Annotated in this window: 42 protein-coding genes; 27 read left to right on the forward strand and 15 right to left on the reverse strand. The window is 44.8% G+C overall.

What is annotated here, in order from left to right; translation table 11 throughout:
- Positions 1-381: 381 nt before the first annotated feature.
- Together AACT18_RS08910 and AACT18_RS08915 are read right to left on the reverse strand one after the other, a co-directional pair.
- Positions 382-1,608: a DEAD/DEAH box helicase gene (locus tag AACT18_RS08910; RefSeq protein ID WP_013868277.1), complete on the reverse strand. Its 1,227-nt coding sequence runs from the start codon at positions 1,606-1,608 to the stop codon at positions 382-384.
- Positions 1,609-1,653: 45 nt separating this feature from the next.
- Entirely contained in the window at positions 1,654-2,406 is a 753-nt protein-coding gene (locus tag AACT18_RS08915; RefSeq protein WP_094125826.1) for a UTRA domain-containing protein, read from the reverse strand.
- A 212-nt stretch (positions 2,407-2,618) separates the two neighbouring features.
- Between AACT18_RS08915 and AACT18_RS08920 the strand changes: the two genes are divergently transcribed.
- From AACT18_RS08920 to AACT18_RS08975, 12 genes are all read left to right on the forward strand, one after another.
- The gene (locus AACT18_RS08920; protein WP_017044980.1) at positions 2,619-3,680 is read left to right on the forward strand and encodes an ABC transporter substrate-binding protein; all 1,062 of its coding nucleotides are present in this window, start codon (positions 2,619-2,621) and stop codon (positions 3,678-3,680) included.
- 9 nt (positions 3,681-3,689) lie between these two features.
- Positions 3,690-4,493 (forward strand): alkaline phosphatase family protein, encoded by an 804-nt coding sequence (locus tag AACT18_RS08925; RefSeq protein WP_010318641.1) that lies wholly within the window; start codon positions 3,690-3,692, stop codon positions 4,491-4,493.
- Positions 4,493-5,392: an ABC transporter permease gene (locus AACT18_RS08930; protein WP_094125827.1), complete on the forward strand. Its 900-nt coding sequence runs from the start codon at positions 4,493-4,495 to the stop codon at positions 5,390-5,392. Before AACT18_RS08925 ends, AACT18_RS08930 begins: the two co-directional genes overlap by 1 nt.
- A complete protein-coding gene (locus AACT18_RS08935) occupies positions 5,379-6,182 on the forward strand; it encodes an ABC transporter permease (RefSeq protein WP_010318639.1) in 804 nt (267 codons plus the stop codon). Before AACT18_RS08930 ends, AACT18_RS08935 begins: the two co-directional genes overlap by 14 nt.
- On the forward strand, positions 6,179-7,228 hold the full coding sequence (locus AACT18_RS08940) for an ABC transporter ATP-binding protein (RefSeq protein WP_017046834.1): 1,050 nt from the start codon (positions 6,179-6,181) through the stop codon (positions 7,226-7,228). The genes AACT18_RS08935 and AACT18_RS08940 overlap by 4 nt, the downstream gene beginning before the upstream one ends.
- Positions 7,229-7,232: 4 nt before the next feature.
- The gene (locus tag AACT18_RS08945; RefSeq protein WP_094125825.1) at positions 7,233-7,892 is read left to right on the forward strand and encodes an HAD family hydrolase; all 660 of its coding nucleotides are present in this window, start codon (positions 7,233-7,235) and stop codon (positions 7,890-7,892) included.
- A 91-nt stretch (positions 7,893-7,983) separates the two neighbouring features.
- Positions 7,984-8,946 carry an HlyD family secretion protein gene (locus tag AACT18_RS08950; protein WP_094125824.1) on the forward strand — a complete coding sequence of 321 codons (963 nt, stop codon included), beginning with the start codon at positions 7,984-7,986 and terminating at the stop codon, positions 8,944-8,946.
- On the forward strand, positions 8,946-9,872 hold the full coding sequence (locus tag AACT18_RS08955; protein WP_017044975.1) for an ABC transporter ATP-binding protein: 927 nt from the start codon (positions 8,946-8,948) through the stop codon (positions 9,870-9,872). Before AACT18_RS08950 ends, AACT18_RS08955 begins: the two co-directional genes overlap by 1 nt.
- On the forward strand, positions 9,869-10,966 hold the full coding sequence (locus tag AACT18_RS08960) for an ABC transporter permease (RefSeq protein ID WP_094125823.1): 1,098 nt from the start codon (positions 9,869-9,871) through the stop codon (positions 10,964-10,966). The genes AACT18_RS08955 and AACT18_RS08960 overlap by 4 nt, the downstream gene beginning before the upstream one ends.
- 50 nt (positions 10,967-11,016) lie before the next feature.
- Positions 11,017-11,391, forward strand: a complete 375-nt coding sequence (locus AACT18_RS08965; RefSeq protein ID WP_094125822.1) for a rhodanese-like domain-containing protein — start codon at positions 11,017-11,019, stop codon at positions 11,389-11,391.
- 154 nt (positions 11,392-11,545) lie between these two features.
- On the forward strand, positions 11,546-13,099 hold the full coding sequence (locus AACT18_RS08970) for a cryptochrome/photolyase family protein (RefSeq protein WP_094125821.1): 1,554 nt from the start codon (positions 11,546-11,548) through the stop codon (positions 13,097-13,099).
- Positions 13,100-13,197: 98 nt separating this feature from the next.
- Positions 13,198-13,956, forward strand: a complete 759-nt coding sequence (locus AACT18_RS08975; protein WP_026028439.1) for an EAL domain-containing protein — start codon at positions 13,198-13,200, stop codon at positions 13,954-13,956.
- Between the two features lie 33 nt (positions 13,957-13,989).
- Here the strand turns inward: AACT18_RS08975 and AACT18_RS08980 are convergent, their stop codons facing one another.
- The gene (locus tag AACT18_RS08980) at positions 13,990-15,018 is read right to left on the reverse strand and encodes a VirK/YbjX family protein (protein ID WP_017046842.1); all 1,029 of its coding nucleotides are present in this window, start codon (positions 15,016-15,018) and stop codon (positions 13,990-13,992) included.
- A 113-nt stretch (positions 15,019-15,131) separates the two neighbouring features.
- Here AACT18_RS08980 and slyA point away from each other — a divergent pair, with 113 nt between their 5' ends.
- From slyA to AACT18_RS08995, 3 genes are read left to right on the forward strand one after another with little or no spacing between them, the layout of a single operon-like run.
- Positions 15,132-15,614: a transcriptional regulator SlyA gene (gene slyA / locus AACT18_RS08985; protein ID WP_019283056.1), complete on the forward strand. Its 483-nt coding sequence runs from the start codon at positions 15,132-15,134 to the stop codon at positions 15,612-15,614.
- Between the two features lie 6 nt (positions 15,615-15,620).
- On the forward strand, positions 15,621-16,676 hold the full coding sequence (locus AACT18_RS08990; RefSeq protein ID WP_094125820.1) for an HlyD family secretion protein: 1,056 nt from the start codon (positions 15,621-15,623) through the stop codon (positions 16,674-16,676).
- A 12-nt stretch (positions 16,677-16,688) separates the two neighbouring features.
- Positions 16,689-17,723, forward strand: a complete 1,035-nt coding sequence (locus AACT18_RS08995) for a DUF2955 domain-containing protein (protein WP_094125819.1) — start codon at positions 16,689-16,691, stop codon at positions 17,721-17,723.
- A 46-nt stretch (positions 17,724-17,769) separates the two neighbouring features.
- Here the strand turns inward: AACT18_RS08995 and AACT18_RS09000 are convergent, their stop codons facing one another.
- Positions 17,770-19,005 (reverse strand): zinc-dependent metalloprotease family protein, encoded by a 1,236-nt coding sequence (locus AACT18_RS09000; RefSeq protein ID WP_094125818.1) that lies wholly within the window; start codon positions 19,003-19,005, stop codon positions 17,770-17,772.
- 55 nt (positions 19,006-19,060) lie between these two features.
- Positions 19,061-19,717 (reverse strand): hypothetical protein, encoded by a 657-nt coding sequence (locus tag AACT18_RS09005; protein WP_019280795.1) that lies wholly within the window; start codon positions 19,715-19,717, stop codon positions 19,061-19,063.
- A 1,177-nt stretch (positions 19,718-20,894) separates the two neighbouring features.
- Here AACT18_RS09005 and AACT18_RS09010 point away from each other — a divergent pair.
- From AACT18_RS09010 to nhaD, 3 genes are all read left to right on the forward strand, one after another.
- A complete protein-coding gene (locus AACT18_RS09010; RefSeq protein WP_013868258.1) occupies positions 20,895-21,338 on the forward strand; it encodes a DoxX family protein in 444 nt (147 codons plus the stop codon).
- Between the two features lie 482 nt (positions 21,339-21,820).
- Complete coding sequence (locus tag AACT18_RS09015; protein WP_094125499.1) at positions 21,821-23,125, forward strand: dicarboxylate/amino acid:cation symporter; 1,305 nt, start codon at positions 21,821-21,823, stop codon at positions 23,123-23,125.
- Between the two features lie 169 nt (positions 23,126-23,294).
- Positions 23,295-24,743: a sodium:proton antiporter NhaD gene (nhaD, locus tag AACT18_RS09020; protein ID WP_088733080.1), complete on the forward strand. Its 1,449-nt coding sequence runs from the start codon at positions 23,295-23,297 to the stop codon at positions 24,741-24,743.
- Here the strand turns inward: nhaD and AACT18_RS09025 are convergent.
- From AACT18_RS09025 to AACT18_RS09040, 4 genes are all read right to left on the reverse strand, one after another.
- Positions 24,740-25,669, reverse strand: a complete 930-nt coding sequence (locus AACT18_RS09025) for a Gfo/Idh/MocA family protein (RefSeq protein ID WP_176428327.1) — start codon at positions 25,667-25,669, stop codon at positions 24,740-24,742. The two genes, nhaD and AACT18_RS09025, sit on opposite strands and share 4 nt — an antisense overlap.
- 105 nt (positions 25,670-25,774) lie before the next feature.
- A complete protein-coding gene (locus AACT18_RS09030) occupies positions 25,775-26,305 on the reverse strand; it encodes an MltR family transcriptional regulator (protein WP_010319258.1) in 531 nt (176 codons plus the stop codon).
- A gap of 61 nt (positions 26,306-26,366) precedes the next feature.
- Positions 26,367-27,515 (reverse strand): mannitol-1-phosphate 5-dehydrogenase, encoded by a 1,149-nt coding sequence (locus tag AACT18_RS09035; RefSeq protein WP_094125497.1) that lies wholly within the window; start codon positions 27,513-27,515, stop codon positions 26,367-26,369.
- 116 nt (positions 27,516-27,631) lie between these two features.
- Complete coding sequence (locus tag AACT18_RS09040; protein WP_019283047.1) at positions 27,632-29,581, reverse strand: PTS mannitol transporter subunit IICBA; 1,950 nt, start codon at positions 29,579-29,581, stop codon at positions 27,632-27,634.
- A gap of 639 nt (positions 29,582-30,220) precedes the next feature.
- On the opposite strand from AACT18_RS09040, the gene AACT18_RS09045 reads away from it, so the two are divergent.
- Both AACT18_RS09045 and AACT18_RS09050 read left to right on the forward strand, forming a co-directional pair.
- Positions 30,221-31,168 carry a M23 family metallopeptidase gene (locus tag AACT18_RS09045; protein WP_017044959.1) on the forward strand — a complete coding sequence of 316 codons (948 nt, stop codon included), beginning with the start codon at positions 30,221-30,223 and terminating at the stop codon, positions 31,166-31,168.
- A gap of 8 nt (positions 31,169-31,176) precedes the next feature.
- Positions 31,177-31,473, forward strand: coding sequence for a bactofilin family protein (locus AACT18_RS09050; RefSeq protein WP_305951630.1), 297 nt, complete (start codon positions 31,177-31,179; stop codon positions 31,471-31,473).
- A gap of 127 nt (positions 31,474-31,600) precedes the next feature.
- Here the strand turns inward: AACT18_RS09050 and nagB are convergent, their stop codons facing one another.
- Entirely contained in the window at positions 31,601-32,401 is an 801-nt protein-coding gene (gene nagB / locus AACT18_RS09055) for a glucosamine-6-phosphate deaminase (RefSeq protein WP_013868251.1), read from the reverse strand.
- Positions 32,402-32,712: 311 nt separating this feature from the next.
- On the opposite strand from nagB, the gene AACT18_RS09060 reads away from it, so the two are divergent.
- On the forward strand, positions 32,713-32,964 hold the full coding sequence (locus AACT18_RS09060) for a DUF3081 domain-containing protein (protein WP_017044957.1): 252 nt from the start codon (positions 32,713-32,715) through the stop codon (positions 32,962-32,964).
- Between the two features lie 266 nt (positions 32,965-33,230).
- Here the strand turns inward: AACT18_RS09060 and AACT18_RS09065 are convergent, their stop codons facing one another.
- On the reverse strand, positions 33,231-33,590 hold the full coding sequence (locus AACT18_RS09065; RefSeq protein WP_013868249.1) for a DUF413 domain-containing protein: 360 nt from the start codon (positions 33,588-33,590) through the stop codon (positions 33,231-33,233).
- A 148-nt stretch (positions 33,591-33,738) separates the two neighbouring features.
- Between AACT18_RS09065 and AACT18_RS09070 the strand changes: the two genes are divergently transcribed.
- From AACT18_RS09070 to AACT18_RS09085, 4 genes are all read left to right on the forward strand, one after another.
- Entirely contained in the window at positions 33,739-34,629 is an 891-nt protein-coding gene (locus AACT18_RS09070) for a LysR family transcriptional regulator (RefSeq protein WP_013868248.1), read from the forward strand.
- A 165-nt stretch (positions 34,630-34,794) separates the two neighbouring features.
- Positions 34,795-36,159: an AlkA N-terminal domain-containing protein gene (locus AACT18_RS09075; protein ID WP_441351402.1), complete on the forward strand. Its 1,365-nt coding sequence runs from the start codon at positions 34,795-34,797 to the stop codon at positions 36,157-36,159.
- A gap of 1 nt (position 36,160) precedes the next feature.
- Complete coding sequence (locus tag AACT18_RS09080; RefSeq protein WP_094125290.1) at positions 36,161-36,652, forward strand: methylated-DNA--[protein]-cysteine S-methyltransferase; 492 nt, start codon at positions 36,161-36,163, stop codon at positions 36,650-36,652.
- Positions 36,649-37,056, forward strand: coding sequence for a hypothetical protein (locus AACT18_RS09085; RefSeq protein ID WP_013868244.1), 408 nt, complete (start codon positions 36,649-36,651; stop codon positions 37,054-37,056). The genes AACT18_RS09080 and AACT18_RS09085 overlap by 4 nt, the downstream gene beginning before the upstream one ends.
- A 15-nt stretch (positions 37,057-37,071) precedes the next feature.
- Here the strand turns inward: AACT18_RS09085 and AACT18_RS09090 are convergent, their stop codons facing one another.
- Positions 37,072-37,929 carry a Vmh family MBL fold metallo-hydrolase gene (locus AACT18_RS09090; protein WP_019283043.1) on the reverse strand — a complete coding sequence of 286 codons (858 nt, stop codon included), beginning with the start codon at positions 37,927-37,929 and terminating at the stop codon, positions 37,072-37,074.
- Between the two features lie 241 nt (positions 37,930-38,170).
- Here AACT18_RS09090 and AACT18_RS09095 point away from each other — a divergent pair, with 241 nt between their 5' ends.
- Positions 38,171-39,037: a glycerol kinase gene (locus AACT18_RS09095; protein WP_094125470.1), complete on the forward strand. Its 867-nt coding sequence runs from the start codon at positions 38,171-38,173 to the stop codon at positions 39,035-39,037.
- A gap of 79 nt (positions 39,038-39,116) precedes the next feature.
- Here the strand turns inward: AACT18_RS09095 and AACT18_RS09100 are convergent, their stop codons facing one another.
- From AACT18_RS09100 to AACT18_RS09110, 3 genes are all read right to left on the reverse strand, one after another.
- On the reverse strand, positions 39,117-39,548 hold the full coding sequence (locus AACT18_RS09100) for a YccF domain-containing protein (RefSeq protein ID WP_094146617.1): 432 nt from the start codon (positions 39,546-39,548) through the stop codon (positions 39,117-39,119).
- A gap of 73 nt (positions 39,549-39,621) precedes the next feature.
- Positions 39,622-40,344: a sulfite exporter TauE/SafE family protein gene (locus AACT18_RS09105; protein WP_013868241.1), complete on the reverse strand. Its 723-nt coding sequence runs from the start codon at positions 40,342-40,344 to the stop codon at positions 39,622-39,624.
- A gap of 115 nt (positions 40,345-40,459) precedes the next feature.
- Positions 40,460-41,098, reverse strand: a complete 639-nt coding sequence (locus AACT18_RS09110) for an NAD(P)-dependent oxidoreductase (protein ID WP_017043238.1) — start codon at positions 41,096-41,098, stop codon at positions 40,460-40,462.
- 125 nt (positions 41,099-41,223) lie between these two features.
- Here AACT18_RS09110 and AACT18_RS09115 point away from each other — a divergent pair, with 125 nt between their 5' ends.
- Entirely contained in the window at positions 41,224-42,111 is an 888-nt protein-coding gene (locus AACT18_RS09115) for a LysR family transcriptional regulator (RefSeq protein WP_013868239.1), read from the forward strand.
- The last annotated feature ends 386 nt before the right edge of the window (positions 42,112-42,497 follow it).

Consider the following 42,497-nt stretch of genomic DNA (forward strand, 5'->3'; position numbering starts at 1 on the left):
CAATCAAAGTGGCGAAATGGTAAGTTAAAAAATTTTCAGTAAATGTGACATACATTAAAATATTATTTGACTAGAAAGTCATCGCTTATATTGATAATGATTGATTAACGACTAATTATCCACAATCGTGTTAATAACGTGGATTAAAGAATATTTATCCTAGAAATGATTCTAAAATTGTGAATATAATCTCATGAAACTGAATACTGCATTTTCTTGATTTAGTCCAATAATGATAGGTTGTTCACAATAAGCTGCTGAAAATTTACACATAAACTCGATTAATGTGCCATTTCAATCGTAATAAATGCATAAATTTCCTGAGTCACTTAGTTTCCTTACTCCATCAAAACGCACAATAGAATGCGTATATTGAGCGACTTAATGGCTTGTTTTCTGTTGAAACTGCTTCACGCTGCGCTTTTGAGCACTGCGGCGGTTGGCTTGCTTATCACGCGGTTTGCGCTTCGGTTCACCGCTGGTCGGTTGGTCTGTCACTGGAAAATCGGTCAACGCCTGCAGCGGTAAAGCGCGCTGCGTTAAGCTGCGGATTGCCTCCAGCGCTTGGCTTTCACCATGGCAGACCAGTGAAATCGCCACACCACCTTGACCAGCACGCGCTGTGCGGCCAACGCGGTGAATATAAACTGGCGCACTAGGCGGTAAATCAAAATTGATCACCACTGGCAGCGCGTCAATGTGAATACCACGCGCCAGTAAATCAGTGGCCACCAGCACATCCACTTGATTCGCTTTGAAATCGGCTAACGTTTTCTCGCGAATAACTTGATCTTTTTCACCATGCAAAGCTGCCGCACGAATACCCGCTTTGAGTAATTTTTTCGCGACCGCGTCAGCACTATCACGAGCGCTAATGAACACTAATACTTGCTGCCCAGCCCGCTGTTTAATCAGAGCAATTAATGCTTGTGCTTTACTGCCCTTATTCACAAGGTAGAGCTGCTCTTCAATTTCTTCCACCACTTGATTGGCTTGATTCGCCTCTATCTTTACCGGGTTATTTAACACGGCCAATGCCACCTGTTCGAGATCGGCGGCGAGTGTGGCGGAAAACAACAACGTTTGTTTGGTTTGGGGCATAAAACTGAGCAGGCGTTGTACATCCGGCCAAAACCCCATCTCTAACAGTCTGTCAGCTTCATCTAACACCACACAGTGCATCGACTCCAATGAGATCAGTTGCTGTGTGAGTAAATCAAGCAAGCGGCCCGGTGTCGCGACGATTAAATGCGGTAATTTGGCCAACTGCGCAAGCTGCTCTTCTTGGGCCACTCCCCCGCATAAAGTGCATAAGCTAATGCCCATTTTGCTTGCCACGGTACTCAGCTCTTGGCTGACTTGTTGTGCTAATTCACGGGTAGGAACAATGACAACCGATTGAATTTCAAGAGTATTAACTTCAATCCGTTGCAGTAAAGGCAAACCATAAGCTAACGTTTTACCACTGCCCGTCTGCGCGAAGGCAAGCACATCTTGCCCAGAAAGTACGGCTGGAATAGCCAATTGTTGGATTTTGGTCGCCGTGTGTCGCGACGCAGGCAGCGCAGCCATCAAAGGGGCGCTTAAGTTAAGCTTAGAAAAATTCATAAACGACTAGCAGGGTGAAAAAGGTTGCGCCGAGTCTAAAGCTATTCATTCTCCATCACAACTGTCGATACGGATCAGGACTGAATCTGGCCGCCAGTACTCAAATTCACAGTCCATGATCTCGCCATCTTGTTTGTAATTAACTCGACAAATTTTCATTACAGATTGGCCAGCAGCCAAGTTAAGGGCTTTTGCCACATGAAGAGGTGCAGCCGTAGGGATTACTTCAAAACGAGAACGCGTGGTGATGTAACCGTATTTTTGCTGATAGAGATGCGTTAACGAAGCGGTTAAATTTTCCTCTAATATCTTTGGAAACCACTGCGCAATCAGGCAGTTTTCGACAAACAGTACCGCTCGCCCGTCAATCGAGCGCAACCGTTCAATAATATGAATGGGCGTAATTCGGTCAATATCCATCGCTCTTGCATACTCACGAGAAGCCATCACGCTGCGTACCGCAACTAGCTTAGTTTCTGCGATTCGGTGCTGCTCGCGGATCATCTGGTGGAAGTGGCAACGCGATAGCGGGTTATAATGAATTCGCGCCGGAGAGACAAACCAGCCACGCCGCTCTTCTCGGTAAATCAACCCTTCTGTTTCCAGTGAAACCAAAGCGTCTTTAATTGTAATGCGGGTTGTATTAAACAATTCACTCAATTCACGTTCAGATGGCAGTTTTTGTCTGTCGCTCAGCATCCCACTGCAAATTTGCTCACGAAGGGTGCCTTTAATGTTACCAAGTTGGGTCTTTTCTAAAGGAGCATTTGCCACTGGCAAAGCGCTGCGAAATCTCATGCGTGACCTAGTCCAATATTATACAGAGTGAATAAACGTCTTTTAGACTACTTAAGGCAGATAACAGATTTATGACAGGCTAATTGATTGAATTTGAAATAAAAGTGCAATAGAAAATCATCAAAAATGTCAAATAACTACACCGAAAACGTCACAGTTCTTCCCTAGGATAAAAATCGAACTTACTGACCTAGTCCAGAAGGATAGCGACAATGAAAACCTTATTTACCCGCGCAACGACTGCCACAGCACTTGCGCTGACTCTTTCGACTTCGGCTTTTGCTAAAGAGGCTGATTTACAATCTTTGATCAACGCAGCGAAACAAGAAGGCCAAGTGTACAGCATTGGTATGCCCGGCAGTTGGGCTAACTGGCAAGATACGTGGAGCGATTTAGGTAAGATTTATGGCCTAAAACACCAAGATACGGATATGAGCTCAGCGCAAGAAATTGCCAAGTTTGAAGCCGAAAAGAAAAATGCGACCGCCGATATCGGTGATGTTGGCTTTGCATTTGCTCGCGTGGCGGTGAAAAAAGGCGTAACTCAAGCGTACAAACCGAGCACTTGGAATGACATCCCTGACTGGGCCAAAGATAAAGATGGCCACTGGGCTCTGGCTTATACGGGCACCATTTCATTTATCTCGAACAATAATCTAGTCAAGAATGCGCCAAAAACGTGGAACGATTTGCTCAAAGGCGATTACAAAATCAGTATTGGTAATGTCGGTGTTGCCGCGCAAGCAAATAATGCCGTACTAGCCGCTGCTTTTGCTCATGGTGGCAGTGAAAAGAACCTCGATCCGGCAATCGAATTTTTTGCCAAACTCGCCAAGCAAGGGCGCTTATCATTTACAGACCCAAGTATCGCTAACCTCGAAAAAGGTGAAGTTGAAGTGGCCGTATTGTGGGATTTCAACGCCCTAAGTTACCGTGACCAAATTGACCGTAACCGCTTTACCGTTAACATTCCGCAAGATGGTTCTGTGATTTCCGGCTACACCACCATCATCAATAAATACGCCAAAAACCCAAACGCGGCCAAGCTAGCACGTGAATACATCTTTAGCGATCAAGGCCAAATCAACCTTGCACAAGGCTATGCTCGCCCGATCCGCAGCAACGTTGCACTGCCTGCTGCGGTACAAAGCAAATTGATTGCTAACGATCAATACCAGAACGTGAGCCCAATTAGCGACTTTAATGCTTGGGAAAAATCAGCTCGTCAATTGCCACGTCAATGGCAAGAAAATGTCATTATCCACCAGCAGTAAGAGGCAACCATGAACAATAAGGTGATCCTTGTTGTTCTTGATGGACTCAATTATTCCGTAGCCCGTGATTGCATGGGCTACTTAAACGGATTAATTGAGCAGCAAAGAGCAACCTTATACTCCCTACAATGTGAATTACCTTCGTTATCGCGTCCTTTGTATGAATGTCTACTCACTGGCGTAAAGCCTGTCGAAAGCGGCATTGTTCATAACCACATTGTGCGCCTTTCACATCATCAATCCATCTTCAGTTTGGCAAAAGAGCAAGGGCTGACAACAGCCGCAGCGGCGTATCATTGGGTCAGCGAGCTCTATAACCGCGCGCCTTTTGATGCAACGCGCGATCGTTTTACCTGTGATAAAACACTCAATATTCAGCATGGCTGTTTTTATCACTGGGATCACTATCCCGATGAAGCACTGTTTTTAGACGCCGAACACTTACGTCGTACTCATCAGCCTGATTTTTTACTGATCCATCCAATGAATATCGATGATGCTGGACATAAGTTTGGCCTTGATTCAGGACAGTATCGTAATAGTGCACGCATGGCCGATGCGCTGTTATCTCACTTTTTAGAAAGCTGGCTAAACGATGGCTACCAAGTGATGGTGACCAGCGATCACGGCATGAACAATGACAAGTCACACGGCGGAATATTAACCGAAGAGCGCAACGTCCCGCTGTTTGTATTGGGCGATCAATTTTCGCACCAAGCTTGTGAGATCAAACAAACTGAGCTCTGCGGCCTGTGCTGCCAACTGCTTAATCTTGATCACAATAAGCCCTTTTCTGCGGAGTGCTTAGCATGATCAGTAGCCAAGTTATTAGCAAGCCTAGCGCCGTGCTGAGCCAATCAACGCACTGGGCACGCAAACTCAAACCTGCGTTATGGCTTACTCCTTTTGCGCTGTTTTTCTACTTATTTCAGCTCGCCCCCATGCTGTGGGTTTTGTTCAACAGCTTTATCTCTGACGATCAATGGTCACTGGAGCATTATCGCGAAATCTTCAGCTCATCCTTTATTTTACAAGGGCTGGGCAATAGTTTGTGGCTCGCCATATGGTCCAGCGTCGCGGGCCTTGCGATTGCGGCAATGTTGGTCGCCTCCTTACGCCGAGTCGATGGCAAGCTGCGCGATGGTGTGATCGCCTTTACCAATATGAGCAGTAATTTTGCGGGCGTCCCTTTGGCATTCGCTTTCATTATTATTCTTGGGGTCAACGGCGCACTGACTTTGCTGCTAAAGCAATACGGTTTGATTGAAGAGTTCAACCTGTACGGCAAATGGGGACTGCTGGCGATGTATATCTACTTTCAGATCCCTCTTGGCGTGCTGCTGCTCTATCCTGCATTTGATGCGCTCAGTGATGACTGGCAAGCGGCGGCATCTACTCTGGGTGCCAACGGATGGCAATATTGGCAGAAAATCGCCTTGCCTGTACTTTCACCAGCCCTACTCGGCACCTTGATTATCCTAATCGCCAATGCGATGGGCGCATATGCCAGCGTCTACGCACTCACCTCCGGCAACTACAACGTCATTACGGTACGCATTGCCAGTTTAGTGGCGGGAGATCTGTTCTTAGAGCCCAATTTAGCCGCCGCCATTTCCGTGGTATTGATGCTAATTTTAGCCTTCATTACTGTGATCAATCAGTGGCTAATTGCGAAAAGCTATAGCGCAAGGAACACCCATGCAAAACGCTAATCCTACCCTTGATAAAATCACCTTTCATAAAAGTGTGGTCTATTCCATCGTGGGAGTGATGTTGCTGCCCATTTTAGCCACCTTGGTTTATTCCTTTTCTTCACGCTGGGGCGCAACGATTTTACCCGATGGCTTCACCTTTGACTGGTATCTCAAACTGCTGACCGACCCTCGCTTTCTCGATGCATTTGGCCGCTCATTGCTGATTGGCATCGCTTCTCTGACACTCAGCGCGGTTTTGATTATTCCGGCGATCTTCGTGGTGTTTTACTATTTCCCTCGTCTCGATAAAGTAATGAACCTGCTGATTTTAATTCCTTTTGCGGTACCGCCTGTGGTCTCTTCAGTTGGATTACTGCAACTATACGCCGATAGCCAATTTCCAATTGTGGGTACACCTTGGATTTTGATTGGCACTTATTTCACCATTGCGCTGCCGTTTATGTACCGTGCAATTGCCAACAGTTTTGAGGCGATCCATCTACACGATCTCATGGATGCCGCGCACCTGCTCGGCGCAAGCACCAGCCGTGCTTTTTTACTGATCGTACTGCCAAACATTAGAAAAGGGTTGATGGCTTCGCTATTTCTATCCTTCTCTTTTCTACTTGGCGAGTTTGTATTTGCGAACATTCTGGTCGGCACGCGCTATGAAACCTTGCAGATTTATCTCTACAACATGCGTCAGACTAGTGGTCACTTCACCTCCGCGTTAGTGATGACTTACTTCCTATTTATCTTTTTACTGACTTGGCTCGCCAGTCGTTTTAGCCGAGGATCCACTCAATGAATTCCACGACCCACACAACCTCTCGCTCTGATTACGTCCACGTCGCCAACCTCACCAAACGCTTTGGCAACAATACCGTTTTTGAAGGGATTGAATTTTCCATTGAGCAAGGGGAATTTGTCACGCTACTTGGTCCGAGCGGCTGCGGGAAATCGACTCTATTACGCAGTTTGGCTGGCTTAAATCCCGTCGATGACGGCGAAATTTGGGTCAACGGTGAAAACATCACTAACCAAACACCACAGCAACGCGGCATTGGCATGGTGTTTCAATCCTACGCTCTGTTTCCGAATATGACGGTGGCTGAAAACATCGCTTTTGGCCTCAAAATGCAAGGGCAAGACAGAGCTTACATCGCGCGCGAAGTACAAAAAGTGGTCGAACTGGTTTCGCTGATAGGGAAAGAAAAACACTATCCCAACCAGCTCTCGGGTGGACAGCGCCAACGCGTCGCTTTAGCTCGCGCCTTAGTGGTCAAGCCGCGTATTTTGCTACTTGATGAACCCCTTTCAGCACTGGATGCCAAAATTCGCAAACATTTACGCCAGCAGATCCGTGATATTCAAAAAGAGCTCAATCTCACCACCGTATTTGTAACCCATGATCAAGAAGAGGCGATGATTCTCTCTGATCGTATTTTTTTAATGCACCAAGGTGAAATCGTTCAGCAAGGCTCCCCAGAAAGCATTTATACTCAGCCAGCCAATGAGTTTGTGGCCGGTTTTATGGGCCATTACAATTTAGTAGAGGCGGCCACTGCCAAGCAGTTGTTTAACATAGACACGGCTTGGAAAGTGGCTATTCGCCCCGAATCCATCTACGTCAAGGAAGCTGGGCGGAGCTATGGTGCCCATGTTTCTGCGCCGCAACATGGCACCATCAAGCATCACCAATTACTGGGTAATGTCATTCGCTACCATGTGGATGTGCGAGGCTGCGAGCTCACGGTCGATTTACTCAATCGTTCCTCAGAGCGATTATTTGCCACTGGCAGTCAGCTAGAATTACTGTTTAACCTTAACGAAATACAACCTGTGAGAGCCTAAATAGATGCCGACACCTCTATACGTTTTTGATATGGACGACACATTGATTGACGGCGACTGCGCAATGATTTGGAGCGAATATTTGGCCGATAAGGGCATAGCGAGCGACCCTGATTTTGTCGCGCAAGATAGGTTGATCATGTCACGCTATGCCAGCGGTGAAATGGACATGGAAGATTACCTCGATTTTGCGATGCAACCTTTGCTCACCCTGCCCACAGAGCAAGTCCAGCGCTTGGCGGACGATTGTGTCGCTACACGCATCGTACCTAGGCTATTTCCTCAAGCCAAAGCACTCATTAAACAGTTAACGGACGAGCGTATTCAAATGCTCATTATTTCGGCGTCGGTCAGTTTTTTGGTTAAAGCTGTCGCCCGTAAAATCGGCGTTGCAGAGGCGATGGGTATCGATATGGTCATAGAGAACAACCATTACACCACGCATATTTTGGGAACACCCACCTACCGAGACGGTAAAGTCACTCGCTTAAATGAATGGCTAGCTAAGCGCCCACAATACGTGGGTCAAGTGCATTTTTTCACTGACTCGATCAATGATTTACCTTTGTGTCTACAGGCCGATTTCACCTATTTGGTCAACCCATGCACGCGTCTCATCCAATACGCTCAGCCCCAACAATGGCCGATATTAAAGTGGAGCTAATCACATCCTCTACTTTTGATGAATCATGTAACTTGAGGCGCTCGCGGTAAACTTCTAGTATGAAGACAATAAGTTAACCGAGCCTCTCGCCATGAGCATGAAACACCGCATTGCCTTTATCTCTCTTTTACTGTCAACTCTCAATGCTTGCTCGCCGGAAAATAGCGCGCAAGCATTGGGCACTTTAGAGCGAGACCGCATCACTTTTTCCGCCACTGCCAATGAGATCATTCGCGCGCTTCCTGTCGCGGAAGGCAGCGCAGTGCATGCTGGCGAAGTATTGGTTCGACTGGATACCAGAAATCAGCAGGCGGTGCTGGCCCATGCACTCGCAGAGGCGGCCAAAGCGCAAGCGTATTTGCTCAAACTGAGTAATGGTGAACGCCAAGAAGACACGGCAGCCGCGCAAGCCAAAGTCAATCGCGCGCAAGCCAAACTGACAGAGGCGTTGCAAAACTTCAAACGTGTGGAAGAACTGGTCGGTAAAAAGCTCTTCAGCCAATCAGAAAAAGATAGCGCCACCGCCACGCGTGATGCCGCTCGCGCCGAACTCGATTCTGCAAAAGAAGAGTTTGCTAAGCTCACCGCTGGCACTCGCCCTGAAGATATTGAACAAGCCCAAGCGGCGCTGACCGCCGCCAAAGCCGACGTCTCACTGCAACAGCAAAAGCTCGACGAGTTAACCATTGTCGCCACCCGCGATGGAATTTTGGATAACCTCCCATACAACTTGGGTGAGCGCGTCCCAAACAACGGCATTGTCGCTATCATCCAAGCCAGCCGCACCCCTTATGCTCGCGTCTACGTTCCCGCACCACACCGTTTAGCTGTCGTGCCGGGCGCACAGTTTCCAGTGCATATCGACGGTATAAAAGAGCCGCTGCAAGGCACAGTGCGTTGGGTGGCAACGGAACCCTCTTTCACGCCTTACTACGCACTGACCGAAAATGAACGCGCCCGCTTAATGTATCTAGCCGAAGTGGATCTGCCCGAATCCGCGCAATCGCTCCCTTCTGGCATTCCAGCGCAAGTCGATTTAGCGAGGCAAAAATAGTGACTGAACTCGCCATTCACGCCCGTAATGTGGTCAAAAAATTTGGGGATTTCACTGCGATTGAAGGCATCAATCTGAGTGTCCCCAAAGGAACTATTTACGGTTTTCTCGGCCCAAATGGTTGTGGCAAATCGACCACAATTCGCGTGCTCACGGGTTTATTAAGCCCTACCTCCGGCAGTGTTGATGTGCTGGGGTTAGCGATCCCAAAACAATCCGAGCAATTGCGCCTAAAAATTGGTTATATGACGCAAAAATTTTCGTTATACGATGATTTGACCGTAGAGGAAAACCTACAATTTATTGGGCAAATTTTTGGTATGCCGCGCAAAGCATTGGCACAACGGCTCAATGAACAGTTGTGCACTTATGGGCTTGATCAGCGCCGAAAACAACGCGTAAGTGGGATGAGTGGCGGCCAAAAGCAGCGCTTGTCACTAGCAGCCGCCACGATGCATAAACCTGAACTGCTGTTTTTGGATGAACCAACGTCGGCGGTCGATCCTGAAAATAGACGGGAATTTTGGGAACAATTGTTCGATCTTTCAGACCAAGGCACCACCATTTTGATCACCACTCACTACATGGATGAAGCGGAACGCTGCCACCGTTTAGCCATCATGGAATCGGGTTTAATTCGTGCAGATGGTGAGCCAGAAACCTTAATGAACACGATGGGCGTCAACATTGTCGAAGTCCGAGCCCATAATTTGCGCCAATTAAAAGAAAAAGTCATGGCTCGGGCGGAGGTTCGCTCTGCTGCGCAACTTGGCATCCGCTTGCGGATCCTTATTCATCAACAAGTCACACAACCTATCGCGTGGCTAAAAACAACCTTCCCTGAACTGGCTGAAGCTGAGATGAATCTAGCTCGCCCAAGTTTGGAAGATGTCTTTGTCACTGTGACTGGCAAGGGGCGTCAATGAAAGCACTGTTTCGAATGAAAGCGGTGATGGTGAAAGAGATACGCCAACTCTCGCGAGACAGAATTACGTTTGGCATGGTAGTGATGATCCCACTGATCCAGTTGTTGCTGTTTGGCTTTGCCATCAATACTGACGTACGCAATATTCCGATCGCCATCGTTGATCAAAGTGAAAGTACCCTCGGACGGTTAATTGTAGAGTCAGTCAAAGCCACACAGGTTGTGAGCGTCAAACACACTTTTGCCACAACAGAGCAAGCTGAACATGCAATTGAACAAGGTAACGTGAGAGCAGCTCTGATCCTGCCAAAAGATCTCACCCAGCGCGCGGTGCAAAACCGCGTGTTAGGCCAGTGGATTGTTGATGGCTCCGATACGATGATCAGTGCCTCCATTTTAGGTCTGCAATCCATGCCGCTGACCGATTTTGATTTTGACATTCGTCCAGCCACCGTCAAAACCTTTGAAGTCACGCTGTTTTATAACCCCACTCGCCGCTCTGCGGTTAATATCGTGCCCGGTTTACTGGGGGTTATTTTAACCATGACGATGATCCTCTTCACCAGTGCCGCGATTGTGCGAGAAAAAGAGCGCGGCAATTTAGAACTGCTGATCACAACGCCAATTCACTCTATTGAGCTTATGGTCGCCAAAATTGTGCCCTATATTTTTGTCGGATTAATTCAGGTCTTCATCATCTTGGGCTTAGGGCATTTTATTTTTGACGTGCCCATTAATGGTGCGATCAGCCAAATTCTCTTCGGTACGCTGCTGTTTATCGCCGCCAGTTTGACCTTAGGTTTGGTGATTTCAACCATTGCTTCCACTCAACTGCAAGCCATGCAAATGACTGTTTTTATTTTACTGCCTTCGATTTTACTTTCTGGATTTATGTTTCCCTACGAAGGCATGCCAGTCGCAGCGCAGTGGATTTCTGAAGCGTTGCCTGCGACTCACTTTATGCGCATGATCCGCGGGATTGTGTTGCGCGGTGCTAACCTCATGGATCTATGGCGAGATGCGCTATGGATGTTGAGCTTTACCGTCGGTGGGATTATCGTCGCGTCGTTGAGATTTAAGAAATCTCTTGATTAACGCCATTCACATTTGAAGGCTAATTTTTAAGCCAAAAGAAGGAAACTAACATGTTAAAGTCACTGATGACCAAAGCGTTATTGTGTGTAGGCCTGATCTCCAATACCTCAGATGCATTGGCATCAGAGCGCTCAACGATAGCATGGCAATGGATTGAAAATGGCGCGCTTTTAGTCGATGTTCGAACCGCAGCAGAATTTGCAGCTGGCCATATTGAAGGTGCGTTAAACTACCCACTTGATACTGTTAGCAGTGCTTTTTCTCACATCGAGAAACAACAACCGATTGTAGTTTACTGCCGCAGCGGCAATCGATCGGGCCAAGCCATGGCCTATTTACTCGAGCAAGGATTCACTCAAGTACATAACGGCGGCGGTTTAGAGGAAATGATCATTCATCCTTCGGCAATAAAGCCACTCAATTGATGTTAGCCTACTCACATTCACGTTATCGCTCTGTTTGTTCTTAATTGGCTCTCAAAGCGCAACAGAAAGACACCGCTTGTTATTCGGCAACAATGATCGATTTTTTGATTGGAACGTAGAAGATGTTCGATAACCAATCTCAACGGTATACAGCATGCGAACGTACAAAACCTTACGCTTGATCCTAGGCGATCAGCTCAATATCAAGCACTCTTGGTTTAATAAAACGGATGATTCCGTACTGTACGTGATAGCTGAACTTAAACAAGAAACAGGCTATGTAAAACATCACATTCAAAAAATCTGCGCCTTTTTTGCCGCGATGGAAGCTTTTGCCGAATTATTGCAAAGTGAGGGACATCAGGTTCTCTACTTGACCCTTGATGAAACTGCCGATTATTTGCAGCTACCACCATTGATTAGTGATCTGTGTCATCAGATCAACGCAGAATACTTTCACTATCAGCGACCTGATGAATACCGAGTTTGGCAACAGTTGCAGGAGCTAAACCTCTCTCATGCACAAGTGACTTGTTTTGATACTGAACACTTTTTATTGCCTTTTGATGAGATCACTCAGCATTTTAATACCAACAAAACCACTATTATGGAGCCGTTTTATCGCAAAATGCGTAAGCGATTCGGTATTCTTCTGCAAGATGATCATCAAACGCCTTTGGGTGGACGTTGGAATTTTGATCACCAAAATCGCAATAAGCTCAGCGTACAAGACATAGAAAACCTACCCAAACCACTTAGCTTTCAAAACAATGTCAGTGCAATTTATAACCGTTTACAGCATCATAATATTCACGTTTTCGGCCTGTATACTCCTTCATTGTTATGGCCGATTAACCGCTCACAAGCGCTGTCATTATTGGCCCACTTTTGTCAGTACGGCTTGCCGCTGTTTGGTCGCTTTCAAGATGCAATGACGGCAAAGAGCCCACATCGTTGGAGCCTCTACCATAGCCGGCTCTCTTTTGCACTCAACTGCAAACTACTATCGCCTGCAGAAGTCATTCAAAGTGCACTCATGCGATTTGAGAATGACAATACGATGGATTTAGCACAAATCGAAGGATTCATTAGGCAAATTTTGGGCTGGCGTGAGTACATTCGAGGCATTTATTGGGCGAACATGCCCCAATACGCCAAGCACAACGCCCTTGATGCTCAACGACCTCTTCCTCACTACTATTGGACAGGGGATACTCGTATGCATTGTGTTAAACAAGCCGTAACTCAATCATTGGAGTTTTCCTACGCACATCATATCCAACGTTTGATGATCACGGGTAATTTTGCACTCCTATCAGGTTGCGAGCCGGATGAGGTGGATGACTGGTACTTAGGTATTTATATTGATGCATTGCAATGGGTAGAAATGCCCAATACCCGAGGTATGGCTCTGTTTGCTGATGGGGGAATTGTTGCCACCAAGCCTTATGCCGCAAGCGGCTCTTACATCAATAAAATGAGTGATTACTGCAAAGATTGTCACTACCAAGTAAAGAGCCGTAGTGGTCTAAATTCATGTCCATTCAATAGTTTATATTGGCAGTTCATGCTCACTCATCGTGAACGGTTAGCCAAAAATCCAAGGATAGGCATGATTTATAAAAATTGGGATAACAGTGAAAACGCCACTCAACAAGCAATCTTAGATCAAGCTCAATACTATCTACACCATATTGAAGAGCTGTAGCTCGTCGGCTTACTGGTCACGTTTTTATTTATGCAATTTGGTGAGCACGCTGCAAGTAACTATAATCATGCTATTCGATTAAATATCAGTGAGTGATTATGCAACAACAGCAAGTCCATATGGACCAACGTATTTGCCAGCAATGCTCAGAAAAACAAAACTTGCCTTTTGACTTCACCATGGCTTTCCAACCCATAGTTAACGTTGCAGATAACACCATCTTTGGCTACGAAGCACTCGTACGAGGTCTGAATAATGAATCGGCTTACTCCATCATTGAACAAGTCAGTGATGACAACCGATACCGCTTTGACCAACTTTGTCGAATCAAAGCGATTAAACTCGCGGCTAAACTAAAACTGTCAGGTATTTTGAGCATTAATTTTTTACCTAATGCCGTTTACCAACCAGAGCGCTGTATCCGCACCACATTAGAGGCAGCAAAGCAGTTCGGTTTCCCGACAGAACGGATCATGTTTGAATTTACTGAGGTGGAAAAAATCGTAGACACAGCGCACATAAAACGGATCGTCGCTTATTACTCCAACCTAGGATTTACTACCGCGATTGATGATTTCGGTGCAGGCTACGCCGGGCTTGGGCTATTGGTTAACTTCCAAACTAAAATAGTAAAATTAGATATGTCACTGCTGCGTAATATCGATCAAGACATCACGAAGCAAGCAATCGTCCGTCATACTGTCGCAATGCTCATTGAGCTAGGGATTTGTCCACTCGCTGAAGGTATTGAAACTCAACAAGAAATGTTATGGCTAAAACGACTCGGCATTGAACTCATGCAAGGCTACTATTTTGCGAAACCTGAGTTTGAAGCGTTGCCTACAGTGACGTTTTGAACCATAACATCAGCCTCTAATTTTGTGGATCCATCAAACCACGAAATGCTTGGGCATAAGTTTCAACTGTTCAATACGGCCCGACATGGCTGTTTCCACCTCGGCTAACCACTCATAACGTTTAGTATATAGACGGCGTTTATTGCGATTTAGCGTCTCAACACCTTTGCGGTTTGGCGTGGTTGGCAAACGGTACAAATATTTGCTCATTTTCTCTGCTTCGTACTCTGTCCACAGTTCATCGTAATCAAAGCTTACTGATTTGCGCTTTGAGCCAATATAACGCAACGCTTGATACATATGGCCGCGGTTAGAAATCGCATACAGGTTTTCAACCCCTAAGATACGCGCTAGCGTCATGATCATTTCAACCATCAGTGCTTTAGTTCTTAAACCGTGAGTCGTGCGCGTCAAATCTTTAATGATTTGATTACGATCGGTCACACCACTGCTTGGACCTTGTAGTGAACCAATGTAAATACTGCGCCCTTGATCAGAAACATTGAAACTGATCGAGTAAATTTTCTGCCCTTTTTCATCCGTCAGTTGCAGCCCCAACGAGCCTTCTCTTATCTCTCCACTGCACAGGCTTAATGAATAACTCGCCCCATTTTTGTCGTAAAAATCAAAAATAGAGAAGCCTGATTCTGAGAAAAACTTCGCAGCATTAAAGCCAAACTGTTCAACTAAGTAGATAAAATGTTGATTAATGTGCCATGTACGCTCTTTGGCAGACCAATTGACACAGAGATAAGGTTTTAATGGTTTTTCCAAAAACTGTGGGCATTGCTTCAATACCTCCGCTAACTCGGAGCACGAAAACAGCCTCAGCATACTTTTTAGAGCATAGGCATTGGTCACGCCCCATAAACAAAAACGGATATTCTTCCTGATTTTAGACCAGCCTTTGGTATTGGGGTAAATCGTTTCGGAGAGTTCAGACAGGCTAAACAGGTAGTCGAGTTTATTTTCAATTATCATAGTATGGACCAGAATTTCAGCAGCTAGGACAGCCTCAAACATTGGGGAGTCGCTCATTGAAAATAATGTACAGTGTTTCATTGAGGGGTGCTGTCCTGAGTTTGTATGAAAATGTCAGCCTTCGTCATTAGCTATTTACTTAGCGCGCTAACTAAATTATATTACTTAGCACGCTAAGTAATATGTGACTCGTTATGATTGAAAACACGCACACCCTGAAAGAATTATCACTCGCTGAGCAGTTTGCTCGTCTCTCACGCTTATGGAAAATGGTGGCGGACCGAGAACTCTCACCCTTGGGCCTTACCCATCCTCGTTGGACCGCATTGTGGAAATTACAGCGTCTCGGTGACAACGTCAGTCAAAAAACCTTAGCCGAAGCGTTAGAAATAGAACTGGCTTCTTTGATGCGAACTTTAAAGCAGCTCGAAGAACAATCGCTGATCGAACGTCACTGCTGTCACAACGATAAGCGCGCTCGAATCGTCAGTTTGACGAGTAACGGGCGTGCTCTTATCAAGCAGATGGAAACCCGTATTTTGCAAGTTCGCCAAAACTTACTGGGTAATATTGACGATCAACAATTGCACCAACTGACTCTTACGCTCGAACAAATCTCACACAACGCTCTAGATACGCTCAGCAAACCGATAGCAACACCTTCAAAGGAACAATAATTACTTATGACACCTGATCAAAAATTTGCACTTTGGATCAAATATTCCATCGTTGCTTTTGTGGCGCTCTTTGCCTATTTTTTGGTGGCCGATTTGGCTATGCCTTTAACACCGCAAGCCATGGCAACGCGGACTGTGACCAAAATATCTCCCCGAGTTAATGGTCAAATCAGTGATGTTTTTGTCACTAATAATCAAACCGTACACAAAGGTGAAGTACTTTTCACCATCGACCCACAACCCTATCAACTGGCGGTAGAGCAGGCCCAACTCAATTATGAACGTGCGGTACAAGGTAATGCTCAATTGGATGCATCGATTGCAGCCGCAGAAGCTAATGTCACGGCAAGCCGTATCGTTGCCGCTCAAAAGTTGCGCGAAGCTAACCGATTAAACACTCTGTTTGCACGCAATGGGACTTCTCAGCAACTTAAAGACGATGCACAAAGTGGCGCTACCGCCGCGAAAGCCAATTTGGTTGCAGCGCAAGCTCACCTGCAAGAATTGCACGTCAGTCGAGGTGATAGTGACGAGAGTAATGTCAGCATTCGCGCCGCTTTGAACCAATTGGCGCAGGCCAAGCTAAACCTTGCCTACACACAAACGCTAGCAGAGCAAGATGGTGTCATTACCAACTTACAGCTTGAAACGGGCACCTACGCCGCTGCTGGTATGCCGTTAGTTGCGTTGGTAGCGACGGATGTAGACGTGATTGCTGATTTTAGAGAAAAAAGCTTACGTCATTTCCCAGACAATAGCCGCGCCCTAGTTGCTTTTGATAGCAAACCCGGCGAAGTCTTTACCGCGCGTATTCGTAGCCTGGATGCTGGGGTAAGCACTGGTCAGTTTGATGCGAATGGGCGTTTAGCCACTCCAACAGAATCTAATCGCTGGGTGCGTGATGCACAACGCATGCGTGTGCACCTTTCGCTCGATGAAACGATGTCAACATTGCCTTCCGGTGCTCGTGCGACGGTACAGTTGCTACCAGAAAGTGGCCCGTTTGCTTGGCTGGCAAAAATGCAAATTCAGTTTCTGAGCACTCTGCACTACGTCTATTAAGCGGAGTAAAAAATGCGACTTTGGGATCATCCATTATCTGAAAATGACTTTCGCCAATGCGTCAGAATAGCAACAGGTGCGACGCTTGGTTTTACCTTTTGTAAACTACTGGGTTGGAACTACGGGGTATTTTTTACCGTAACACCGATGCTGTTACTGGGCATGGTGCCCGTCATGAATGCGCACGCCGCAAAGCAACTGCTTGCTTCCGCCGTCGTTTGTGGCTTAGAAGTAGCCATTCTCGGGGGGCTGTTTGGCGCTCATCCGGCACTGATGACGATGATGGCTTTTGTACTGTTTCTCTACAAATTTGCTTGTATGTCGAAAGGCAGCTTATTCTTATTTGGAGCGAACAGCGTATTGAGCTTGAGCATCATGCTGCACTTTGCAAGCTACCCCACAACTGATCTTAACGATCTGATTACCAGCAACTTTATCGCGAATTTGCTTTCGGTAATGGTCGCTTATCTGGTGACATTCTGTATTCCCGACGCACAGAAAAGGCAACCTCCCGCTCATGCAAGCGTGGCCAAAGAGTCACATCGTATGCGCCATGAAGCGCTCATGGGCGCAACCATTGCCACACTCTCTTTCGTTGTGTTTCAAATATTCGATCTGCAAGATTCAATGTCCGCGCAAGCCACAACCTTGTTGCTACTTTTCCCGATGCATTGGAACGGAGCGCTAGGCTACGCACGCAAACGCGCGATGGGTACTCTGCTTGGTGTCACTTTCGGTATTGCGGTCCAACTGCTGCTCTACGATTGGTCAGGTCAGCTTTTATTTGTTATTCCGCTGCTGTGGATAGGTGCGATGCTCTTTAGCTACTGGCATGTAAAAGAATCCAGCGGTTCAGGGGTCGGCTTTGGCTCATTGACTACCTTGGGGATATTGTTTGGTCAATATTTGACGCCGGGCAATGATTTAATTTTCAGTGCCCTGTACCGAGTCGGCAGTATTTTGTTTGCTATTATCGCCACATTACTTACAACCTATGTGATCCATCGATTGCTGAATCAATTCAAAGCCACCCAATTTGGCCAGTAATTAAAAACCCTGCACATAGGTGCAGGGTCAACATTACAGCAAACCTTTATTCAAAGGATAAGCGTGCCGAATTTAATACACCTGTTAAACCTTGATAGTGATCCGCCACGACTAAACGCCACTGGCCTTGCACGTTCATTTGTTGCATTCCGCTGAGTGTAAAGCGAACACGATAAGCCGTGTTGCGATCATACTGGTTATACGATTTTAAGTTCCAATAGCCACCATCAGGTGCATACAACTTGACTGAAACATCACCCACAAATGGGTGTTCAATATTAAGTTGAATAGTGGCCGTTTCCGCATTTCCTTGATAAGTCACATTAATCGGAAGTGCTAACTCTCCTTGTGCATGATCGGGAATGGCAAAAGGCCCTTGTAAATCATAGATGGCTTGTTGGGGCGAAGTCGGTTCAGTGGGTGACGTTCCTCCGTCATTACTCCCATCTGGACGTGCATAAATCGCCGCAATGTGTGGTGCGCTCAGGCCAATCGCTCGCACCGAGTTCGCGTAGTCAGTGACACCACATGCTTGACCTTTACACACTTTGCTTGGGTTAGAGAATGTGTAAGAACGGCTATGAATACCAAATAAGAAACCATAGGCCATGGTCGTCGCAAATTGGCCTTGAACCCCATAACCATACGCATCTTGCTCTGTACCATTTGAAAGATGGGGTTCGCCATTGTACTGTTCATGAGCATGGTTCAAGCCCAAATTATGGCCTAATTCGTGAATAAACGTATCATCGCCACACTCATTCAAATAGCTATGACTGTACATTCTAGATTGCGCATAACGCGCACTATTGTTCCAATACGCGGCAGGGATTATCCATGCTAGACCACAGCTCAGCATGTAAGTACCATTGCCTTTATCTTCATAATCAGGAGAATTTTTAATATCCAGATTACGAAACAGCGCCACCATATCCGCGCCAACCTGCTTACGATATTGCTCAATATCGGCAAACGCCGGATCTTGTTTATTGCCGGGAGTAATCGCATCAAGCGCCTGCTCTTGCGATTTTCTTAGCCCTCTTTGCGTATCGTATTTTACTTCTTTCGTGCCAATTAAGTTGACTTTGATGTCCAGACCACTTTGACGCAGAATTTCATTTCCCACGTTAAATCGGTGCTGGATTTGAGCCACGTGATCTTGCTGAAACCACTCAGCGGTGCCGGGTGTATAAACACCTAGAATATCAATTTCAGTGGTTGCACTACTCGGTAACGCATGTGTTGCTAACACCACGGCTAATGCCAATGACGCTATTTTCATAGAAAACTCCTACATTATTTATTTTATTAACACACAAAGCCGTGCGTTTGAGGTATCAATGGCTGGTCGAGGTTTCGTCATAGCCATGATTCGGTGGTACTCGGTAAACCCATGCTTCACTGCCGTTGCCTTCAAGCTTCACTTGACCACTGGGATGACCAATAAAACCAAGTATTGCCGTTTTGCCGAAAGTGAATGTGGCTGGGTAAACTTCCCCGTCGAGTTCAAACTGCCCAGACCAAGTCCGGACGCCTTCATTCTGAATTTCTGATGAAGTGACTTGGATATTGACTGGCTGGTTATCAGGCATAGTGACCGTGACAGCATCGCCCGTTGCCAGAACTCGGAATTGTTCAATATTTTCGATTTCGATCGCTTTGATTTCCGTCACTGCATCACTTTTCGGCCTAATGGCTTGCAACGCTGGGCTTGGGTTGATGTCGTGCCATACTTCATCAACGGTTTGCGCCGCAAGCATGCGCTCTTCAGTGATAGGCTCTGAATTCAGAGCAGAACGAGCATCTCCAGCGCTCGATGCATCTTCTCGTGGTGGCTTCATCAGCTGGCGCTCATCAGCAACTGTTGCGGCTTTAAAATCAGTATCCTCGTTATTATTCGGTGCTTTTGGGGCAGGCACTAATGTTAATGAACTATGGCTAATGTAATATTTACCAACAATGAGACCGAATATTACTAATAACAAAATGGTCATTATCTTAACTTTCAAACCTTATATCTCCGACAATTAGATGTGGCATATATATAGATACATAAGATGTATGAATACAATTAAATAACGTGATCTTAAGTCAATAAAGTTAAGGTTAAATATAATCAAACTTTATAGATTTGAATGATGATCTAATTTTCAAAAAATGAATGCAATGCGCTAAATAAAATATCAAGCCAAAATAAAAACAATAATCCGTAATTAATAAATTAGTTATTATTTTTTGATGGCAATAAACAGAGAAAATTAAAGAAGATGGTACTCTTGATAACGACGAGTCTTATGAAAAAGGCACTTAAAAGCGCAAAAATACAGTTTAGGCTGTCTATGACTAAACAACTTGAAGTTGCAGGTCGATATGGCAAGTGAGCACCACATAGCAATAGCTAAAAATGTAGCCAATATCGCTACAGCTTTCAATGGGAAGGAAAAAGCCTTCATTCTCGAAGCTCTTTAATCTATGGCTGAGCACTTTGCTGGAACTGTAAACCAACTAATTTGGTATTTTATCAAAACGTAATTCACTATTTATCCTCATGACCAAAAAATAAGATATTTATCTACTCGGACATAAATCTGATTATTTCTTGACACTTATTCCATTATTTTAATATTTGCACTTTTTATAAACCATGGGAAAGAGAAAACAGATGATGGATGACATTGTAAAGAAAGATATAGCTAACGACCCAAAGGTAGCCCGTTTATTTTAGTAACCTTCTTCGTTTTTTAATTCATTATCTGCTCCTTTGAAAAGACACTACTATGAAATACAGGTCAATCCGAATGCTATTAGTGTCCATATAAATGATAATATTGTATATAACTACACAACTTGAAGTTGCAGGTAGGTTGGAAAGTAAGTTGCCCCCATGAGCATAGATAAACGATTTGATGAAGTGAGCGAACGTAACCAACACCGCTGCAGCTTCAAGTAGGAAGGGGATATCAGACGATCAATCGGCATGATTCATCATAGATAGAAGGTCACAACATTCCCCGCGCTAAGAAAAGTACTATATAAATCTTGTTCAATTTTTTCGAACTTAATCATCAAACGGAGTGAGTTATCTCAGGTTACGAATCACTCTACACTGGCTCCAACAGCTAGGAAGCCGCTGAGCACCTACTACCTTTTAATGAATCTGAGGACACTTTAATGAAAGCACTATTGAAACAACTAACCACATCAACTTCTGGATTTTCTGCGCTTGCGCTTCGTTTCCCAATTGGCATCATTTTTATGGCGCACGGTGCGCAGAAACTCTTTGGCTGGTTTGGAGGATATGGATTAGAAGGCACAGGTCAATGGATGGCTTCAATTGGCTTAAACCCAGGTGTGCTGATGGCATTTTTAGCGGGTAGTGGTGAATTCTTTGGGGGCCTATTCATTTTACTTGGCTTACTAACTCGCCCTGCCGCCTTGCTTCTTTCTATTACGATGATCGTCGCAATCGCTTCTGTACACTTAGGTAACGGCTTATTCATGGCTAATAACGGTTATGAGTTTGGCCTTGCGCTGCTTGCAGCCAGTGTATCGTTGGTTTTCTCTGGTGCTGGCAAATTGGCACTTGATAACTGGTTAAATAAAAAGCTCGCATAATCTATGCCTAAGGCCAGCATACCGTTTCATTGAAGGAGGCCAAGCCTCCTTCAAACGTTAAGATTTTCAGTCGATAACATTCAACTTAGTATCACTTTCCTTCCTTTCTCTACTTGTGTTGCATGCCCTTCTTTTTATGCTACATAAAAGTGCCGTTGAGACCCTATTCATATAAAGCAACCTTAATGGGTAAATATGCAACCAAACGAGCTTAAAATTGAATGAAAACTAGCGAATTACCATTAGATGAGAATAGTGACATTTGTTAACACAAAAGACTCATGTGTTGCCAAATGATAAAAAATAAAAATTTAAACCCAAAAATAGGTTATTAAAACGTAAAAGACGGGCAGTTTTAAGTGATAAAGATCACAGCAATTAACCGTTAACATTATTTTACTTTTTGATTTGCACTCAGCCCTGCTAACCTGCGGCACGCTTTGAAATGATGTCGAAGTGCATAAAATAAAGGAGTGTTCACAATGAATACCAAAAAACCGATGTCGCTTACCGGCCGTGTTATTTTAGGTATGGTAGCGGGTATTTTGACTGGCTTTGCCATTCGAGCCCTATTTGCTGAAAACGGATTTGTTGACGCGTATATCGTTAACGGCTTATTCGATGTTGGCGGAAAAATCTTTATCGCCAGCTTAAAAATGTTAGTTGTACCCCTCGTGTTTGTTTCTCTCGTTTGTGGTACGAGCTCACTGAAAGATCTCACCACACTTGGCCGCATGGGCGGTAAAACCCTAGCCTTTTACATCGCAACCACTGCGATTGCCATCACACTGGCACTGACAATGGGCACTGTGTTTCAACCGGGGTCCGGAGCCGATTTAACCGCAGCAAGCTCATTCCAATCTGCGCAAGCCCCTTCTTTGGGCCAAGTGTTTATTGATATGTTCCCGACCAACCCAATCAGCGCGATGGCAGAAGGTAAAACACTGCAGGTCATCGTCTTTGCAGTACTATTTGGCATAGCCATCAGTGCCGCGGGTAAACCGGGCGAGCGTATTGCGGGCGTTTTTAATGACTTGAACGAAGTTATTATGAAACTAGTCGCCTTGTTGATGAACCTTGCTCCATACGGCGTATTTTTCCTGATGGCGAAATTGTTCACAAGCCTTGGTTTAGGTGCCATTTTGAACCTCGCAGAATACTTCGTAGTACTGACGGTTACCCTGCTGCTACACGGTTTTGTCACCTATAGTTTGATGTTGAAAGGCTTTACTGGTTTAAGTCCAATCACCTTCTTCCGTAAAATGGAAGATGCCATTATGTTCGCTTTCTCTACAGCCTCTTCCAATGCGACTATACCCGTCACCATGGAAACGGCTAAAAACCGCTTAGGGGTTGATAACAAGATAGCTTCTTTCACCATTCCGCTAGGTGCGACCGTTAACATGGATGGCACAGCGATCATGCAAGGCGTTGCGACAGCATTTATTGCCCAAGCGTTCAATATCGACCTAACCATGGGTGACTACGTGATGGTCATCCTCACGGCAACACTAGCCTCTGTTGGTACAGCAGGCGTTCCGGGTGTTGGTCTTGTCATGCTAGCGATGGTGCTAAACCAAGTCGGCTTGCCACTAGAAGGTATTGCTTTGATTATGGGTGTTGACCGCTTATTAGATATGATCCGCACCGCAGTCAATATTACTGGTGATAGCTGTGTGACTCTTATTGTGGCGAAAACAGAAGGCGCGTTAGATGAAGCTCGCTTTAATGATCCACAAGCTGGCGTGAAAGAAGAAGAAGTCCATTTAGCAAAAGCTCAAGCCTAACTTTCTTCACTTCCACTCATCAAAATCAAACCCTGTCGCTATTGCTACAGGGTTTTTCTTTATTCGCTTTACAGGTCAAGAATAAGATTAAAAATCAAGCAGATCAGAGCTATCTCACACCGAACTATCTTCAATAGATCTAGAATTTTATCAGCCTAACTTTCTAGGAGTGAATACAATGATACCTCGACGCACATGGCTTCTTTTGTTCTGCACTTTACTCTTTCCTTCAGTCGCTCTCGCTTCCTCTAACGATATCGATTCGTTAGATCTAACACACTCAACGATTGGTTATGCCTCTTTAGTCATTTTTACTCTGGCATACACTTTGGTCATGATGGAGGAGTACCTTAAGCTACGAAAGTCTAAACCTGTGTTACTTGCAGCTGGTTTAATTTGGGCCATGATTGGTTATGTTTATCAGCAGTATGAATTAACCGAGATTGCCAAAAACGCGCTAGAGCATAACTTGCTGGAATACGCCGAATTATTGCTGTTTCTGTTAGTCGCGATGACCTACATCAGTGCAATGGAAGAGCGGCGATTATTTGATGCATTACAAGCGTGGATGGTGGGAAAAGGTTTTGATTTTCGTGCTCTTTTTTGGATCACGGGGCTGCTTGCATTTTTCATCTCGCCAATTGCCGATAACCTAACCACCGCACTGTTGATGTGCGCTGTCGTACTAAAAGTGGCAGGAAACAACCCCCGTTTTATCAACATTGCTTGTATTAATATCGTCGTAGCGGCTAACGCCGGAGGCGCTTTTAGCCCTTTTGGAGACATCACCACCTTAATGGTTTGGCAAGCGGGCCATGTGCCATTTTCACAGTTCCTTTCTCTGTTTCTCCCTTCTGTGATCAACTACCTTGTTCCTGCATTGCTGATGTCATTTTTTCTGCCCAAGGAAAAGCCAACCACCCTGCATGAACATGTCGAGCTTAAACGCGGAGCCCGCCGTATTGTCGTACTTTTCATGTTAACCATTGCTACCGCCGTAGCATTCCATGCTGTGGTGCGCTTTCCACCCGTGATAGGCATGATGATGGGGCTCGCTTACTTACAATTTTTTGGCTACTTCCTCAGGAAAACCTTACCTACTTCGCTGGCCAAAAAAACCGTAATTGCGATTGCAAATAATGACGAGGCCGCCCTAAAACGTATTGGCTCTGTGGTGCCATTCGATGTCTTTAAGCGAGTTTCACACGCCGAATGGGATACGCTACTGTTTTTCTACGGGGTGGTCATGTGCGTAGGAGGGCTAAGCTTACTGGGTTATTTAGGCTTGATCTCGGAAGTGATGTATAGCCAATGGAACCCCATATGGGCAAACGTGATGATTGGGTTTCTTTCGGCGATTGTCGATAACATTCCCGTCATGTTTGCAGTACTGACGATGGAACCCGATATGTCCACCGGAAACTGGTTGCTCGTCACATTAACAGCGGGCGTCGGCGGCAGTTTACTCTCGATTGGCTCAGCCGCAGGAGTGGCTCTGATGGGCGCTGCACACGGCAAATACACCTTTGTAGGCCATCTAAAATGGACACCGATTATTGCAACAGGCTACGCCGCAAGTATTGGTGTCCACTTACTACTCAATCACGCTTTGTTTTAACGAATTTGCTTCGCAATATAATGACACAGCGCCTCTGCCAGCTGGTGCGAGGCCAAGTTACGTGCCACCACTTCTGAAGCCAGCTTTCCGCTGTTTATCACGCCAATCCAATCGTCAATCATGGCGCTAAAACCTTTACTGGTCAGCATTGGCGTCCAATCTTTTAAACTAAGGGCTTGCTCTTGCCCTTGATGCCAACGTTTTCCTTGTGTAAACGAATCAAACTCAAAACCTTCATTCACAAAGCTCGCGCTGACTCGCTCAGCGGTTATGCCGAACTGGCGATTCATTGAGGCATGCAGCAAACTTTCGCCGTGTTGCCATTGAACATCCAAGCGGGATAACTGACCTTGATGCTGCTGGTAAGTAATATAAGCATCATCCAATGTGGCTTTAGCATTCACATTTACGCTGTCTAGCGGATGGATAAAATCATCAAAGATAAAGGTGCACACATCACCGGGCAGATCATAGCGGTGCTTTTCCCAACGAAGCGAACGTAAGTCGTTTCTATTACCAGTTTGCACTGCATTTAGGTATTGGTTATAGAGCGGAATATGACGGCGATTAAACCCCACATACAAAGGTTGACGATGCTTTTCTGCAAGCTCATACAACATTTCACAGGCGCTTGCGCTGTCGGCTAGCGGCTTATCAACAAAGGTTGGAATTCCGTGTTCAAGGAAAAATTGGGCGATTTGAGGGTGAGCCGAGGTCGCCGCATGGATCATAACCGCATCAACGTTATAGCCAAGTAGCTCTCGATAATCCGTGCAATTCTCTGAAATGCGGTAACGCTGCGCTAGTTGCGTAACAAGAGCTGGATTACGAGTACAAAATACCAATTCTAAATCTGGGCGCTGTGTGATGACCGGAAGATACGCCTTTTGCGCGATATCACCTAGACCAATAATGCCAATTTTCATCATCAAATCTCTTTTCGTTAGATGAAGGTTAGGCTAACACAAGAAGATAAAAAAGGGAGGTGTAGAACTCAGTGAAAAGGCAATCCTTGCCTGTCTGGGATGAGGCTAAAATGGGCTCTCTTTGTTCAGTTCATTGCAAATTTCGACAATCGCCAATGAGAGCCCGGATTTGATGATTTGTTGCTGACGCTGAAGTTGAAGCTGGTAAAAATCCAGTTCAATGTCGCCATCCGGTTCCAATACTTCCAACTGCACCATGCCCATTTTGGCCACCAAATGAAGCTTTTTTATCGGCACCAAAATTTTCGGGTCGGTGAACTCGTATTCAGCACCATCACTGTTGAGTTGATTACGCAGTTTGATGATATCTTCAATATCGTGGTAAACATCATCAGGTAATACCCCAAGACCAAACAGCAGTTTTAGCCTGACAGACAAGTTGCCGAGTGGTCCAGAATCTTGCAATAGAGGGCCAACTACTGATTGGACAGCGAAGTTATCTTTGCGAAAAATGCGTTGCATTAATGCATCAATCGCCTCATTGAACACTTCAACCGTCGTAATAAAGAATCCGCGCACCGAATGGGCACTATTCAGTCGTTCAATTATATCGCTTTCGTTAATTCTATCTGCCATACGCTGTACTAATTGTTGTTATAAAGGGAGGGCATTAGCGCCCTCCAAAGTATTTATGTGATTAAAGCTGTTTGTAGATCGCTTCAATTTGCTTAACCTGCTCGCTCTGCTCATCTAACCCTGTGTAATGGGCCAGTGTTTTACATACGCCATATTGGTTCAATGATGTTTGAAGCTCGACCGCTTGAGGATCGCTGTCGTTGGTATACTTAAGGGCCGCCGCAATCCCTTTCAATAGCATTTTGTTTTCAACACCGTACTCGATTGTACCGAGTAATGGCTTGATTAATCTATCATTGGGGCCTAATTTTCGTATTGGCTGACGACCAACGCGATCCACTTCATCCACCAAATATGGGTTGGCAAAGCGGCTCAATATTTTTTCGATATAAGCGGCGTGCAATTCAGGGTCAAAACCGTAACGACGAATGAGTACTTCACCGCTTTCGTGCATGGCTTGCTTCACTTGCTGACGAATTGCAGGATCTTCAATTGCTTCACGAATCGTCTTATGACCACTCAAACAACCCAAATAGGCGGTAATGCAGTGCCCAGTATTTAAGGTGAAGAGTTTACGCTCAACAAAAGCCATCAGATTCTTGGTTTTTTCCATCCCTTCAATGTTGGGGATCTCACCTTTAAATTGCTGTTCATCAACAATCCATTCGCTGAAACTTTCAACCGTCACAGCCAACGGGTCATCGTTCGCGGCTTCGACAGGTGGCACAATGCGATCCACCGCGGAATCGACAAAACCAATTAACTCATCGGTTTTAGCATGCAGCGATGGGTCTAGATATTTATACACTTCGCCTTTCAGGTGTGTTGTACCGCGCACCATGTTTTCACAAGCGATCACATTGAGTGGCTGTTCATTGCCCGCTTCAAATCTTTTGGTGATGCCTTTGGCGATCGTTTTCGCAATGATATCAAGCACTGCAGGGCCGACAGCTGTAGTAACTAAATCCGTTTTTACAATGCGATCAATCACATCATTACTGGCTGAATTCACCGCAGTGACATGAGTGACAGTATCAATTTTGCACTCAGAACCCACTACCTTTACTTTGTATTCTTGACGATGACTCAATTGATCGACCAAAGGTTCATTTACATCGGCAAAAGTCACTTCAATGTCTGCATCGGCCAATAATTTACCAATAAAACCACGACCAATGTTACCCGCGCCAAAATGTACTGCATTTTTCATAATCTTACCTACCAAAAACTTATCTAAAAGAGAAAAGAGCGCTTAATACTTCAATTGAGGTGAGGTCAGCAGTATAGGGGAACAGCCGACCTCGTTTTGCCTCAGGAGCAAAAGCGTTACGCTGCTTGGTTACCCGATAGGATGGCCAAGATATCGCTCACGTCTCTGGTTGAGGTGAGCTTCTCGATAGCATCAGGCTCATCGAGTGCGTTGGTAATGGTGGTAATAACTTGAATATGTTCATCATTTTTGGCGGCAATACCGATAACCAGTTTCGCGACGCCATCTTGGTCGTCCGTAAACTGCACACCAGCAGGATATTGGCAAATCACAATACCCGTTTTAATCACACGGTCTTTGGCGGCGACGGTGCCATGAGGAACGGCAATCGATTCTCCAAGATAAGTGGATACCATTTTCTCACGTTCAAACATGGCATCAACATACTCAGGCTCCGCATAGCCAAGCTCAACTAACTTATTGCCAGCGAAACGAATGGCTTCTTCTTTATTAGCGGCATTCAAACCTAAGTGAATGTTTTCTTTTTGGATTTGAAAAACGGACGGTTTTTGAATTTCAAAGCTGTCGTCATTCGCAGCGAGGATGGATACTTTAACCACATCGCTATCATTCGCCGCCTTAGGGCGTTGAGCTGCCAAAAGCTTAGTCACAAGCTGGTTGTACATTTCACTGTCTAAAAAGTTGCTCAGTGAAATATGCTGTGCACTGGGTGCATGTGTGCGTGCGCGGCCAGTCAGGTCTTTATGAGTAATCACGATTTCTGCGTTCTCCGGCAAACTATTGATGGCAAGGTTAGTGACGTGAATCGCTAAGCCCGCATCTTTGATTTTTTTACGCAGCATGCTTGCGCCCATTGCGCTTGAACCCATACCCGCATCGCAAGCAACAATAATGCTTTTCACGTTGGCTAAATCAATATTGCTTTTTTGAGAAGCCGTCGTCACATTGCCCTTTGCGCTCGATTTCATCTCTTTCATTTGTGATGTGGCTTTTTCTAACGCCGCTTCATCACCTTCTTCCTCGGTGCTGCTCTGTGCTTTCATCAATAATGATGCAACGGTAAAGGACACACCTGCCGCACCAAATATTGAGCATAATACGCCAACAATCGATCCTTTCTGTGTCATCAGTAACACTGCAAAGATAGAGCCAGGAGACGCTGGAGAAACAATACCTGCATTGAAGAGAGTCAAAATGAACACCCCTGTCATACCACCAGCAATCGCTGCAAGAATCAGACGTGGATTCATCAGTATGTATGGGAAATAAATCTCATGGATGCCGCCGAAGAAGTGAATGATGGAAGCGCCACCAGCTGTTTGACGTGCTGTACCTTTACCAAACACCATGTAAGCCAACAAAATACCGAGACCAGGGCCAGGGTTTGCTTCAATTAAGAAGAAGATTGACTGCCCCATTTCACTGGCTTGTTGAATACCTAACGGTGAGAAAATACCGTGGTTAATCGCGTTGTTAAGGAACAAGATCTTCGCGGGTTCAACAAAAATAGAGGTGAGTGGTAAAAGGTGTGCTGAAACTAGGAAGTTTACGCCTGCCGCTAAACCACCAGAGAGCACTTTGACAAATGGCCCAATAAGGTAAAACGCCAAGATTGCGCCAAGCATACCAATAATGCCTGCCGAGAAGTTGTTTACCAACATCTCAAAACCGCTTTTTACTTTACCTTCAACACGTTGGTCAAAGGTTTTGATCGCCCAACCACCCATAGGGCCAACCATCATGGCTCCCATGAACATGGGGATATCTGTTCCGACAATCACACCCATTGTGGTGATGGCACCGACAACAGCGCCACGTTCTCCACCAACCAATTTACCACCCGTGTAACCAATCAGCAGTGGTAATAAGTAAGTAATCATCGGCCCAACCATAGATGCTAACGTTTCATTCGGTAGCCAACCTGTTGGGATAAATAGTGCGGTTATAAAGCCCCACGCGATAAACGCGCCAATGTTTGGCATAACCATGTTAGATAAGAAGCGACCAAAATTTTGTATCTTGATCTTTGCATCTGGTGATATCATGTGGATTCCCCGTTCGATGTTCTGATGAATATTGTTGTTGTAACGGTTCTGCGAAAAACCGTTGATTGCTTAGTACACAATCAATTTACCACACAATTTCATTCTGGAACTGACGACGGGTTTTTCGTGATCAGCCCCTCATAAATCCTAGCTTACAAATCATTTCTTCGTGATCATGGTCATTAAATTGACATGTAAATTTACAACAAAAAACAAAAATACAACTTGTCAACAAGATTTAAACGATCAATGCCATACTTTTTGAGTTTTAACTTTTAATAAAAAAGAGATTAAAATCACACTTTCACTTTAATTATTAAAAATTAAAGAACCAAAAGTGATGAACATCACAATTACATCTTTATTTTACTAATCAAAATAAAGCCACCACTTCCATATTGTCTATTTTGTAACTTATATACACAAAACCATATTAATATGAGCTCATACATTAATATGGCTTTTTTTACTAACAACATCGGATCTTCCTCTAAAAGCAGGCCAAGGATACGCTCCAATTCACAAACCGAACAATAAGAGGTGGGACGAGTATAGCCTTACAACGCAAAATGTTTTGACCCTGAGCATTCCCTGTTAGAATCGGCTGTACTGTTAACCATAGACGCTGTGAACGAATTCATGAAAGAAAGAGTGGTTGTTTCCGTTTCATCCATCCATGGGACGAAGCACTTTCATCTCGGTAAATGGTTCCGACATTTTTTAAAAGGTTTTGGCTATGTGCTGGTTGCCAGCATTCTCGCCACTGGCGGCGTTATCTATTACCTTCTTGATGAAGTTGATTTTGCTAAACTCAAGCAACAAGAGTTAGAGAGCCAGTCGATGTCACTGACCGAAGAAGTCACCTCTTTAAAGGAGCTAAAAAACAGCTTAGAGAATGACCTGCTCGAACGAGAAGAGAAGATGCAGGTTGTTTCAGACAGGCTCGGCGATCTTGAAAAAGTATTGGGTATGGATGAAAGCGGAGCGGAATTAGAATCACGTTTAGACACCGCCGCTATCACTTCTTCAGTTAGAATGGTGATGCTGACCCAAATACCCAGCGGTGCACCTGTGCATAATGCGAGAATTTCGTCAGGATACGGTGAGCGTATTCATCCTGTCACTGGCAACGTCAAAATTCACCGCGGGCAAGATTTTGCGGTTAACATAGGCACGCCAATTTATGCACCAGCCGATGGCGTTGCCGAAGTCACTCGCGCCAGTGATAAAGGGTCAGGCAATTTTTTACGCTTACAGCACTCTTATGGATTTACCAGCTCCTATTCTCATTTGCAAAAATTTGCCGTGAAAGGGGGCGATTTTGTACAGAAGGGCGACTTAATTGCTTATTCTGGAAACAGTGGGTTATCTTCTGGCCCACATTTGCACTATGAAATTCGATTTGTCGGCCGTTCATTAGATCCAAGACCTTTTGTTGATTGGGGCGTGAATGATTTTGAAACGATATTTAGTAAGGTAAGAGGTATCCGATGGGAATCTTTAGTAAACAAAGTCGAGCTAAGAGTCAGCACTCAGCTACAACTCTCATCGCAAAAGGCTGTTCCATTAGTGGGGAACTCAGGTTAGAAAGCGACATTCAAATTGACGGGTCGGTAGAAGGTCAATTGCACGTTGATAAAACCATCGTCATTAGTGAAACAGGCACGGTTAATGGTGAACTGTACGCAGGCCACATCATCATTAATGGCGAGTTCCAAGGCACATGTCACGCGACTAAAATTGAAATTTTAAGCAAAGGGAGCGTCACAGGGTCTATTTATAGCGACGACTTGAGCATTGAACAAGGTGGGCGCTTTAATGGAGTAACCTACCCTGCCCCGGAGAAACAAGTAGTTGAATTAAAAGAAGCGAAAATCGCTGCTGAAGGTTAATTCAACTACCGATTTCGTTCGCACTTCCCCATTTGATAGAAAGTCCCATTTGCTACAAAGTGTAAAAAGGCCTGCTGATGTTAGCAGGCCTTTTGTTTATGAATGTCCTTTCTCTGCTGGGAGAGACTTAGAAACCTTCGATATTTTTTGCTTCTAATTCCGCAAAGTATTTTACGGTTTTCACTTTTAGTTCTTGAGTCGATGGTTCATCACATACAATCACTGATTTCGCGTGAAGTTGTAGTGCGGAGACTGTCCACAAATGGTTGACGCTTCCTTCCACGGCCGCTTGCAAAGCCAGCGCCTTATTGTGGCCTGTCACCAAAATCATGATCTCTTCTGAATCTAGCAGTGTGCCTACACCAATCGTTAGCGCGTATTTAGGAACTTGGTTGATATCACCATCAAAGAAGCGAGAGTTTGCAATGCGTGTATCTTCTGTCAGTGTCTTAATGCGAGTGCGTGACGAAAGTGAAGAAGCAGGCTCGTTAAACGCGATGTGCCCATCATTACCCACACCGCCCATAAATAGATTAATGCGGCCGTATGATTTAATTTTGTCTTCATAGCGCTTACATTCTGCATCAACATCTGGTGCGTTGCCATTCAGTAAGTTGATATTTTCTTCTTGAATATCAACATGATTGAAGAAATTGTTATACATAAATGAGCGGTATGACTCCGGATGATTTTCAGGAATACCAATGTATTCATCCATATTAAATGTCACGACATGCTTAAAGCTCACCTCGCCTGCTTTATGCATTTCAATCAGTGCATTATAAGTCGTCAATGGTGTACCACCAGTAGGTAAACCCAATACAAAAGGACGGTCTGCCGTTGGGTTGAATGCGTTGATACGTTTTACGATGTGTGCTGCTGCCCACTTGCCGACTTGTGCAGCCTGTTTTAACGGGATAAGTCTCATGATTGGCCCCTAGTTATTGGAATATTATGGTGTAATAGAACATTAATTCGCATTATAAAATAAGTGTTAGGTAACTGCCATTGTTTTAGGTCAAATTTTCGCTCTTTCTTCAAATCTCAACCAGAAATGCGCTTAAATTTGTAGCAATTTCTACAGGTAAGCTTAACTAATACGGCACATGCTATAACCAAATGAGATAAAAATTCATCTATAAAATTAAGTAAAGTTTGAGTCGCTATCACTCCACTATCTGGCGAAGCGTGCATTCATTACCCATACTTGGAGTAACAAGCAAGAAAGGAGCAAATGCCATGAAAAACGAACTTGAACCCGCGAAAATTCTCCATGCTTATGAAACAGTAATGGCGCATGGTACACCGACTGAATTCGGGAAAATCTATGAAGGTATCGAAGCTTTTTCAGACTATGACGGCTATAACATTTACATGCGAGGAAATGGTGTGGAGCTAAAAGTTGGCTTCCACAATACCTACCATCTCGATTATGACCAAGAGCATCTACGCGACAGCTTTTTGAAAAAAGTAGCCATTTTGGCTAAGTAGCGGTGTTGACTCAGCTCATGGATTGGCTAAGCGTGACCACATGAGCAGAGTGGCGATAATGCAAAGCCCGAGTGAGTCATCAATACTAGGGCTTTGAGCGAAAGCATTTTTCTCATCTTGATTGAGTCACACTCTTTTGCACAGAGATCTCTTATATGAAAGGCGATGCAAGCGAATTTGTCAGCCTTATTGAGACAATAAGGCTGAAGAGATAAATGAGAAAGCTGACCAAATTACGGCTTAAGATCCTGCATTAGAGATACAGATTAATCTTCTTCCGTTAAGCTAACTTCTTCATCATTATAGTCGTCACCACTTTCAGGTTTATTGCGACCGTTCAACGTATGGAAACGCTTACGACCGCGAGCAAGTTGAGTGTATTTTAACCAGACACGCTCTAACTTAGATTTCGCTTTACCTGGGTTTTCAATCGCCTTAACAAAATGAGCTTCTTCGGCATTCTCTGGCGTGAGTTCACCAGATTCAAGACCAAGCATGGTACCACCATAAATGGCGAGAAGTTCTTCTTCTGCAAGAGTAAAATCACCAGACTTAGCAAAGCCTCGTGGAAACTTTGTATTGTCGTAAAAACGTTTTTTTCCGTGACGGAATTCAGTCTCAGACATATCAACCTCATGTGAATGGCGCTACTACCATGTAGCGATAGATCACGCGAAAATTAGGCGTAAATCTCCGAAAAGAAAAACAAAAATTTTTTATCGTCATAATTGCACTTCCTTGTTAATCTGACGGGGTAATTTCAGAGGATTTAATATGGATGTAAAAGTTTTTCGCACTTTTCTCGAACTCGCCAAAGTACGTCATTTTGGGCGAGCAGCTGAAAACCTTTATTTGACCCAAGCCGCCGTCAGTGCACGCATCAAGCAATTAGAAAATTATTTTGATGCTCAACTGTTTACGCGTGATCGCAACAACATAAAGCTCACATCGGCAGGAGAACGACTCGTTGGCTATGCCGAAGTGATGGTGGCTACTTTGCAACAAGCCAAGTTTGAGCTCTCTTTGGAAAATGGCCGAGCTTTGCAGCTGACATTAGGGGGAACGCCCAACGTTTGGGATGCTCATCTACAAAACTGTTTAAGCGTTGTGACTGATGCTTTTAGCGGTTATGGCTTTATGGCGGAAGTCATGGGGCGCGAGCAGCTCAACCGCAGCCTACTGGAGCGTACCTTAGATATGGCGTTTGCCTTTGACCCAATTAAAGCCGAAGAGCTAAACTGCAAAAAAGTCGCAGATTTAGTACTGGTGTTGGTTTCGACGCGTCCTGACACACTGGAAACCGCCTTTGATAATAAATACGTGTACGTCGATTGGGGAAGCCGTTTCGCCTCCGAGCATGCTGAGCGACATCCGAAGACGCCAACCCCCTATTTGCGCACCTCGACCGCTCGTATCGCACTTGATTTCATTTTAGAAAAAGGGGGAAGCGCTTACCTTCCTACCTCACTTGTTGAACCTTTTATCCACTCTGGCCAATTGTATCGAATTGACAATGTGGAAGATTGGCAGCGTCCCATCTTCCTCAGCTACCGAAAAAACAGCTCATCGATAGAAGCCATTATGCAAGTGGAAAAGTTAGTCAAAAACATCAACCCTAGTAGTGCTTACTCATTACAACAAGCGGGCGAGGTCATTCTCGACTGACCCAACAAATTCATAACGCTGTAGCGGGTATTGAATACAGCGTTATGAATATCCTTTTTCAAGAGAAGCCGCAGGAAAAGCCATCCAGTTCCGAAAATGGCTAGTATCGACAGAATTCATGCATACACTTAGCTTATAAAAACTGCATAAGGCTCGTTATACCAAATGACACCATGGATGGAACTCGATAAAGAACAATGCCAACAAGCTCGCACTAGCCGTGATCCGCGATTTGATGGACGATTTTTCGTTGCCGTCAAAACAACCAACATCTTTTGTCGCCCAATATGTCCGGCAACCCTGCCAAAAGAAAAGAATGTTGAATACTTCGCCAACTCCGCGCTGGCTCTACAAGCGGGTTATCGGCCATGCCTGCGTTGCCGCCCAGACAGTGCACCTCATTCTTGGGCATGGAAAGGAGTTGAAACCACCTTCTTGCGTGCAATCAAGCTTATTGAGCAAGGTGAATTACAATCGAGCAATCTGGCTCAATTTGCCGAACGTTTGGGGATCAGTGACCGCTATCTACGACAACTGTTTCAAACTCATTTAGGAGTGTCACCGAAACAATATGCTCAGTACCATCAGTTGATGTTTGCTAAGCAGTTGTTGCATTCCAGTGCTCTGTCCATTACCGATATAGGATTCGCTTGTGGGTTCAACAGTACCCGCCGCTTTAACGATGCGTTTATCAAAACGTTGCAACTGACCCCCAGCCAAGTGCGGCAATCTAAAACAGCATTGATGACAGAAAACCTATTAACACTCTCTTTTCGCGGCCCTTTCGATTGGCAACATATGCTAGATTTCTATCGATTACGTGCAGTAAACGCCATTGAACAGGTCAGTAACAATCATTATCAACGCACCTTCAACATACAAAATACGACCGGCTGGTTTCGTGCCAGCTTAACCTCTGAGACCCATTTAGAGGTTGAATTCGAGTTGCAAGACATCACCAAACTGCGTTACTTGGTGGCAAAACTACGCCGCCTATTTGACCTCGAAGCCGACATCAGCCACATCGAGGCCTATTTGGAAGACTGCGCTCCGGGTTTAGTCACTCGTTCAGGAATCCGCATTCCCGGCGTTTGGAATTGTTGGGAGGCGGGAGTCAGAGCTATTTTAGGTCAACAAGTTTCGATAAAAGCAGCCATTGGCCAGCTCAACCGATTAGTCGATGCGGTGAACCCAGCTCAAAACACGAGCAGTTACTTTCCAAGCCCGGAACAAATCGCACAGCTTGACTTGCACTTTTTAAAGATGCCACACAGCCGAAAAGAGACCTTAACACGCTTTGCTCAATTCATGTGCCAACACCCTGAAGCCGATGTGGATGCTTGGCTTTCACTAAAAGGTATTGGGCCGTGGACCGTAAACTACGCTAGGTTAAGAGGTCAGTCCGATTCAGATTGCTTTCTAGACACTGATTTGGTGGTTAAGAAGGCCTTAAGCCATTTTCCTGAGCTGAACGCAGACAAGGTTTCACCTTGGGGAAGTTACGCCACCTTTCACTGCTGGAATTACTAATATGAATAACTTCACCCACTATCACAGCCCCTTAGGAATCATAACATTGCAAGCTTGCGAGCAAGGTTTGTTGGGGGCTTGGTTTGAAACCGAAACCACCATGTCAACAGAGTTAGGGGTAAAATCCGAACACTGCCCTATACTCATCAATACTATCAAACAGTTAGATGAGTACTTTTCCGGAAAACGGACTATATTTACTTTACCTTTAGCGGCAAAAGGCACCGAGTTCCAACAATCTGTGTGGCAAGCATTATGCAAGATACCTTATGGCGAAACTTGGAACTACCAACAGATTGCAGAGGCGATCGGTAACCCCAAAGCCGTAAGGGCTGTCGGCTTGGCCAATGGTAGAAATCCAATTTCGATCATCGTTCCTTGCCATAGAGTGATCGGAAAAAGTGGTAAACTCACTGGCTATGCGGGGGGCTTAAACCGTAAAGCGAGCTTATTAGAACTTGAGCGAACAACAACAGAGGTTGCAGCAACATGATAAGATCTACGGCAAAATCAATCAGTATTCTCGTCCTTACAGCCACTTTGCAAGGCTGTTTTCAAGATGACCTTGAACGTTGGTTAAACCGTGAAACTTATGAGTTCAAAGGGACTTATGACAACCAGTTCAATGATGACTTATTAATTTTCGAAGAGGGTGTTGTACGTGCTGAATCTGAAACTCAGCACTGGTCTCGCGCTTACAGCGTGGATGGTAATCAACTGACGATCCAGCTACGCAATAACTCGAAAGAAAAACGAGAAGATATCGTGCTTGTGATCCATGGCAAAGGAGAAGTGCTCACATGCAGTGTCTGCGCCATGTATAAATTGAGTAACGTATGGGTAAAAACAGGTAATGTTGAAGCCAAACCGTCTGGAGTAGAAAACGCGAGCCAATGACTCGCGTTGATACTGTTACCAAGTACGCTCACCCATATTCACTTGCGCACTTAATTCAAGGTCTTCTTTACCTGGAAGCGCTGGATAAGCTGTAACCATTTTAGATACCACTTGTGCCGAGTCTTTTGAGGTTGAAATAGCCTGTTCGAATTTCTCCAAGTATGTCTTAGTAAATTTTACGGCTTCGACACCCTGCGGTATATCAGCAAAATAATGTCCAGGAATGACTTTCTTTGGCTTAAGCATCTGCATTTTCTCTAAAGCTTGAACCCACTCACCACGCGCTTTCGGAGTTTGACTATCAGCCGTCCAAACATGCATACCAGAGACAACCGCTACACCACCGACAATCGTTTTCTCAGAAGGCACCCATAAGTAAGCTTGATGTGTATTAAGCTCTTTCACTTCGATCTTATCACCTTCTAATGAAAACTCGTGATGGTCAAAAATCTTAGGGACAATAATTTTATTTGGCGCACTCTCTCCTAGTATCGGGCCCCAAAACTGTAGCTTAGCGTCTTTCGTCGACTTGATATGCTCAACAATCGCTTGGCTTGCTAAAACATCAACGTTAGGAAACGCCGCAACCAACGGTTCTAGACCAAAATAATAATCAGGATCACCAGCGCTAATATAGATGGCCTTAAGTTCTTTACCTGACTGCTTAATCATGTCCACTAAAGCTTGGCCATCTTTTGTACCAAACTGAGCATCAATTAAAATCGCTTGTTTCTCACCACTAATCAGTGTTGAGCTGACTGGAAAGACTCCATTTTCTCCTGGGTTGTAGGTTTGAAACGTCAATGCGGCTAAGCTTGAGAAAGAAGTGCTTGCTAGCAAAAAACCCGTTATCAACGGTTTTGAAATTGTCATTGTGTTTACCTTTCATTCATTGTTCGAAGTAATAACATCTTATTGTTTTTTATTTAGAACAAATAGATCCAATAATGAACTTCACTGATTCAATTTAAGATACTAATAAAAGCATTATTCACTCAAATCACTCTGTTTTTTAAAAACGATCTCATGCACTCACACTGTCATTTATTAAAAATTCAAGTAAGGTAGGGATATCAATCTGTTGGATCGATTTCAAGAGGGATAGGAGAGAACGATGGTAGAAAAACATTCAACCTCGGCACTGGCTAAATTGCGCAATACCGACGCTAAACAACTATTCAGTAACCTCCAAAAAGCAGGGTACATTAACCGCTTCGACAACAAGTGGGTATTAACAGAACTGGGAGCAAAATTTGGCGGCGAATACGCCCAGCACACGCAATATGGCCAATTTATTGTCTGGCCGGAAAACTTGCTCGTCGACACACAAGCCACCAGCGGAAAGACGTTAAGTGCCACTCAGCTTGGCGATCATTTCAGGCTCAACCCAAAAAAAATAAATCAACTATTGAGTGAGTTAGGCTGGATATCTAAAACAGAAAAAGGCTGGCAAGTAACGGAGGCTGGGCTCAGAGCAGGCGCCCAGCAACGTGAAGACAAAGCTTCTGAGCAATTATTTGTTGTTTGGCATGATACGGTGACGCGCAATAAACGTTTGAAACAATCCATCGTCGAATTTTTAGGGCAAGAGGCTCACAGCCAATCGACCGATAAATCATTGTCCAACTTTCGCCAAAAATTTGAGGCAAAACATCGCACCTTAGACGGCCACTATGTTCGCTCAACCGGCGAATTATTGATCGATAATTGGCTCTATTTGGCGGGCGTCGTCCACGCTTATGAGCGTCAGTTGCCGATAGAAGCTGATGTGATGTGCGATTTTTATCTGCCAACAGGGAAAGTCTATTTACAATATTGGGGTTCAGATAATGGCGCAACCGACGAAAAAACGCGCTTACAAACTCAAGCCATTTACCACGATCACGGCTTTGCTCTGATTAATATTCACCCGCAAGACATTGCGCAGTTAGATGACATTCTGCCCAGAAAACTGCGAGAGTTTGGGATTAAAGCGTATTAATCGCGTTGGCAAGATGCCCCCTTCCCCTCGTCACTGAGAGAGCAACACGAGAGAAAAGGAGCAAAAAACAAAACCTATATTAACGATAAGAAGAATAGCGAGCTCTCGCCGCCTCTTCTTTCGGGACGATGGTTTTACCAATCGGAGCCAAAGAAATAACCGCGAGTTTCAAATGCTGTAGTGCGAAAGGGATGCCAATGATGGTAATAAAACACCCCACCGCCGATAAAATATGACCAACGGCTAACCAAAAACCAGCGAAAACAAACCAAATCACATTGCCGATTAAGCCAAATGGGCTGGTACCAATATCTTGCTGATTGGTCAATTCATCACGGGAAATCGCCTCTTGTCCAAAAGGAAAAAACGAAAAGTTACCGATAACAAAGCAAGCACGCCCCCATGGAATGCCAATAATGCTGATAAAGGCAAGGAGACCAAAAAACCACCAAGCGAGCCCCATAAACACTCCGCCCAGTAAAAACCAAATAATATTGCCGATTGTTCTCATCACTACTACTCCGTACAAAATAGATCCATAAACCCTTTCAGTATCATTGCATGACCTGAACGGAAGATTAACGCTAGGCTAAACCATGCCATACCGCCGTAACGCCGCTTATCGTACAAAGCAGCAACGCAGCGAAACGGATGTTATCTTTGGGCAGTGATTGCGTGGTCATCATCGCCAACTTATAGCCCAACCAAGCTGAGGGGATAAGCGGAATCGTTATCCATAAATGATGCAACGTCAGAAAACCTGCCGGTATTTGAATGATCAAAGAGATAATCGAGCTAAACACAAAAAATGCCGAAAGATTACCACGCAACTGATTCGCTTCTTGATGCTGTAGGATCAACGCCATCGGCGGCCCACCAATCGCGGAACTGGTGCCAAAGAAGCCGGAGAAAAAACCCGCAATACCCATTTTTATCGGGGTAGGTTCGATGCGATACGGCAATAAACTAACAGCCACGGCAAATAACACCAATAAACCAAGCCATAACGCCAGTACATCCGTCGAGACTAAAACCAGAAGGATACCGCCCGCAATTGAACCGGGAACGCGACCAATCAGCGCCATTTTTAAACCGCCGAGCTCAATGTTCGAGCGATGCTTTAAGGCGTTCAAGATAGAAATAAACAGCGCCACGATACAAATGGGGGCAGGAACGTAATCGGCGGAGATCAAGAACAGCAAGGGCGCTGCGACGATCGCTAAACCAAAACCAATCGCCGTTTGCACAAATGAACCCAAGAAAATAAGAAACATGGCGATAAGCGCCGTACTACTGAACATTTCCATTAAAATGCCTATAAGCGAAACAAAGAAAAGTAATGCCCATAGAGAGCATTACTTCGTTCACGTTATCAGCAATTTTCGATCAAGAGAATAGCCAAATGGATCTATCGGTCTGGTATCAGTAAGCAACACCAATACGTTGACGAGGGTGAGCGGCACTTTCTAACTCATCGATCATCGCGAGGGCATAGTCACTGACTGAGATTTTGCTGTTACCTTCAGCATCAGACAATAGAGCGTCACCGCCCACACGGTAAGCACCTTGTTTCTCACCCGGAAAAATCTCAGCGGCCGGGCTAACAAATGTCCAATTAACCTTGCTTGTACTCGCACGGAAGAGATCCAACGCTTCGCCTTGCGCTAATGCTTCCCCTTTGTACTCTTCAGGGAAACCTTCTACGGTCACCAATTTGATACCGGGAGCGACTTCCAATGAACCCGCACCACCAACCCACAGTAGGCGATCCACACCCACTTGCGGTAGATCTGACAGCAGTTTTTGCGCTGTAGCTGCAACAATATCGTGGTTGCCAGCTGCACGTCCGCCGATAGAAGCGATCACGACATCAACACCAGCTAACGCAGCGCTAATTTTTGACAAAGGCTGTTGTAAGTCAAATAGTTGAACGCTAACACCTTCAGCATCGACTTTACTTGAATCACGCACTAACGCGATCACCTCGTGGCCCCGTGCTTTTGCTTCATTGACAATGTGACTACCAATCCAACCTGATGCGCCTAATACTGCAATTTTCATAATTTATTTCCTCATTCGGTTTCTGTTTCTCGACAACAATTGTAGTCTAGTAGTTAAACGAAGGAGGAAAAACACTCAAAAATGATGTAGATTGTATCAATATTCGTATCTAATAAAGGCCTACCATGGACAGACTAACCGCCATGCGCAGTTTTATCGAAGTGGCAAATACTGCCAGTTTTACCAAAGCCGCAGACAACTTGAGCTTAAGTCGATTACAAGTGTCACGTCATGTCCAAGAAGTTGAGGATTGGTTAAAGCAGAGGTTACTGCACCGCACGACACGCAAAGTCAGCCTAACCACCGCCGGTGAAGAGGCTTTAATCCGTTGCGAACAAATTTTGCACCAAACTGCCGAACTTGAAACACGGGCGTTGGAACAGTCACAACTCTTAAACGGTACCATTCGCATTGCCGCGCCGATAGGCCTTGCTCAAAACATGTTATTGGCCGTTGTTGAAGACTTCACGCAACGACACCCCAATGTGTTAATTGACATTGTCGCTTCAGATCGCCTTTCACAACTGGTCGATGAACGCGTGGATATTGCCCTGCGTTTTACCCAACAGCCGGATGATACGCTCATCGCTCGCCGTTTAATGAGCGTCGGCACCGTCATATGCGCTTCCCCTAGCTATCTCAACCAACACCCTCCTATCAATACACCCAATGACTTAACCCAGCACAACTGCTTTGTACACATGAGTAATAACAAGTGGGATGTGGTTAAAGACAATGAACAGCTCTCTGTCACCGTGAATGGCAACATCCGCGCTAATGATATGGAAATTTTATGCCGTGCTGCCCTACATCACAAAGGCATCGTACGGCTACCATGCGATCTTGCAAATGTCTTTATCGCCTCAGGAACACTAGTACGCGTTTTGCCAGAGTTTCACAGCCCAAGCAGCGCACTATGGGCTGTGTATCTTTCTCGTAGCTATCAAACCCCATTGGTTCGCCAATTCATTGATTTCATCGCTCAAAGCTGGAAAAACGATCTCATCGCTTAGCGTTAAGTCATTCTAGCTAATAATTTAATCAATATTATTAGCTAGATTAAACATAGTGTTAATGCCAAAAATGAAATTATCTATAATTAATATTGTAGATGACCTCATTTATCTCACAGACATACTACCTACCTATTAAAAAGTTAAGTGAAAATAAAAATATATTTTTACTTACACTAAAACAATCAACAATAAATGTTGATAAGTTACTTAATACTATTAGTAAAAATAACCAGCATTGTTGAAATCATCATTTAACCCTGAAATAAAAATTTCATCAAGTAAATGAGCGTTTATTATCCCTTTCAATATCTCACACAAAAACATGATTAAGCCAGCAAATTAAGTGCTTAATAAATAACAAAAATGAAATTAAACTTAAGATC

This window comes from Vibrio sp. V04_P4A5T148 (assembly GCF_963875605.1).
Classification (GTDB): Bacteria; Pseudomonadota; Gammaproteobacteria; order Enterobacterales; family Vibrionaceae; genus Vibrio; species Vibrio anguillarum.

What these genes read in the sequence shown, in the direction of transcription:
- AACT18_RS08910 (WP_013868277.1), bottom strand. Translation starts at nt 1,608, where the DNA reads ATGAATTTTTCTAAGCTTAACTTAAGCGCCCCTTTGATGGCTGCGCTG.
- AACT18_RS08915 (WP_094125826.1), bottom strand. Translation starts at nt 2,406, where the DNA reads ATGAGATTTCGCAGCGCTTTGCCAGTGGCAAATGCTCCTTTAGAAAAG.
- AACT18_RS08920 (WP_017044980.1), top strand. Translation starts at nt 2,619, where the DNA reads ATGAAAACCTTATTTACCCGCGCAACGACTGCCACAGCACTTGCGCTG.
- AACT18_RS08925 (WP_010318641.1), top strand. Translation starts at nt 3,690, where the DNA reads ATGAACAATAAGGTGATCCTTGTTGTTCTTGATGGACTCAATTATTCC.
- AACT18_RS08935 (WP_010318639.1), top strand. Translation starts at nt 5,379, where the DNA reads ATGCAAAACGCTAATCCTACCCTTGATAAAATCACCTTTCATAAAAGT.
- AACT18_RS08940 (WP_017046834.1), top strand. Translation starts at nt 6,179, where the DNA reads ATGAATTCCACGACCCACACAACCTCTCGCTCTGATTACGTCCACGTC.
- AACT18_RS08945 (WP_094125825.1), top strand. Translation starts at nt 7,233, where the DNA reads ATGCCGACACCTCTATACGTTTTTGATATGGACGACACATTGATTGAC.
- AACT18_RS08950 (WP_094125824.1), top strand. Translation starts at nt 7,984, where the DNA reads ATGAGCATGAAACACCGCATTGCCTTTATCTCTCTTTTACTGTCAACT.
- AACT18_RS08960 (WP_094125823.1), top strand. Translation starts at nt 9,869, where the DNA reads ATGAAAGCACTGTTTCGAATGAAAGCGGTGATGGTGAAAGAGATACGC.
- AACT18_RS08965 (WP_094125822.1), top strand. Translation starts at nt 11,017, where the DNA reads ATGTTAAAGTCACTGATGACCAAAGCGTTATTGTGTGTAGGCCTGATC.
- AACT18_RS08970 (WP_094125821.1), top strand. Translation starts at nt 11,546, where the DNA reads ATGCGAACGTACAAAACCTTACGCTTGATCCTAGGCGATCAGCTCAAT.
- AACT18_RS08975 (WP_026028439.1), top strand. Translation starts at nt 13,198, where the DNA reads ATGCAACAACAGCAAGTCCATATGGACCAACGTATTTGCCAGCAATGC.
- AACT18_RS08980 (WP_017046842.1), bottom strand. Translation starts at nt 15,018, where the DNA reads ATGAAACACTGTACATTATTTTCAATGAGCGACTCCCCAATGTTTGAG.
- slyA (WP_019283056.1), top strand. Translation starts at nt 15,132, where the DNA reads ATGATTGAAAACACGCACACCCTGAAAGAATTATCACTCGCTGAGCAG.
- AACT18_RS08990 (WP_094125820.1), top strand. Translation starts at nt 15,621, where the DNA reads ATGACACCTGATCAAAAATTTGCACTTTGGATCAAATATTCCATCGTT.
- AACT18_RS08995 (WP_094125819.1), top strand. Translation starts at nt 16,689, where the DNA reads ATGCGACTTTGGGATCATCCATTATCTGAAAATGACTTTCGCCAATGC.
- AACT18_RS09000 (WP_094125818.1), bottom strand. Translation starts at nt 19,005, where the DNA reads ATGAAAATAGCGTCATTGGCATTAGCCGTGGTGTTAGCAACACATGCG.
- AACT18_RS09005 (WP_019280795.1), bottom strand. Translation starts at nt 19,717, where the DNA reads ATGACCATTTTGTTATTAGTAATATTCGGTCTCATTGTTGGTAAATAT.
- AACT18_RS09010 (WP_013868258.1), top strand. Translation starts at nt 20,895, where the DNA reads ATGAAAGCACTATTGAAACAACTAACCACATCAACTTCTGGATTTTCT.
- AACT18_RS09015 (WP_094125499.1), top strand. Translation starts at nt 21,821, where the DNA reads ATGAATACCAAAAAACCGATGTCGCTTACCGGCCGTGTTATTTTAGGT.
- AACT18_RS09025 (WP_176428327.1), bottom strand. Translation starts at nt 25,669, where the DNA reads ATGAAAATTGGCATTATTGGTCTAGGTGATATCGCGCAAAAGGCGTAT.
- AACT18_RS09030 (WP_010319258.1), bottom strand. Translation starts at nt 26,305, where the DNA reads ATGGCAGATAGAATTAACGAAAGCGATATAATTGAACGACTGAATAGT.
- AACT18_RS09035 (WP_094125497.1), bottom strand. Translation starts at nt 27,515, where the DNA reads ATGAAAAATGCAGTACATTTTGGCGCGGGTAACATTGGTCGTGGTTTT.
- AACT18_RS09040 (WP_019283047.1), bottom strand. Translation starts at nt 29,581, where the DNA reads ATGATATCACCAGATGCAAAGATCAAGATACAAAATTTTGGTCGCTTC.
- AACT18_RS09045 (WP_017044959.1), top strand. Translation starts at nt 30,221, where the DNA reads ATGAAAGAAAGAGTGGTTGTTTCCGTTTCATCCATCCATGGGACGAAG.
- nagB (WP_013868251.1), bottom strand. Translation starts at nt 32,401, where the DNA reads ATGAGACTTATCCCGTTAAAACAGGCTGCACAAGTCGGCAAGTGGGCA.
- AACT18_RS09060 (WP_017044957.1), top strand. Translation starts at nt 32,713, where the DNA reads ATGAAAAACGAACTTGAACCCGCGAAAATTCTCCATGCTTATGAAACA.
- AACT18_RS09065 (WP_013868249.1), bottom strand. Translation starts at nt 33,590, where the DNA reads ATGTCTGAGACTGAATTCCGTCACGGAAAAAAACGTTTTTACGACAAT.
- AACT18_RS09070 (WP_013868248.1), top strand. Translation starts at nt 33,739, where the DNA reads ATGGATGTAAAAGTTTTTCGCACTTTTCTCGAACTCGCCAAAGTACGT.
- AACT18_RS09075 (WP_441351402.1), top strand. Translation starts at nt 34,795, where the DNA reads ATGACACCATGGATGGAACTCGATAAAGAACAATGCCAACAAGCTCGC.
- AACT18_RS09080 (WP_094125290.1), top strand. Translation starts at nt 36,161, where the DNA reads ATGAATAACTTCACCCACTATCACAGCCCCTTAGGAATCATAACATTG.
- AACT18_RS09085 (WP_013868244.1), top strand. Translation starts at nt 36,649, where the DNA reads ATGATAAGATCTACGGCAAAATCAATCAGTATTCTCGTCCTTACAGCC.
- AACT18_RS09090 (WP_019283043.1), bottom strand. Translation starts at nt 37,929, where the DNA reads ATGACAATTTCAAAACCGTTGATAACGGGTTTTTTGCTAGCAAGCACT.
- AACT18_RS09095 (WP_094125470.1), top strand. Translation starts at nt 38,171, where the DNA reads ATGGTAGAAAAACATTCAACCTCGGCACTGGCTAAATTGCGCAATACC.
- AACT18_RS09100 (WP_094146617.1), bottom strand. Translation starts at nt 39,548, where the DNA reads ATGAGAACAATCGGCAATATTATTTGGTTTTTACTGGGCGGAGTGTTT.
- AACT18_RS09105 (WP_013868241.1), bottom strand. Translation starts at nt 40,344, where the DNA reads ATGGAAATGTTCAGTAGTACGGCGCTTATCGCCATGTTTCTTATTTTC.
- AACT18_RS09110 (WP_017043238.1), bottom strand. Translation starts at nt 41,098, where the DNA reads ATGAAAATTGCAGTATTAGGCGCATCAGGTTGGATTGGTAGTCACATT.
- AACT18_RS09115 (WP_013868239.1), top strand. Translation starts at nt 41,224, where the DNA reads ATGGACAGACTAACCGCCATGCGCAGTTTTATCGAAGTGGCAAATACT.